Genomic DNA, 57,244 nt, shown 5'->3' with positions numbered 1-57,244 from the left:
ATTTCTTCACAGCGTCCAACACGCCATAGCAACCGGGCAAAACATCTTCATCAAAGAGGAATGGTGGGTCGTGAGAGGCTCGAACTCCCGACATCTTCGGTGTAAACGAAGCGCTCTACCAACTGAGCTAACGACCCGATGGGCGCGATTTACCCATTCCCGCGCCCGGGCGCAAGAGGGGTTGGGCGAAAATTTTTACGCAGGCGCAGTTTCTTTCAAAACGGTCTCTCGCCCATCTTCAAGGACATAAACACAACCCTGTAAATTGGACAGGCCAGACATCTCTTCCCGGCTTTTTCCCAGGATCAATCCCCGCAGTACTTGGCCCAGCAATCCATGAGAAACCACAACACTGGGCTCCGTCAGACTGCGGGCAAACGCCAGTATGCGCGCCTCGAACGCACCGTAGCCTTCGCCGCCCGGTGCGACCAAAAACAGCTCCAGCGCAGAGATCTCCGGCGAGACCAGTTCTGGATGGTTGCGCCGCGCTTGATCACGCAACAACCCTTGCCAATCGCCTGCGTGGGCCTCTGCCAATCGTTCATCAACGATATAGTCTTGGCCTGACAAAGCAATATCCGCTGTTTGGCGCGTACGCCCCAGCGGGGAGACATAACACGGGATTGGTCGTGACAGAACCGGCGCCAACAAACGTGCCTGTTTCTGCGCGTCCTTGATACCCTGATCTGTAAGGGGTGAATCCAACTGCCCCTGAATGCGTTTTTCAACGTTCCACTGGGTTTCACCATGGCGCAAAAAATAGATTTTTGGAAAATTCACTGCACACTTCCTTTGTTTCGCACCCGGCCTACAAAAGCATCGTCGCCCCGACAAGAAAATATTTAAGCGCCGATTATAAATTTATTGCTTGATCTAAAGTATACTTGAGAAATTATGACTTCTCTCATACCAGACCACACAAGGATATGAGCTATGTTTTTCACACGCAAAACCAGACAAAAAACGCCGCCGCGCGCCGTTCGGGATGAAATCCTATCTCTATGTCGTCACGAACAGATCACCCGCTTGCAACTCGCGCGCCAACTGCAGCGTGATTTTGATCTTGATTGCGGGTGCGCAAGTGCATTCACCCAAATGCTCAGACCCAGGTGATCCTGCAGATCTTCCTTTCGCTTCAAATACCTCGGGGGGAATGCGCAACGCGCAGAGGGGCAGCGCCCCTCCCGTCGTCAAAAGAAATAAGGCGCATCTTCCAGATGCGCCTTTCAATGTCTTAGTGTGTGGTCGCACCGGGCGCGTCGGGTTTCTTTTTCAATGCCTCAGCAGCCGCAGCCTCTTCGGCCTTCTCGTCCCATTCCACAGGTTCAGGATCACGGATCAGGGCGTGTTTCAACACTTCTGACACATGGGATACCGGAATGATTTCCAGGCCTTCTTTGACGTTGTCCGGAATTTCCCGCAGGTCCTTGGCGTTTTCTTCAGGAATCAGCACCGTTTTCACCCCGCCACGCAGGGCAGCCAACAGCTTTTCCTTAAGCCCGCCAATGGCAGAGGCATTGCCGCGCAATGTCACCTCGCCTGTCATGGCGATATCCTTGCGCACCGGAATACCGGTCAAAACCGACACAATGGCCGTCACCATGGCCAAACCAGCAGATGGCCCATCCTTTGGCGTCGCCCCATCCGGCACGTGGACGTGGATATCCAGCTTTTCGAACATCGGTGGCTTCACCCCGATTTGCGGACTGATTGACCTAACGAAGGAGCTGGCCGCGTCGATGGATTCTTTCATCACATCACCCAACTTGCCGGTGGTCTTCATCCGGCCCTTGCCAGGCAGACGCAATGCCTCGATCGACAGAAGATCCCCGCCAACCGATGTCCAGGCCAGACCGGTGACAACACCGACCTGATCGTCCTTTTCAGCCAGACCATAGCGGAATTTCTTCACACCCAGGTAATCATCCAGATTATCCGGCGTGATCACCACTTTTTCATGCTCTTTGCGCACAATCTTGGTGACAGCCTTCCGCGCCAGCTTGGCGATTTCGCGTTCCAGGTTCCGAACGCCGGCCTCTCGGGTGTAGACCCGAATGATTTCCTGCAATGCCTCATCGGTGATCTCAAACTCAGACGCTTTCAACCCGTGATTTTTGGTCTGTTTTTCAATCAGGTGCCGTTTGGCAATCTCGGTTTTCTCATCCTCGGTGTAGCCAGCCAGCGGTATGGTTTCCATCCGGTCCAACAGCGGGCTCGGCATGTTATAGCTGTTGGCCGTGGTCAGGAACATCACGTTCGACAGGTCATATTCGACCTCAAGATAGTGATCGACAAAGGTTGAGTTTTGTTCCGGATCCAACACTTCTAGCATCGCTGATGCCGGGTCCCCGCGGAAGTCCTGCCCCATTTTGTCAATCTCATCCAAAAGGATCAGTGGATTGGTGGTTTTGGCTTTTTTCAGCGCTTGAATGATCTTACCCGGCATCGAACCGATATAAGTCCGGCGGTGACCGCGAATTTCAGATTCGTCACGAACCCCGCCCAGCGAGATGCGAATAAATTCGCGGCCTGTCGCCTTGGCCACAGATTTCCCCAAAGAAGTCTTACCAACGCCCGGAGGGCCGACCAGACACAGAATCGGACCTTTCAGCTTTTTCGAACGCTGCTGAACAGCCAGATATTCGACAATCCGCTCTTTGACCTTCTCTAGGCTATAATGATCATCATCCAGAATCTTCTGCGCGCGAGTCAGGTCTTTCTTCACGCGGGATTTGGTCCCCCACGGTATTGACAGCATCCAGTCCAGATAGTTGCGCACAACTGTAGCTTCGGCTGACATCGGGCTCATATTCTTGAGCTTTTTGATCTCACCCTCAGCCTTTTCTTTGGCCTCCTTGGACAGTTTGGTCTCTGCGATCTTTTCTTCCAGCTCGGCGACCTCATTGTCACCCTCATCACCGTCAGACAGCTCCTTCTGAATGGCTTTCATCTGCTCATTCAGGTAGTATTCACGCTGGGTGCGTTCCATCTGTGATTTGACGCGGGTCTTGATCTTTTTCTCGACCTTCAGAACGCTCATTTCGCCCTGCATCAGGCCATAAACCCGCTCCAGCCGCTCGCCCACATCCAATGTTTCCAAAAGCTCCTGCTTTTGATCAACCTCAACCCCCAGATGCCCGGCAACCAGATCGGCGAGCTTTTCAGGCTCACGGCTTTCAGCCACAGCCGACAGAGCCTCTTCGGGGATGTTTTTCTTGATCTTGGCATAGCGTTCAAACTCTTCACCGACAGACCGGATCAGCGCATTGACCGTGTCGAAATCACCCGGCAGTTCGCCCAGAAATTCGGCGTGAGCCTCAAAATAGCTATCGTTTTCAATGTATTCCAGGATTTTTACCCGCGAACGCCCCTCGACAAGCACCTTCACGGTGCCATCGGGCAGTTTCAACAACTGCAGGACATTGGCCAGAACGCCAACCTGATAGATGCCCTCTGCATCCGGGTCGTCAACAGACGGGTCGATCTGGCTGGACAGCAGGATCTGCTTGTCCTCTCCCATCACCTCTTCCAACGCGCGGACGGATTTATCACGCCCGACGAACAACGGGACAATCATGTGTGGAAACACCACGATGTCGCGCAGCGGCAGGACGGGATATGTTTGATTGAGTTGCTCGTGCATGCTCTTTCCTTATTTAGCAAGAAAACCCGGCCCCGCTGGGCGGCAGCTACTGGTTTCCTCCGATCTTGGGTTATTCAATTGGGGCGTTTTGCGCCCTCTTTCAACCCGCAATTCTTCACTTCTGCTTAATCTGCACTGCTTGTTGGGCAGGAGCAAGGCGATACAGAGCTCAGATGCGGTTTTCCTCATGATTTATGAATTGCCAATCCCGTGCCCCAGCGATGCCCAATTCTTGCCCATTTCGACCCATAGCAATTGTCTTATGAGAACAGTACAATACATCCGCAGCCTGCCTGCCCGCGCCAAATCCGCCTTTCGGGAAAACAAAAGCCGGATCGCCTTTGCGACGCTGATGGCATTTTCCGCAGGCGTGGTCATGTATTCACAGGCTGGCATCGTACTACCAAACGGCATGCCCCTGCATCTGTTTACCGGCATTGTTTACGCGGTTGTGGTCGGACCGGCGGCTTTTCTGACCTGCCTGTTTCTGCCAGCGGTGTCCACTCTGATCGAACCTGTGGCGCTGACCAGAATGGGATACGCCATAGGCGTGGTTTCATTTCCGGAATTTGCGGAAATGGTGCTGGATTCCCCCCTGTTGACGGCAGGTATCATTGTTGGCGGCGCGATTGTGCTGCAACGGCTGGCCCGGTTGGCAAAGCCCTACTTGCCTGAATTGCGCCCTACACCCGTGCAAACAGCCTGATTACACATTTATCTTATAGCGGTTCGATATCGTCAGCAGCCCGCTGGTCGTGAAACTCTGCCTGAAACGCTGCATAGCGACCCTCGGCAATCGCTGCCCGAATACCCGCCATCAGGTCCTGATAGTAATGCAGATTGTGCCAAGTCAGCAGCATTCCTGAAATCATCTCTTTGGCGCGGAAGACATGGTGCAGATAGGCGCGTGAATAGTTTCTGCAGGCCGGACATCCGCAGTTTTCATCCAATGGGCGCGGATCATCCTGATGCCGGGCGTTTTTGATATTTACAACGCCGTGGCGGGTAAAGGCCTGCCCGGTCCGCCCTGATCGGCTGGGAAGCACACAGTCAAACATATCGATCCCACGTGCCACTGCACCAACCAGATCGTCGGGTTTACCCACCCCCATCAGATACCGCGGCCGATCCGTGGGCAGCATATCCGGTGCATAATCCAGAACACCAAACATGGCTTCTTGCCCTTCACCCACGGCGAGCCCACCGACCGCATAGCCATCAAAACCTATCGCCTTTAGCGCCTCGGCGCTTTCTTCGCGCAGAGGCTGGGTAACTCCGCCCTGTTGGATTCCGAACAGCGCATATCCGGGCCGGTCGCCAAAGGCATCCTTGGATCGTTCGGCCCAGCGCATTGACGTGCGCATGCTTTCGGCCACGCGTTTCTCGTCCGCGGGCAGCGCCGGACATTCGTCGAAACACATCACGATGTCCGATCCCAGCAGGCGCTGGATTTCCATCGACCGCTCCGGTGTCAATTCGTGCCGCGATCCGTCGACATGGGATTTGAACGTCACGCCCTTTTCCGTCAACTTGCGCAAGCCCGCCAATGACATCACCTGAAACCCGCCACTGTCGGTCAGGATCGGCTTGTCCCAGTTCATGAACTTGTGCAGCCCGCCCAGGCGATCAATCCGTTCTGCCGTCGGACGCAACATCAAATGATATGTGTTGCCCAACAAGATATCCGCCCCCGTGGCGGCCACACTTTCGGGCATCATCGCCTTGACCGTTGCCGCAGTCCCAACCGGCATAAAGGCAGGCGTGCGTATCTCACCCCGTGGGGTCGAAATCACCCCGGTTCGCGCCTTGCCTTCTGTGGCCTGCAGATCAAATGAAAATCGCTGTGTCATCTTGATGCCTTTGTCGTTCAGCCCCGCCTTCTGCGTCAATTCCTTCGGTTTGCCAAGGGTCGTCTCTCACATTCGTGACCCTGAAATGCTTGGCATCCCGCTCAACATCTGTTGTGATCCCGGCTGAGCATCAATTCAAAGGAACGCGCCATGAAGAAAGCCCAGGATTACCTGGACGAGGCCAACGCCGTCGTCCCCCGTATCTCTGCCGAAGAGGCAATCAAAATCCATGCAGGTGGCGAGGGCGTCTTTGTCGACGTTCGCGACAGCAACAGCCTGCGCCAAACGGGTACCATCGCAGGGGCCCATCATGTGCCACGTGGCATGGTCGAGCTATCCGCCGACCCCGACAGCCCCTATCACCGCCCGGTGTTGCAAAAGGACGCCCCTATTTATCTTGTGTGTGGCGGGGGTCTGATGGCTGCGATGGCTGGCAAAACCCTGATAGAAATGGGGTTTACCAATGTCACCAATGTAGGTGGCGTGGCCGAATGGAAAGAGGCCGGCGGCCCAACCGAAGACATCCAGTAACCGTGAACCCACAAGGCATCCCAGTCAGATGAAACCCATCAACAGCCTCAACTTGCTTGGCGCCTTTACCTCGTTTGGCGTGGCCAGTTGTTGTGTGCTGCCAATGGTGATGATCCTGCTGGGCCTCGGCGGCAGTTGGCTGGCGATCTTTGGCAAACTGGCCGCGCTCAGCCCCTATGTGCTGACCGCGTCCACGCTTTTGGCGGTGTTGGCCTGGTGGGTGGCGCTGGACAGGGGGTCAGAAAGACGGCTGCGACGCTGGCTGTCGTTTTGTACCGCTCTGATCGCAATCTCCTGGGTTATTTATATGTTTGAGGCCCAGATCAACGATCACCTGATGACATGGATGTAACCATATGGCCGACACGACCCCGATCCTTGAAAGCACCATCACCTGCCCAACCTGCGGCCATGTGGAAACAGAGACCATGCCCACGGACGCTTGCCAGTGGTTTTATGAATGCAAATCCTGCAAAGCGGTCCTGACACCCAAACCGGGCGATTGCTGTGTGTATTGTTCCTATGCCACCGTTCCTTGCCCGCCAATTCAGGCTGGCGACAGCTGTTGTAGATAGCGCTCAGGGCAGGTTCACCCAGTCGGAGACACCGCCGGGATATTCGGGCCGAAAGTAAATGATCACCCGCCCCTCTGCCGGGGCACTGGCGTCCTCTTCCCATGGCGCAACCCCATGCAGACAGTGGCGGTGCAGGACATAGGCCTCCCCCGGTTTGGCCAAAATTTTAACCCGATTGCAGGTTTCGAACACCTCGCGCCGCGCTGCCTGATAGGCCGCGGTGACATCCACATCCTCCCAGGTCTGCCGGGGGTGCGGCTCCAGTACCTCGCGAAACGCGCGCTGCATGATCAAATGGCTGCCCTCCCACACCACCATCGGGCTGGCGCGGTCATCACAATCCGTCACCGGCAGCCCCAGAACAAAGGCATGAGGTTCCCGGATCATCCGTGCGCGATCCTGCCCCACCGGCAACAAGCCATCCACATGGGCCGCATCGCGTTTCAGACGATAGGTCAACGCTGCCTCGCCCTCATGTGTGCGTGGTTTTGGATAGCCAGGAAATATGCCTGACACCTGTCCCAGATGCAGGGCAGGCAATGGTCCGCCATGAAGCGCCGTCAGGAATTCAACCGCCGCACCGGTCAAAGGTCCAGACCCTGCGACAGCGCCCAACGCATCATTGGGCAACGCATCGACACCCACAAACCAAGTGCCCTGACAATCATATCCCTGTGGCGATGGCGCATCCGTATCCATCGCGGCCATCGCAGCAGGCCCGGCATAGCGCAACCAATCCAGAACCGCTGGTTCTGAGGGAAAGATGGCCCAACCGCGCTCTGCAAACTCCGCTACCATCCCACCGCCTTTCGCAGCATGTTCAGCGCCACCAGTGCCAGAAACACCGCAAAGATCCGGCGCAGTCGCCCCGCATCCGTGGCATGGGCCAGCTTTGCCCCAAAGGGCGCTGTCAGCATGGTCATCGAGATGACCAGTGCAAAGGCCGGAATATTGACAGACCCCACCGTATAGGGCGGCGCGTTGTCAGCTGCCGTCAGAAGAAACACAATGGCTGACGGCAGCGCAATGATCACGCCAAACCCCGCCGCCGTTGCGACCGCGCGGTGAATGGGCCGCCCGTACAATGTCATGGTTGGTACACCAAACGACCCACCGCCAATACCCATTAGGACCGATAGGAAGCCAACCACACCAGACAGACCTGCCCGCACAAAACCGGCGGGCATCTCCTCCGCCAGTCGCCAATCCACCCGTCCCATCCAGAAATAGGCGGAAATCACAATCCCCAGCCCACCGAATATGCCTTGCAGAACAACCGACCGCAGCGCCGCTGCGACGAACACCCCGATGATCGCGCCAATAATGATCCCCGGCGCCCAGGTTTTCAGCACGCCCCAATCCACCGCCCCCTTGCGGTGATGGGACAGGACCGACCGGGCAGAGGTGACAATGATCGTCGCCAGCGATGTCGCCAGACAGATCTGCATCAAATCCGTCCCCCCATAGCCCAAGGATGAGAACGTATAGAAAAATGCAGGCACCAGAACAATGCCGCCGCCCACACCCAACAGCCCGGCCACCACGCCGGCAAAGGCCCCGATGACAAGCAGCAAAGCCGCCATCGGCAAGAAAACTGCGATATCCACCATCAGGCGGCCTCCCTCAAAACATGGCTCAATGCCTCATCCACCACATGCACTCCGGCCTCTGGTCCGTGACCACGCTCTGACAAGGTGCGCCGCCACTGTCGTGCTCCGGGGCGCCCGGAAAACAGGCCCAGCATATGTCGGGTGATCTGATGCAGTTTGCCGCCATCCTCTAGATGCTTGGCGATATAGGGCCGCATCTCCTGTACGACCTGCACGGGGGATTTGACCGGCACCCCTGCGCCAAAGATCCGCTGATCTGCCTCCAGCAATACTTCAGACGGGTTGTGATAGGCCGCCCGACCAATCATTACCCCATCCAGACCCCGCGCCAAAAACGCCTTTGCCTGATCCAATGATGTAATGCCCCCATTCACCGACAGGTGCATTTTGGGGAACTGTTCCTTCATCCGCAAAACCAGATCGTAATCCAAGGGCGGGATATCGCGGTTTTCCTTGGGGCTCAGCCCTTGCAACCACGCCTTGCGCGCATGAATTTGCATCCGGGTGATCCCAGCATCCTGCATCCGCACAATAAAATCCGGCAGAACCTGCTCTGGCACCTGATCATCCACCCCGATCCGGCACTTGACTGTGACCGGCACATCGGACACCCGGATCATCGCGGTCACGCACTCTGCCACCAGCGCCGGGTTTTCCATCAACACTGCCCCGAAACAGCCCGATTGCACCCGGTCCGACGGGCACCCCACATTCAGGTTCACCTCGTCATATCCCACCTTCTGGCACATCACCGTGGCCTCGGCCAGTTCTGCGGGGTCAGACCCACCCAATTGCACCGCCACCGGATGCTCTGCCGGGTCATGCGCCAGCAAATGTAACGCCCCACCCCGTACCAATGCCGGGGCCGTGACCATTTCAGTATAAAGCAGCGCCCGACCCGTCATCAGCCGGTGCAAGTACCGGCAATGCCGATCGGTCCAATCCATCATGGGGGCAACGGACAGGCGCGCTGCATCCCGCAGCGTTTCTTCGTCAAACGGAGTTTGCGTGTCCGGGTTCACGTCGCGCTTCCATCCATAGAACTTTCGCTGTCCTGATACGGCGAAGCCTTGACTGCTTGCAATCCCTGCATGTGCAAATTCGTCATCTCCGTGCCGCAATCAGATGCGTGGCCAGCGCCCCGGCCTCGTAATAGGCGCGTTTCAGCCCCAGCGCCCTCTCCCTGTAGTGTTGAATTGGGCTCAGTGGCACATCATCCTCTGATCCGCTGACAAATACCTGCGCCATGGCCCGGCCAAAAACCGTTCCGGGCCCGATCCCGCGCCCGGAATAGCCAAAAACTGCGTAACCTCCCGCCCCGATCCGCAGGAGTTTCGGAATATGGTCCCCGGTCATTGAAATCCGCCCGTGCCAGCAATGGTCTAACCGAACACCGCCCAGTTGTGGATAAATCCGCCGCAATTTGCGCCGCGCCCAATCCCGGTGAACGCCGCCCGCATGATGCGAAGGATCCCCGATCCCGCCCACAATTACACGCCCATGTGCATCACGTCGGATCGACGACATGACCAGCGCCGTGTCCCAGGCCCCCTCCTGCCCTGGCAGAATGTCCTTCAATAGCTCTGCTGGCAGCGGTTCGGTGGCCATCTGGAAATAGTGAACAGGTGCCCATTTGGGGGCCTCAACGCCGCGCGCGGCCTGATGATAGGCATTGGTCGCAATCAGCAAATACCGGGATCGCAATTCCTGCCCACCTGCCTTAACACGCCAGCCATGCGATCCCGCCGCAACACCGGTTGCCGGGCAGTGTTCATGAATGACCGCGCCCGCCTGAATAGCGGCGCGCGCCAGACCCCGGCAATAGGACAAGGGTTGAATCGTGCCCGCGCGCGGATCAAACAGTGCCCCGTGAAACGTATCGCTGCCGGTTCGAACCTGGGCCTGCGCCCGGTCCAGCATTTGCAACGGCGCGCCACGTTTGATGTTTTGCCCACACCGATCCTGCAAATCACGAAGGTGTTTGGGCGACGCCGCGCAATGCAACGTTCCGTTGCGGATCGCATCACAGGGCATCTGATGGCGTTCAATCAGTTCGAACACTTTATCGGGCGCCGCTGCCAGTGCTTGGTACAACCGCGCGCCCGCCTCTGACCCCAATCGATCATCAACCTGATCGGGTGTCAGCCACAGGCCCGCATTGACCAAACCGACATTGCGGCCCGATCCGCCATAACCAATGGTTTCGGCCTCCAGAACCCGCACCGACAACCCGCTTTCTGCCGCGTAAAGCGCAGCAGAGCAGCCCGTAAACCCGGCCCCGATAATCACCAGATCGCAATCGACATCTGCCAGCAGCGGCTGCGTTTCTGGCGCCGCGACGGCTGTCGCCTCCCACAGGTTCCCGTCCTTTGTCCTCGGCCGCTTCATTGCTCTTTTGTCCCTGCATTCAAGCAAAACCAGACTGAATTTTTCGCCAAAACCGGTTTTCATTTTGCCCAATCAGCGATACATCGCATCAAGAGCAGAAGGAAGCGCGCATGACGAGTTTTGTACCGGAGGCAGGCAATACCCTTGCTTTGCGTCGTGCGCTTGGCAATTACCCGACCGGAGTGACCGTCATCACCACCGACAGCGCGATCGGCCCACTGGGTATTACCGCAAACAGCTTTTCCTCGGTCTCGCTAGATCCGCCGCTGGTCTTGTGGTCACCCGCACGCGCGTCTTTGCGTTTTGACGCCTTTGCCAAGGCACAACATTTCGCCATTCACATTCTGGGGGAGAATCAAAAACATGTTTGTGATCAATTCTCCAGACAGGGTCACGACTTTGGCGATCTGGATTACAGCCTGAACCATCATGGCGTGCCGCTGCTGGGCGAATTTGCGACCCGGCTGGAATGTTCGCTGGCCGCACAGCATGACGGTGGCGATCACCTGATTATCGTCGGGCGTGTCGAACAGGTGGCAACCCGTGAAAAACCTGCTCTGGTCTTTGCCCGGGGGGAATACGGAACACTGGCAAAATCTGAGCGCTGACAAAGAAAAGCGCACCCAAAGGTGCGCTTTTCCGAATACGGGTGGCAGCGTAGACAGTGATTAGATATCGGTGCGGGTATCTATCAATGTTCCTCCGGGTCCTGCGATGCGATCTGGCAGGCTAAGGATCAGCAGCTCACGTATGGCGCAACAGGCCAGAAAACTGACACATATACCATCGAAGCTTAGCTGAAATATCGCATCCATTGGACCGTCTCCTCATTTCCATCCCACGTTGATGTTGATTGTCGAAGATGGCGAAATCGGGGCAGGATACGGGCATTACCCATTCAATTTGCAGGCAATTTTAACGTATCGTGAATGAAAATGAGGCGAGCGTTCACGGTTTGGATACAAAATCCGCGAAACCAAATATTTGTTTCACTTTCGCGCGCGCGTTGATTTCTGTTCCGCAATGTTTTGCGCGATCAGTTCTTTGTACAGCGCCCTGATCCGCAGCGTCATCGGCCCGGCACCGTCACCATCGCCAATCGGTTTGCCGTCAATCTCTGCCACCGGCGTTTGCGCCCCAAAGGTGCCGGTTAAAAACGCCTCATCCGCGCCATAGGCCTCATACAGCGAATAGTTCTTTTCGCGCACCGGGATGCCATTGGCCTGACACAGATCTATGACCTTCTGCCGGGTCACGCCATTCATGCAGTAATCCCCGGTTGATGTCCAAACCTCACCCCGCCGCACAATAAAGAAATTGCAGGCATTGGTGGTGTTCACAAACCCATGCGGATCCAGCATCAGCGCCTCATCCGCGCCTGCCTGTTCGGCCTGCAGGCAGGCAATCACACAGTTCAGTTTCGAATGGCTGTTAAACTTGGCATCCTGGCTGGTGGGCAGGCCCCGCACCTGCGGGACAGAGGCGAGCCTGATCCCCCGACTTTGCACTTTCTCCGCGGGTTTCGAATGTTCAACAATCGCAACAATGGTCGGGCCCCATTTGGACAAGGCCGGATGTTGAAACGGTTTTGCTTTGCGTCCACGGGTGATCATCAACCGACAATGGGCATCACCTGTCATGCTGTTAGCCGCTGCTGTCTGGTCCAGAATGTCGCGAATATCCTCAGCCCCCATTCCCAGATCGATAGAGACAGATTTCAGCGAATTGAACAGCCGATCCATATGGTCATCGAAAAACGCCCACTCGCCGTCATAGAGCCGCATTCCCTCCCACATGCCGTCCCCCAGCATAAAGCCCGAGTCGTAAACAGACACCACCGCCTGATCCTTCGACACGATCTTGCCATCGACATATATCTTGATCGCATCATTGCGCGCATCCGCTTCGGCGTCATGGGTGGTTTGTGTTTGTTGCTGCATCCGCTTGCCCCTCATTTCCCAACACTGCTGAAGGGTTCCAGACAACAGATTGAAACAGATACGCGTCTAAGACAACGCCTGCCGGTGGGAAAAGGATCGCTTAATATGCTTCATCGCAGCGATCACCGGTTCTGTAGGGTTGTCAGCGGTATATAGACCCAGCGAATAGGGCGGCAGTTCCGGCAATCCATGATGGGTCGGAATTTCAACTATACGCCCGCCAAGGATGGAAACAGGAACCTGCGCAATCGCCATATCCGCCAAAATTGCCGCACGTTGCCCGCTGACTTCGGAACATTCAAAAACGATACGATAGTCGCGTCCTTGCTCATCCAAGGCCGCCAGCCCCACTTTACGCCAAACGCACATCGGTTCCCACATCGCCACAGGCAGCGGATCCTGTTCGATCGCCACGCCCCCGGACAGACCGGCCCAGATCAGAGGTTCGCGGTAAATCACCTCTGCCACTTGTGAATTGGGCACACCAGCTTCTGTTGTTACTACTGTCATGTCCAATTCGCCGCGATCAACCATGTCGATCATGCGCTCTGAATGGTCGATCACTACTTTGAGAGTAATTCCGGGATATTCGGCACTGAAACGACGCAACATTTCCGGCAAAAACCGCTCTGCTACGTCGTCGGGCGTGCCCATGCGCACTTCTCCGGTCAGCTCGGGCGCCACAAATCGGGCTAACATTTCGCTGTTTAGCGCCAGCAAACGACGCCCATGTTCCAACAACATCTCCCCTGAACGTGTTAGACGAACAGAGCGGCTATCGCGCACGAATAAGGGCCGACCCACCAATTCCTCCATCTTTTTGACCTGCATGGATATGGCGGAGGGCGTGCGCCCTACGGCCTCTGCCGCAGCAGAGAAATTCCCACTCTCGGCAATGGCCACAAGTGTTTTCAGCAAATCAAGATCAAGCAGCGGAATACGGGCGTTGGTGTGGATCGTCATGGCTTATCTTTCAATATTTTTGATAGTTCATCTAAATACTATTCGTTTGATTGAACCATAAATATGCGCGATTGTCCAATGCGACATCCGGATGTCTCCGAACCACAACCAAGGAGACATAACATGACGACGGTATTTGATTACTCCGCCACAGCGGACGGGAGCCATCCAGCGCCCATATCGTTTTTGAACAGTCTGCGCATCAGGCTGGCCGCCCGCTGGGCCGAAAAACGTCAAAGACGCGAGACCGCCAAGCCGTTGGATTTCGATGATCCAGCCCTGCGCGATTTGGGGGTAACCCGCAAAGACATCTTTTGGGCCACACCTTAGCCCGTAGATGTTGATGCCGGCGAATGGTTGAACCGCATCGCTAGGCACACGCTTTAACACAACAGATCATACGGCAAATGCCGTTCCTCGGAGGGAAAATAATGAAACATCATATTCTTACTGCAACAATCACACTGGCCGTAACTTTGGGCACAAGCGCCTTTGCTGGCGGCAGTTTTGGCTGCGACGACCTGCCAGATCACGCCGCCCTGAAAACCGCGCTGGACAGCGCCGTGGCGGATGAAGCCAGCGGGCTAGATCTGCATATGTGGGCCACAATCATCGATCGTGACGGTCGGGTCTGCGCGGTGGCCTCATCGGGCGCGGATCGCGGGGCACAATGGCCGGGAAGCCGGGTGATTTCGGCGCAAAAGGCCAACACCGCCAATGCCTTCAGCCTCGATGGTCTGGCCCTGTCCACGGCCAATCTGTTTTCCGCAGTTCAACCGGGTGGCAGCCTTTACGGGCTTCAATTCAGCAACCCGGTTAACCCGGCCGTCGCCTTCAAGGGCCCATCGCAAAACTTCGGCCAACACAACGACCCGCTGGTCGGAGAGGCCGTCGGTGGCGTGAATGTCTTTGGTGGCGGGCTGGGCCTTTATGATGCGACCGGCGTGATTGGCGGCGTTGGGCTCAGCGGGGATACATCCTGCGCGGACCACATGATCGCCTGGCGCGTGCGCCACAATCTGGGACTGGATCACCTGTCATCCGCAGGGGCCGGAGGGGTCAGTGGCGATTCTGACCGTCCCGACAATATCGTCTATGACATTGCGGACGGGGCTTCCGCCGGTGGGTTTGGCCATCCGCAATGCATCAACACAGGCGATGCCTCAGCTCTCCCTCCGGTTCAATGATCCTAGGTTGCTGAGATTGCCTGAGAGGCCTCGCCATCCAGGCGGGGCCTCACTTTTTTTGGGAGTGGATCAGCCCTGCCCCAGCTTTTTCAACCGCGCCTCGCGCAGCTGGGCGAAATCATCACCGGCGTGATAGCTCGACCGGGTCAAGGGCGTGGACGACACCATCAGGAAGCCCTTGCCATAAGCAGCCTTTTCATAGGCCTTGAATTCTTCTGGCGTTACAAAGCGATCAATCCGGTGGTGGCGTGTCGTTGGCTGCAGATATTGACCGATGGTCAGGAAATCCACATCGGCCGCACGCATATCATCCATGACTTGGGTCACACCCTGTCGATCCTCGCCCAATCCAACCATAATGCCGGATTTGGTAAACATGGTTGGGTCCAACTCCTTCACCCGCTGCAACAGGCGCAGCGAATGGAAATAGCGCGCGCCGGGGCGAACCTCGGGGTAAAGACCCGGCACGGTTTCCAGATTGTGGTTAAACACATCGGGTTTCGCCTTCACGACAGTTTCAACCACTGACGGATCGCATTTCAGGAAATCCGGCGTCAGAATCTCAATCGTCGTACCGGGTGATTGGCGGCGGACCGCGCGAATGGTCTGGGCGAAATGTTCGGCCCCGCCATCCTCGACATCATCACGGTCGACAGATGTGATCACAACGTGGTTCAAGCCAAGCTTTTTGACCGCGTCGGCCACCCGGCCCGGTTCAAACACATCCAACGCATCAGGTTTGCCCGTCGCCACATTGCAAAAGGTACAGCCGCGCGTACAGATATCGCCCATGATCATCATCGTGGCATGACCCTGCGACCAGCATTCGCCCACGTTCGGGCATCCGGCCTCTTCGCACACTGTGGTCAGCTTATGTTCACGCATGATTTTATGAGTATCAGCGTATCCCGGCCCACCAGGCGCCTTGACCCGGATCCATTTCGGCTTCTTCAGCGGCGCATTTTCTGGGCGATGCGCTTTTTCCGGATGGCGCTGCGAAGGAATCTTCAGATCACGGGATGTCATGGTGTCTCCTGCCAATAGTGCCCCACACCTAAACTGGGTCAGCAGGATTGTCCATATTCGCCCTGCCAATGCCCGCCAATCTGATCACCAATCCTTGATAACGCTAAATCAGCGATTGAACCCATGACACAAGAAGTTAGAATGATTATAAATCGATTCAGCCACGCATCTTGTGCAAGCCAGATCGCATTCCAAATAACAAACACGTAACATTAAAAACTCTTTACCGGAGGTACCATGGACGGCAACAGCGGATGCCCTTTCTCGGGCGCAAAAAAAACAACCAACCAGGACTGGTGGCCCAACCAACTGAACCTGAAGCTTCTGCATCAGAACTCTGCCAAATCCGATCCGATGGATGCAGATTTCAACTATGCCGAAGAATTCGCAAAACTGGACCTTAAGGCGCTGAAAGAGGACCTCTATGCCCTGATGACCGACAGTCAGGATTGGTGGCCAGCGGATTATGGCCACTATGGCGGGTTCTTCATCCGTATGGCGTGGCACAGCGCCGGCACCTACCGCACCGCCGATGGTCGCGGTGGTGGCGGCACCGGCCAGCAACGCTTTGCCCCCCTGAACAGTTGGCCCGATAACGGCAACCTGGATAAGGCGCGCCGCCTGTTGTGGCCGATCAAAGCGAAATACGGCAACCAGATTTCCTGGGCTGACCTGATGATCCTGGCAGGCAACTGCGCCATCGAATCCATGGGCGGCAAGACCTTTGGCTTTGGCGGCGGTCGCCCGGATGTGTGGGAACCCGAAGAGGACGTTTACTGGGGCGCAGAACAGGAATGGCTGGGCGAAACCCGCTACTCTGGCGAACGTGATCTGGAAAACCCGCTGGCCGCGGTTCAGATGGGCTTGATCTATGTGAACCCCGAGGGACCGAATGGCGAACCTGACATTCTGGCCTCTGGCCGTGATATCCGCGACACCTTTGGCCGTATGGGCATGGATGACGAAGAAACCGTTGCGCTGGTTGCCGGTGGTCACACCTTCGGCAAGGCCCACGGTGCAGGCGATCCGTCCCATGTGGGCCCGGAACCAGAATCCGCCCCGATCGAGGCGATGGGCTTTGGCTGGATGTCGTCGCAGGGCAGCGGCCATGGCGATGACACCATCACCTCTGGGATCGAGGGTGCCTGGACCGCCAATCCGACCCAATGGGACAACGGCTATTTCGACCTCTTGTTCGGCTATGACTGGAACCTGACCAAATCCCCAGCGGGCGCCAACATCTGGCAACCTGTCTCTCCGAAAGAGGAAGATATGGCCCCGGCTGCGCATGATGCGTCCAAAAAGGTCTCGACCATGATGACCACCGCCGACATGGCGATGCGCATGGATCCGATTTATGGCCCAATTTCCAAACGCTTCCATCAAAACCCGGAAGAGTTCGCAGACGCCTTTGCCCGTGCCTGGTTCAAACTGACCCATCGCGATATGGGCCCCCGCGCCCGCTATCTGGGTGATGAGGTCCCCTCGGAAGAGCTGATCTGGCAGGATCCGATCCCGGCCTCTGACACCAACCTGTCCGATGGCGATGTGGCTGATCTGAAAGCCGCTGTCCTGGCTTCTGGCCTGTCGGTGTCCGATCTGGTCAAAACCGCCTGGGCGTCGGCCTCCACCTTCCGTGGATCCGACTTCCGCGGTGGTGCCAATGGCGCGCGCGTCCGTTTGGCCCCGCAAAACAGCTGGGAAGCCAACGAGCCTGCCGAGCTGGCACGCGTTCTGTCCGCCTTGGAAGAGGTCCGCGCAAACTCCGGAAAATCCGTGTCCATGGCCGACCTGATTGTTATCGCAGGTTCCGCCGGGGTCGAGGCTGCCGCCAAGGCCGCAGGTCACGATGTCACCGTGCCGGTTACATTGGGCCGTGGTGATGCGACCCAGGAGCAAACGGATGGCGAAGGTTTTGCCGTTCTCGAACCCTACGCCGATGGCTTCCGTAACTACGCAAAGGCCAAATATACCGTGTCGGACGAGGAATTGCTCTTGGACAAGGCGCAGCTTCTGACCCTGACGGCCCCGGAAATGACCGCCCTTGTTGGTGGCCTGCGCGTTCTGGGTGCCAATCACGGCGGATCGGCCCATGGTGTCTTTACCGACCGTGTTGGCACGCTCAGCAATGACTTCTTCACCAACCTGCTGGATATGTCCACGCAGTGGGCCCCTGCCGGTGATGCCTTCGAAGGCCGTGATCGCGCAACGGGTGCGGTGAAATGGACAGCCACCCGCGTTGATCTGGTCTTTGGCTCCAACTCGCAACTGCGCGCTGTGGCAGAGGTCTACGGCCAGTCCGACAATCAGGGCAAATTCGTCGCTGATTTCGTGGCCGCCTGGACCAAGGTCATGAATGCAGACCGGTTTGATCTGGCCTAAGTCGCCTGCATCCTGAAACATTGACGGCGCGCCCTGTTCGGCGCGCCGTTTTCTATTCCTACTTAGCCAATCATCGGCCCGTATTTACCGTGAGTGCGTTCATAGTGATCCTTCAACCTCTGCAAGGCGATCTTCAGAACCACTTTGCCCGACCGCGCCGACCACCCCATGCGCCGTTCGGCAGCTTCCATCCCTTCCAGATAACAACAACACCGCAGCGCAACATCACCCAGCCCTGGCCCCAGGGCCTGTAACGCCGCCGATACCCTGTCGCGCGCATCGCCCGGCCCGTCCAACGATATGTTGTCGCCGGTAAAACTGCCCCGATCGCCGCCGGTCAGAAACTTTTCCCAGTTTTGCGCCACACGCGGGCCCATTTGCGCGACTTCGAAATCCTCTCGCAAACGCTCCCCCGCCGCCACCAGATCATCTGACAGATAGGGCTGGCCGTTCTTGTCTTTGCGCCGCGCCAGCGCCGCCAATGGCGATTCCGCGATATTGTATCTGATTTGGCGCGCCGGCCTGTCATCGCCCGTCGCCAACTGTTTGGATCCCCAAACCCGATGCTGTTCGGCAAAGGGGGTTTGCATCTCTTCGAAACCCGGTTGAGAATTGGCCGCCTGTCGCGAAAGCCTTTTCAACGCCGCCTGCCCGGCACTGGTAATTTGATACTGTGCGATCTTGCCTTTGCGACGGCAGCTGATCCAATCCTTCAGCGCCATCGCCTGTGCAGTTTCCCGGTCCACCACCGCTGTCCGTGTCGATTTCCCCCCCGGCAGGTCACGTACGACCACGGCTTTTTCCAGTTCCTTGGCCACGACCAAAACCGCCCCGGTTTCGTTCAGACGCCTTAATATCCTTACGGCATTCACTTCCAACTCAGACGGTTGGTCATCAGTTTTTGTTCGCATCGCAACACTCATTTGTGTTTTGTCCTCTATGGAATTTAAAATTTGCATCTGAAAATGACTGCTCCCCAAGTCTTTCAACGCCTCATCCACCAACAGATCATCGCGCCGGTTCTCAAATTGGCGCACTTGCCGCAAAATGGTGGATGCATGGCATCCCGCGCCACGTGCCAAAGAACGAATGGAAACTCCTGCCTCCGTATGCAACAGATATCGCTGCGCAGGCACTGGCACCCAGTTTGGCAGGCCGACATCAAGAACGGATTGAGAGATATAGAGAGGCTTCATGACTGATAAACTCATATTCGTTTCTCGCTATCGGAACGCAACACAATCATAGGTTGTTAATCTCCATTAACGGAAAAACAGTCCAGATTTCCCGAGTTTTGTAATTATTCACTAATGCATTCTGAAACGATCGCCCTATGGTTGTTCTATTGTCGCAACACCACGGACAATGGTGCAGGGTCCTCTGGTATTTTTGACTCAGGGACCAAGAATGACCGACATCGTTTCCAAACTCACAGACCTGCGCCGCCCCCGTCTGTTGCTTCGGGCTGCGCGATTGGGCCAAAACTCCTATCAGCGCGACCGTGATCTCCTGCCCCTGTTGGGGGCCACGATATCCACCACGTCACGCGGGGTTCTGGCGTTTTTGTTTGATGAGGAACGCGACATGGAGTCAAAACGAAAAACGGGCGACGCCAGTTACAGCGTCACCCGTCATGTTTCATTGCTGATCGCTTTATTGGCAGAGACGCATCACGTCGCCACCGACAATTGATCAGACAAACGCATCCGGCATAGAGGCCTTTTTCTTGGCCACATATTCATCCAGTGCTTCACGGATCGACTGATCCATGGCCGGCTGCTGATAGTCAGAGATCAGTTTTTCAACTCGCGCGGCGGCCAGTTGCTGGCTGTCGCGTGCACCCTCTTCCTGCCAGGTCTCAAACGGTTTGTAATCCAGCACTTCGGTCTTCCAGAACGCGGCTTTAAAGTTCTCCTGTGTGTGCGCACAGCCCAGATAATGGCCACCCGGCCCGACCTCGGCAATCGCACCCATAGCTTGCGCATTCTCGTCAATCTCGACGCCTTTTGCGATACCGTGCAATACGCCCAGCTGATCCGCATCTAGCACGAATTTTTCGAAGGATGACACAAGGCCACCTTCCAGCCAGCCGCAAGCGTGAAGCATAAAGTTCACCCCACCCAAAAGCGCCGCGTTCAGTGTGTTTGCAGTTTCATATGCTGCTTGCGCATCCGGCAGTTTGGACCCGCACAGCGATCCGCCAGAACGGAACGGCAGACCCAGACGACGGGCCAGCTGACCAGCCCCGTACAAGATCTTGGATGCCTCTGGCGTACCAAAGCTGGGCGCGCCCGAATTCATGTCGATCGAGGTCACAAAGGCCCCCATGATCACCCGCGCGCCTTTGCGCACCAACTGGCTGTACGCCACACCGGCCAGCGTCTCGGCCAGAACCTGAGTCAACGTTCCGGCAACGGAAACCGGCGCCATGGCTCCGCCAACGATAAAGGGCGAAATGATGCAGCCTTGGCCGTTTTTGGCATAAACATCCAACGCACCGACCATGATCGGGTCAAAAGTCAACGGAGAGTTGATATTGATCAACGAGGTGGTAACGGCGTTTTCCTGTACGAAATCCTGACCAAACAGAATTCCACACATATCCACCGTGTCCTGCGCCCGGCTGGGCTCGGTCACAGATCCCATAAACGGCTTATCCGACAAGGTCATATGCGCCATCAGCATATCCAGGTGACGCTTGTTCACCGGCACGTCGGTCGGTTCGCACACCGTTCCACCGGAGTGGTGCAACCATTTGGACATATAGGCCAATTTCACGAATTTGTTGAAATCATCCATCGTGGCATAGCGACGTCCACCATTGGTATCGCGCACAAAGGGCGGGCCATAAACCGGTGCCAGTACCAGGCTGTTGCCGCCGATACGCACGGATTTTTCCGGGTTGCGGGCGTGTTGTACATATTCGCCCGGCGCGGTTTTGATCAACTCACGGCACAGGCCACGCGGAATACGTACACGCTCGCCATCAATATCGGCCCCGGCTTCGCGCCACAGCTCCAACGCTTCGGGGCATTCGACGAAATTGACACCGATTTCTTCCAGAACGCGCTCTGCGTTCTCTTCGATGATTTGCAACGCCTCTTCGTTCAACAGTTCCAGATTGGGAATGTTGCGTTCGATATATTTGGCGGTTTCTATGGTAACGGCGGTCCGTTCTGCACGGCGGGCGGCACCTCCGCCTCCTCTTGCGCGACGACGCAATCCTGCTTCTGACATTTTGAATTCCTGATTAATTGACATAAGCCATTGCCAGCAATCTTAAACGATGCCTGTGATCGGCGTTGGTGCATACCGGCGATTAGGATGCAAAAACGACATTCCTGACAACAGAAAGCGGCGGACAGGCCGATTCCTGCGAAATGAATCACCACTGAATGTGCCAGCACTCTTGCACTTGATCCCCAAGCTTTCTATTGGCAAGTCATGACAGATAGCACATCCCACGACCGCCTTCTCATCATCGACTTCGGCAGCCAGGTGACGCAGCTGATTGCGCGACGTCTGCGCGAACTGAACGTCTATTGCGAAATTCACCCCTATCAGAATGTCACGATGGATTTCATCCGGCAGATGGCGCCCAAGGCGATCATCTTTTCCGGTGGCCCTGATAGCGTAACGCGAGAGGGCTCGCCGCGCGCCCCGCAAGAGGTGTTTGACTACGGCGTCCCAATCTTGGGCATCTGTTACGGCCAGCAAACCATGATGCAACAGCTGGGCGGCCGTGTCGAAGGCGGCAAAATCTCTGGCGGCGGTGGAACCGCTGAATTTGGCCGCGCTTACGTTACCCCCGGCGAACCACTGGATATTCTGGATGGCTGGTTCGCCAATGGTGACGAACAGGTCTGGATGAGTCACGGCGATCATGTCGCTGAAATCGCGCCGGGATTTCAGGTTTACGGCACCTCGCCCAACGCCCCTTATGCGATCACGGCTGACACGGATCGTCACTTTTATGCGGTGCAGTTTCATCCAGAGGTGCACCACACCCCCAACGGCGCAAAGCTTTATGAAAACTTTGTCCGTCTGGCAGGCTTCGCCGGTGATTGGACCATGGGCGCTTACCGCGAACAGATGGTGCAGGCGATCCGTGATCAGGTCGGCGAAAAAAAGGTGATCTGCGGCCTGTCGGGCGGCGTTGACAGCTCTGTCGCCGCGATCCTGATTCATGAGGCGATCGGCGATCAACTGACCTGTGTTTTCGTCGATCACGGCCTTCTGCGGAAAAACGAGGCCGACGAAGTCGTCACCATGTTCCGCGACAATTACAATATCCAACTGATTCACGCTGATGAATCAAACCTGTTTCTGGGCGAGCTGGATGGCCAATCCGACCCCGAAACCAAACGCAAGATCATCGGCAAGCTCTTCATCGACGTGTTTCAGAAACACGCCGATACGATCGAGGGCGCAGATTTTCTGGCCCAGGGCACACTGTATCCCGACGTTATTGAGTCGGTCAGTTTCTCTGGCGGCCCATCTGTCACCATCAAATCGCACCACAATGTCGGCGGCCTACCCGAAAAAATGGGCCTGAAACTGGTCGAACCGCTGCGCGAACTCTTCAAGGACGAGGTCCGCGCCTTGGGTCGTGAACTGGGCCTTCCGCAAAGCTTCATCGGTCGTCACCCCTTCCCCGGCCCCGGCCTTGCCATCCGCTGCCCCGGCGAAATCACCCGAGAAAAGCTGGAAATCCTGCGCGAGGCCGACGCCATCTATATCGACCAGATCCGCAAGCACGGGCTCTACGACGATATCTGGCAGGCCTTTGTTGCGATCCTGCCGGTCCGCACCGTGGGCGTGATGGGCGACGGACGAACCTATGATTATGCCTGCGCGCTCCGCGCCGTGACCTCTGTCGATGGCATGACCGCGGATTATTATCCGTTTAGCCACGAATTCCTCGGCGAAACCGCCACCCGGATCATTAATGAGGTCAAGGGCATCAACCGCTGCACCTATGACATCACCTCAAAACCCCCGGGAACGATAGAGTGGGAATAGTGCAGGCGGACAAAAATTAGCAAAAAATAAGTGTGAAAGATGATTATCAGCCACAAATACAAATTCATATTCATTAAAACCACTAAAACTGCCGGAACATCAATCGAAGTTGATTTGAACCCTTTGCTTGGCGAAACAGACATTGCGACCCCCATCTTTCCACATGTTGATGGGCACACACCTAAAAATTACAAATATCGAAAATTAGGATTTCGTAAAGAACTCAGCAATCACATGGCCGCAAAAGAAGTGCGTAAATTTATCGGAAGATCCATATTCGATGAATACTTCGTGTTTTGCGTTGAGAGAGAACCAGTTGATAAATGTATAAGCCACTTTTCGATGCTACGAAACAGTCCTCATCACAATGTCGGTAACGAGAATCTCACTTTTGAAGAGTACATCTCTCGTCGAAAATTTCCCAACGATGTGAGTAAATACACAGACCATGATGGACAACTGATAGTCGATCAAATTTTAAAATACGAAAATCTCAACGAAGAATTAGATGAAGTAAGCAAGAAACTAGGATTAAACTTCTCGCTAAGCAGCAAGGCTAAATCTGGAAATAGATCTAATATTGTGGTGACCAATCAGCAAGAAGAGACCATCTATGAAGAATTCTCTGCTTCGTGTAAATTCTCCGGATATCGAAAGTTGTAGAGTTCTGGTAGAGTTCTAATGTTAGAAAACTCACACTCAAACTAATTGCAGTGTGACATTGTTTTGTGTCTACTTCGGCATGGTGGGTAATGCCTCATTCCGGCACACAAGAGTTGTCAATTGAAACATGTTGTTTCGGTTTTGAAAAATATCAGACCTTAGTATGAAATCGGTAAACATCATTGCGGCTTTGACTATCATGTTTTTAATATCAAATTTCTGTAGGAAGTAATGCACCAGGTCACGCTGAACGGATATCTGGATGTGCCCGCTGAGCGGCTGTCAGCCGTCCGCGCGGGCCTGCCTGACCACATCCGTCTGACCCGGGCAGAACCCGCCTGCATTGCTTTCGATGTCACCGAATCTGCCACCCATCCAGGACGGTTTGAGGTGGCAGAGGTCTTTGCCTCCCGCGCAGGCTTCGAACTTCACCAAACACGCACGGCATCCTCCCCCTGGGCCAATATCACCAAAGGCATCCCACGCCACTACACCACAACCGGGTTAGAAACGTGAGCCACCCCACCATACGGGCCGCAATCTGGATGAGCGGCGCGGTGGTGTCCTTTTCTGCTATGGCTGTCGCAGGCCGGTTCGCTCGGACCTCGCTCGATACATTCGAAGTGATGATGTATCGATCCTTCATCGGGCTGATCATCGTTTTATGCGTCGGTGCATATTGCAACACCCTGCACCAGATCAGCCTGCGCCATCTGCGTCAGCATACGTTGCGCAACCTCGCGCATTTTGCCGGGCAGAACCTGTGGTTCTATGCCCTGCCCCTGATCCCGCTGGCCCAGCTTTTTGCACTGGAATTCACAACCCCGATCTGGGTCATCCTGTTTGCCCCCATTTTCGTGGGCGAAAAGATTACAAAGGCAAAACTTCTCTGCGCCGCTATCGGCTTTGCAGGGGTCCTGATGGTCGCCCGCCCCGGTGCTGCAGGCCTCAGCCCCGGCATCATCACCGCCGCCCTTGCCGCCATCGGCTTTGCCCTGACGGCGCTACTGACCAAGCGCCTGACACGCACGGAATCCACAACCTCTATCCTGTTTTTCCTCACGGCCATACAGGCCGTCCTTGGCATCATCACCTCGGCATATGATGGTCAAATTTCCCTACCAGACACAGATGTTTTGCTGCCGCTCTTCGTCATCGGCTGTGCAGGTCTGATGGCTCATTTCTGCATCACCCGCGCGCTCAGCATCGCGCCAGCCTCTGTCGTATCGCCCTTTGACTTTGCCCGCCTGCCCGTCATTACAGTGATCGGGGCGGCATTCTACCATGAATCGATCCACCCCCTGACCATACTAGGCGCAGTTGTAATATTCGCGGCGAACTACCTGAATATCCTGACCAACACCCAGAAAAAGCCTTAATTACTTGCAGATTTGTTACGTTGCGAAACAATCTCGGGCTTACGTAAGGGAACAAATTGACGCACCAGTCAGCCGATTTTATTGCTTGACTTAGGGTTGAGGCACCTATCGAGGGACAAAATGAAAAAAACATGGGCAATCGCCGCGACGCTGTCGGCGGCAGCAGGCGCGGCGCAGGCAGGCGGCATTGAGCGCAGCAATCAATCAGTTGCGATCTTGTTTGAAGAGGGCAACTACGCCGAATTCACCTATAGCAGCGTGAACCCGAGTGTCAGCGGCACGTCGACAACCACTTACAGCTATACCGGCGGTACACCAACGGGTGATATGGCCGAAAGCTATGAGCAACTTGATTTTGGCCTGAAGTTCGCCATGTCAGAAAACCTTGATGTCGCTTTAATCAAAGACAGCCCCGTCGGTGCTGACGTTCTGTATCCGGCAAATGGTGTCCCGCCCTTCCCGTTTGGAACAGATCACGTGTTTGCTGGGGGCAATGCAGATGTGGACTCCACTTCACTCGGCCTCCACCTGCGCTACAAGTTCGATAACAACTTCAGTGTTATCGGTGGCGTTCGTCATGTTACTGCCGGCGGGAATTTGGGTATCCCGTTTTTCAACAATTACCTGCTTGAGGTCGAAGATTCGTCTGAAATCGGTTATACGGCGGGTGTTGCGTGGGAAAAACCTGAAATCGCTGCACGTGTCGCTCTAACGTATCATTCAGCGACAACCCACTCATATGGCGCGATGGAAGGCGGGCTTTTTACGGGAAGCGCCGACCCAATCGCAACCGGAAACTTCGAAGTTGAAATCCCCCAGTCAATAAACCTCGACTTCCAAACCGGCATTGCCAAAGATACCCTGCTCTTCGGCTCCGTGCGTTGGGTAGATTGGACGGCCTTTGATATCTCTCCGCCACATTTCACTCCAATCGCGGGTCCAATCGTCAGCTATGACGATGATGTAGTCACCTACAACCTTGGCCTTGGCCGCCGTCTGAATGACAATTGGTCCGTTGCGGCAACAATTGGATACGAAGAATCTCAAGGTGGGTTCACCGGCAACCTCGGCCCAACCGATGGATTTACCAGTCTTGGTATCGGTGCAACATACACCTATGAAAACTTCAAAATCAGCGGTGGAATTCGTCATATTTGGATTGGTGATGCCGATACCGCAGGTCCTCCTATCGGTGAAGCGGGCGATCCGGTCTACATTCCGGAACCTGGCGCCCCTCTCGCCAATTTCCGCGACAACACCGCTTGGGCCTGGGGCATGCGCATGGGCTTTTACTTCTGATTTTGTAGCCACGCGGACACCCCCACCCCTGCGGGGGTGCTTCGTTTTCAGTCCACCCCCTCATAAACCCGCTTGGCCTTCGCCCGGCCAGTCCCCATATTACCCCCATGTTGAAATTCACCCCGATCCTGCTCGCGCTGCTCTACGGGTTCGCCATGTACCGCTTTTCGGCCTGGCGCACCTCACGAGAGCTTGACGCAAACTCCACGGAACTGGCGGATAAAAAACTGGTGGAGCTGTGCACACGCATGGCCCGGGCATTGGATCTGCCGCGCATCCGGGTGAACATCTATGAGATCGACCCGATCAATGGCCTCGCCGCCCCAGACGGGCGCATTTTTATCACCCGCGGTTTTTACAACAAGTACCGCGCGGGGGAGGTTACAGCCGACGAATTGGCCAGTGTCATCGCGCATGAGCTGGGCCACGTGGCACTGGGCCATTCGCGCCGCCGGATGATCGACTTTTCCGGCCAAAACGCCATGCGCACGGCGCTTGCCATGGTACTGGGCCGCTTCCTGCCCGGCATCGGTGTCTACCTTGCGAACTTCCTGATGACACTCTTGGCTGCCCGCCTGTCGCGCGGCGATGAGTATGAGGCCGACGCCTACGCCTCTGCCCTTTTGACCAAGTCCGGCATTGGCACCGACGCGCAGAAAAGTCTATTTGAAAAACTCGACGCTCTGACCCGCACCAAAACCGGTGCTATGCCCGCCTGGCTGATGAGCCACCCCAAAACCGCCGAACGGGTCAAGGCGATTGAGACGAACGAGGCCCGCTGGGCCAAAGCCGATCAAACCTGATCGCCGGTTGCTTTTTGGTCAAAATACTCCCGCCGGAGGCGCCGACGGTGACGAAACTCACCGACCTGCCAATGCCTTCCCTAACCTTGGCAGCTTGGCCTTTTTCAACAGCCGCCGCATATCCCAGGGCTCACCCGCCAGACGCTCGGCCTCGGCCCGCACCTGTTCCGCTGCCTTCAACATCCGCTCTGGATCAGCTTCATAGAAGCCCAACAAAAACGCATCCGGGTCGGCGCGCGATACGCCTTCCTCTGCCAAGACATGGCGTGGGAAATCCTTGCGATTGACGGTTACGATCACATCGGCGGATCCGGCAATCGCGGCCGCCAGAACGTGTATATCGGCCGGGTCGGGCAGCCACAGCCGCGCCTCATCCCCACCCTTGGGCCGCACCGATGCCTTGGGCCAGGCAACAGATAACAGCGCGATTTCGCCCCGTGCGATCGTCTCCCCCTGTGGCCCGATCTTGCGCGCGGCCCGCGCCCATTCTTCCAGTATCCGAACCGACCAAAGCGGTTGGTAAAACCCGGCTCTGGCTGTGGCCAGCAACACCTCTCGCATCACCGTCGGATACAGAACATTGGCGTCCAGCAGCGCCCGCATCAGCCATTCAACCGGAAAAAAAGCGCCTTCAGATAGCCGCTTTCGGCCAAGCTGGGCAGCAACGGGTGATCAGGCCCGGCATAGCCGGTATGGATCAACTGCGCCTGTCGCCCTGCCCGGCCAATACCGCGCACAGAAGCATTGCGAAACTTGATCACATCAGCCGCGTGGGAACAAGAACACAGGCCCAGATAGCCCCCGGGCGCCACCAAACGCGCCGCCAGTCGCGCCACACGTTCATAGGCACGCAGCCCCGCCTCCAACGCCTGTTTTGACGGGGCAAAGGCCGGTGGATCGCAGATCACCACGTCAAACTCTGCACCTTCTTCGGACAAAGCCTCCATCACGGCAAAGGCATCACCCTGTCGGGCGCTAAACCGCTCCGCATAACCGGATAAATCCGCACCCCGCGCGGCCAGCTCCAGCGCTGGCGCGGACCCATCCACCGCCAGCGCGGATTCTGCCCCGCCCGCCAGCGCCGCCAGGGAAAACCCGCCCACATGGGAAAACACATCCAGCACCCGCGCGCCCTGCGCCAGCTGCTGGGCAAAGCCATGATTGGGGCGCTGATCGTAAAAGAGCCCGGTTTTCTGCCCGCCCATCAGATCGGCCAGATAGGTCGCCCTATTCATCTGAACTGGAATTGGGCCATCAACACCGCCCGTCACAACCCGGCTATCCTCATCCAAACCTTCCAGCTTTCGCGCGCGACCGCCCGCGTTTTTCAGAATTGTCGTGGCACCGGTCACCTCTGCCGCAACTCCCGACAGGTCATCAAACATCGCCTCGGCCCAGGCGGCATTGGGTTGGATCACCAGCGCATCGCCAAAGCGATCAATGATCACCCCGGGCAGCCCGTCCGCCTCTGCATGGATCAGCCGGTAAAAGGGGGTATCAAATAACCGCGCGCGCATCGCCAAGGCCGCCGACAGTTTGTCGCGCAGCCAATTCCGATCGATCTCTGCCTCTGGATTCTGATCCAGCAACCGCGCCATGATCTTTGATCCGGGATTGACTGTGACCGTCGCGATGGGTTGGCGTTCAGCATCCTGCAAAACGGCGATGGTTCCGGGCGCCAATGCCTTGGTCCGCCGGTCGGTGACCAGCTGGTTTTCATAGACCCAGGGCGTGCCCCAGCGGATCGGACGGGGATCGACCTTTGGTTTCAGGCGGATGGCGGGGCGTGATTGATCTGTCATGACGCCTGATTAGACTGTTCTACAGACGGGGAAAACCCCGGATCATCGGGCATCTGCTTCGGGTATGGAAAAGGGGCGCCGCCCCTCTGAGCCTGCGGCTCATTCACCCCGAGGTATTTAAAGCGAAAGGAAACTATCAGACCATCCAACGCGCCTTGCGTTTCTCGAAAAAGGCGGCGATCCCTTCGCGGGCCTCGTCGCCCTCCCATTGTCGGGCCAGCGCTGCGATGGAATGATTGATGGTCGCCTGATCAATGCTCGCCCCCAAATCCTGCGCCAGCGCCTTGGCCGCGGCAACGGCCCCGGGTGCGCAGTTCAGATAGGGGATGACTTCCGCCTCAATCGCCTGATCCAGTTCCTCCGGCACCACGGCGCGCGCCAGCAGATCCAGCGATACGGCCTCCTCTGCACCGAAGATGCGTGATGACATGAACACACGACGCGCCTTGCCCTCGCCCATCCGGGCGATGACATAGGGGCCGATGGTGGCGGGGATCAGACCCAGCCGGGTTTCCGTCAGGCCGAATTTCGTATTCGTTACCCCAACCGCCACATCGCAGACAGATATCAGCCCAATCCCACCCCCAAAGGCCTGCCCGTTGATCCGCCCGATCAGGGGTTTGGGCAAGCGGTTCAGGGCATGAAGCATCTCTGCCAGTTTCCGCGCCTCTGCCATACGCGTGTCGGGATCGGCGGTGATCTGGTTCTGCATCCATGACAAGTCTGCCCCGGCGCAAAAGCTCTGCCCCGTGCCGGTCAGAACAACCGCACGAATATCATCATCTGATGCGATCTGCGCTGCGGCCTCTGTCAGTTCTGAAATCATCTGCCCTGACATGGCATTGTGTTTGCCCGGCAGGTTCAGCGTCAATACCGCCACCCCACGGGCATCGGTGGTGACGGAAAGGGTGTCAAACACGGGTTTGTCCCCTCAGACCTCCTGCCACATCAACGGCCCGAACCAGGGCCTCCGTATCTAGCCCAGTGTCGTATCCCAACGCCTTTAGATGGCCGTCAATCACGTCTGTCGCAATATTACCGGGTGCGCCGGGTGCAAAGGGGCAACCGCCAAGTCCGGCGACCGAAGCATCAAAAACCCGGATCCCCAATGACAGCGCCGCATCAATATTGCTGATCGCGCGCCCACCAGTGTCGTGAAAATGCCCGGCCAGACGGTGCACCGGCACCACATCGCGCACTTTCAACAGCATCCGCGCCACACTGTCGGGCGTGCCCTTGCCGACCGTGTCGCCCAACGACACCTCGTAGCACCCCATGGCAAACAGCGCCTCTGCCACCTTTGCCACCTGTTCAGGCGCGACCGGTCCATCATGTGGGCAATCGGTAATGCAAGACACATAGCCCCGCACCGGCAGATCGATATGGCGCGCGGCCTCCAGCACCGGGCGAAATCCATCCAGACTGTCGGCAATGGACATGTTCAGGTTGGCCATTGAAAACCCTTCAGAGGCGGCGGCAAACACCGCGACCTCATCGGCCCCAGCCGTAACAGCGGCCTCGTATCCTGTTCTGTTTGGCACCAGCGCACCATAAGATACCCCCGGCGCGCGGCTGATCCCGGTAAACACCTGATCGCTATCCGCCATCTGCGGCACCCGCTTGGTCGAGACGAAAGCCCCCACTTCGATCCGCCGAAATCCGACCTGCGACAACGCATCAATCAGCGCGATCTTATCCGCCAAACTGACCGGCCCGGGTTCGTTCTGTAATCCATCGCGGGGGCCGACCTCTACGATTTCAACGGGTTGTACTGCCATCTTTATCTTCCTCCTCAAGCCGGATCAAAACCTGCCCGGCTGCGACCTGCGCGCCTGGTTTGACCAACACCTCTGCCACCACGCCGTCCCCGGCGGCGGTCAGGGTGTGTTCCATTTTCATCGCCTCCTGCACGGCCAGCGCCTGGCCGGCTGTAACCTGATCCCCGGCCCGAACATGAACCGCCTTGACCAGACCCGGCATCGGCGCCTCTATCACCAACCCGGCAAACCCTGCGCCCGTTTCCCGGTCCAGCAGATCGGGTATCTGAAACTGATCGCTCCCATCCCCAAAAACCCACAATTCCGCCCCGTGACGAAACACCGACAGACGGGTTCGCACACCATCAACGCACCAGCCATCTTGCGAATACTGGACGTCAATCTGCCGGGCGTCCAGCGTTACCTGAAACCGGCCTGCAGCCCGCACCACCACCGCAGCCGATTCATCGCCGCCTCGCGACCGAAGCGTGACCCGTTGCACGATTGGTTGCCACAGGGAAAACCCGGCCATCGGATCATCCAGTCGGTCAAGCCCCAACGCCGCAATGGCCGCCACGGCAACCACGTCCGATCGTGGCTCTGTCATCGCGGCAAACCGCTCCAGATCGCGCCCGATCAACCCGGTATCCACCTCCCCCTCGACAAAGCCATCATGCGCGCATAGCGCCCGAAGAAATCCCAAATTGGTGGTGACACCGGCGATTTCGGTCCCGGCCAAAGCCCGGTCCAAGCCCGACAAGGCCGTCCGGCGATCCGGGCCATGCACAATCACCTTGGCAATCATCGGGTCATAATATGTACTGATCTCATCCCCTGCGCGCACCCCGCAATCGGCCCGCACATCCGGTGGAAAGCGTAAGTGATGCAACCGCCCCGTTGCTGGCAAAAACCCCGCCGGTACGTCCTCTGCATAAAGCCGCGCCTCAAACGCATGGCCGGTAATTGTCAGGTCCTCCTGCCGGGCGGGCAAGGCTTCGCCCGCCGCCACCCGCAACTGCCATTCAACCAGATCGATCCCCGTGATCGCCTCTGTCACCGGGTGTTCAACCTGCAATCGCGTGTTCATCTCCATGAACCAGAACCGATCCGGGCGCAGCCCGTCCGATCCGTCAACGATGAACTCCACTGTCCCGGCCCCTGCATAACCTATCGTCTCTGCCGCGCGCACAGCGGCCTGCCCCATGGCGGCGCGCATCTCATCCGTCATACCCGGCGCGGGGGCCTCCTCGATCACCTTCTGATGCCGTCGTTGCAGGGAACAATCCCGTTCAAACAGATGCACCGCCTGCGTGCCGTCACCAAAGACCTGCACCTCGATATGGCGCGGGCTTTGTACGAATTTCTCGATCAGCACTGCATCATTGCCAAAGGCTGCCTGCGCCTCTGCGCGTGCAGAGGATAGCGCCGCGGTGAAATCGACAGAGTGCTCCACTAATCGCATGCCCTTGCCACCACCGCCCGCCACCGCCTTGATCAGCACCGGATATCCAATCCGTTCCGCCTCTCGGGCCAGCAGATCATCCTCCTGATCGGCCGCGTGATAGCCGGGCACAACGGGTACGCCAACCTTTTCCATCAATGCCTTGGCGGCATCCTTTAATCCCATGGCCCGGATCGCAGATGCCGATGGTCCGATAAAGGTCAACCCAGCTGCCTCTACCGCCTCTACAAAATCCGGGTTTTCAGACAGAAAGCCATATCCGGGATGGATCGCCTCTGCCCCGGCATCCAAGGCCGCGGCGATAATCGCATCGCCCCGCAGGTAACTTTCGGCAGATGTCGCCCCACCCAAACCAACCGCCTGATCCGCTAGCACCACGTGTTTGGCGTTTCGGTCGATATCAGAATAGACCGCCACGGTTCGCACCCCCATCCGTCGGGCGGTTTGCATGATCCGGCAGGCAATCTCGCCCCGGTTTGCGATCAGGATCTTGTTAAACATTACCGCCTCCGCGTTTTAAACACAGGCGGATCGGTGGCGAAATTGCCCACCGTCGCAATACCGACAAAATACCGACGTGATACATATGCGCGCCTCCTCACATCCGAAATACACCAAAGCGCGTATCCTCTATTGGCGCACACAGAGCCGCTGACAGAGACAGGGCCAGAACCCGCCGTGATTTCCGAGGATCGATGATCCCGTCATCCCATAGGCGTGCAGAGGCATAAAGCGGATGAGATTGTTCCTCAAACATATCAATCGTCGGCAGTTTGAAGGCCGCTTCTTCCTCATCCGACCAGCTGCCGCCAGCGCGTTCAATCGCATCCCGTTTGACCGTCGCCAACACGCCTGCCGCCTGTTCCCCGCCCATCACAGAAATCCGTGAATTTGGCCATGACCACATGAACCTTGGCTGATAAGCCCTTCCAGACATTCCATAATTACCAGCGCCAAAGGAACCACCGATCACCATTGTGACCTTGGGGACAGAGGTTGTGGCCACCGCTGTCACCAACTTGGCCCCATGGCGCGCGATGCCCTCATTTTCGTATTTTTGGCCCACCATGAACCCGGTGATGTTTTGCAAAAACACCAGCGGGATTTTGCGTTGTGAACACAGCTCTACAAAATGCGCGCCCTTCTGCGCGGCCTCTGAAAACAGCACACCGTTATTGGCGATAATCCCCACCGGACAGCCCATCACATGCGCAAATCCACATACAAGAGTCTCCCCAAATCGCTGTTTAAATTCATCAAATCTCGATCCATCAACGATCCGCGCAATCACCCCTCGCACATCATAGGGGGTGCGCAAATCAGCGGGCACAATGCCCAAAATCTCCTCTGGGTCATAGGCAGGCTCCTCTGGTGTAGCCCAATTCACCGTCGCAGGTTTCGCCCAGTTCAACGATCCAACCGCCTGTCGCGCCAGCGCCAGTGCATGGGCATCATCCTCGGCCAGATAATCGGCGACACCAGACAAGCGCGTATGCACGTCCCCACCGCCAAGCTCTTCTGTTGAAACGATTTCCCCGGTCGCAGCCTTCACCAACGGTGGCCCGGCGAGGAAAATCGTCCCCTGATCCTTCACGATAATTGTCACGTCTGACATCGCCGGAACATAGGCCCCACCCGCCGTACACGACCCCATCACAACAGCGATTTGCGGGATTCCTGCGGCGCTCATCCGGGCCTGATTATAGAATATTCGGCCAAAGTGATCCCGATCCGGGAAGACCTCATCCTGATTGGGCAGGTTGGCCCCACCACTATCGACCAGATAGATACAGGGCAACCGGCATTCCTGCGCAATTTCCTGCGCGCGCAAATGCTTTTTCACCGTCATCGGGAAATAGGTGCCGCCCTTGACCGTCGCATCATTGCAAACGATCATAACCTCTTGATTTTCAACGCGTCCGACGCCCGCAATCACGCCTGCACACGGGGCGGCTCCGCCATACATCCCATGCGCCGCCGTGGCGCCAACCTCCAGAAATGGCGAGCCAGGATCCAACAGCCCCGCCACCCGATCCCGCGGCAACATCTTTCCCCGCCCCACATGCCGCGCGCGCGATTTTTCACCACCGCCTGCGGCGGCACGTTGGGCAGCCTCGGTAATGATCGCCAGCATCGCTTCATGCGCTTTGCGGTTGGCACGGAAGCTGTCAGAGCTTGTCAGGAGTTGCGATTTCAGCTTCATTGCGCCTGCTCCCTATCTTCCCCGCGTAGACGCGGGTCCTGGCCGAGATACCATTGATACAGGGTGAGCCAGTCAGAGGCTGCGTTGGCCGCGTCAAAGACACAGGCCTGCAGCATGTCCTCGCCGACATCGGCATCACCGCAATCGCGATCTATATCCGCCAGCGTCGCGGCGGGTGGTTCAATCGGATCGGCGGCCAGGAACGTCGGCGCCATGGGGTTCGCGGCAAGGTGATCGTACAAATCGCCCGGCGCGCCCTCACCAAAATACTGAATCAAAGTCCGCCAGCCCCCAAAGTTCTGCCACATGCAGTCGGCACCTTCGCAAAACCCGGCAAAGGGCGGCAAACCGCATTGCTCGGGCTCTTCCTGCGCGGGATGGGCCATCATACAAGCGAGGTTGGTCTGAGCCACAGGAGGGAGATCACCTAAACCTGGATTCCATGTATCCATCGCGTCGAAACTGGCTTGAATCCAGCGAATATTGTCAATTTCACCATCAATCAGGCAATCCGCCTGTTCTGCTTCCCGACCGATGAGAAAGTCTGTACATCTGTCTCGGCGGTTGATCAGGCGCGCCTCAAGCGTAGCGAGAAATGCTGGTTTTGAAAATCCCGGCAGCGCCTCGCCCCGATCGAGGAGCCTGCTGCCAAGCTCAAGACCCAAGGCCGACCATGCAGCATGCGTCCCGTGCGCGCAAATCGCCGGATCGGTGTCACAGTCCAGCGCACCCTCGCCCTTGCAGACGGCGATATCTTCTCCGGCATTCCGCGCCTTCGTGACACAGGCCTTCAGCACTTCGTATTCCTGGGGATCGGCCAACCCCAACGGCTGCGCGGTCAGTGGTGCAGCCAGTAACACTAAGACGAGCGCGAGCATCGCCCTATGCACAGCGCGGATGGCTCGGCAGACGTGGAAACTAGTTAGGATGGAGGAGGCGAGCTTCATGATGCAATCACCCCGACGACCAGAAAGCCAGCCAAAACAAACCTCGTCAAACTCGCGGCCCCGAGGATATACCGCCCCCAAATGGTCAGACCTGCAATCTGCTCGTACTTCTGAGTCTCGCGTCCAACTTGCCTCATCCCATCGTCCCCATCAGTTCCCGCCCGATCAGCATCCGGCGGATTTCAGAGGTACCAGCGCCGATCTCCATCAGTTTAGCGTCGCGAAATAACCTGCTGACATTGCTATCATTCATGAACCCAGCACCCCCCATGGCCTGCACCGCCTGATGGGCCTGCACCATGGCCTGTTCTGACGAATACAAAACACAGGCCGCCGCATCCTGCCGGGTCACCGTGCCCCGGTCGCAGGCTTTGGCAACCTCATACACATAGGCGCGCGCCGAATTCATCGCGGTGTACATATCGGCGATCTTGCCCTGCATCAGTTGGAAGGACCCGATCGGTTGTCCGAACTGTTTACGCTCTGCCAGATAGGGCATCACCTCGTCCAAACAGGCCGCCATAATCCCCAACCCTATGCCGGACAAAATCACGCGTTCATAATTCAGCCCTGACATTAAAACCCGAATGCCGCGGCCTTCTTCGCCCAGAATATTCTCCGCAGGCACATGTACATTTTCAAACACCAACTCGGCGGTGTTTGAGCCGCGCATTCCCAATTTGTCAAAATGAACAGAGGTTGTGAAACCCTTAAAATCACGCTCAATAATAAAGGCAGTAATCCCTTTAGATCCAGCGCTAGGATCGGTCTTGGCATAGATGACCAGCGTGTCGGCATCCGGCCCGTTGGTGATCCAGTACTTCGTGCCATTCAACAGGTAGTAACCATCCCGCCGCTCCGCCTGCAGCGCCATCGACACCACGTCAGACCCTGCCCCTGCCTCGCTCATCGCCAGCGCCCCAACATGGTGCCCTGACACCAGATCGGGCAGATACTTGGCCTTCTGCGCCTCTGACCCGTTCAAACGGATCTGATTGACGCACAGGTTCGAATGCGCCCCGTAAGACAAGGCGACAGAGGCAGAGGCACGCGCAATCTCTTCCACCGCCACAACATGCGCCAGATAGCCCATGTCCGCCCCGCCATAGACCTCTGGCACCGTGATGCCCAGCAGGCCCAGCTCCCCCATTTCCGGCCACAGCTCTGCGGGGAAGACATTGTCGCGATCGATCTGCGCGGCCATTGGTTTTAGGCGTTCCTGCGCCCAGCGGTGAACCATATCCCGCAAGGCGTTAACGTCCCCCCCCAGATCAAATTGCATTGACGCGGTAAACATGGCAGCCCCTACTAACTGAACGTACGTTCAATTAATACCGCAAAGACAACCCAACGGTCAAGATGCCCCATTCAGGCCATGCAATGATATTGACTTCAGAGGCATCAGGTTGCCTCAGACCCGCGCTTAACCCTTTTGATAAACGCTGCCGACTTCGTCCCGAATGATACTGGCAATCAATGCGCAATCTTCCAGGCTAAAGATTAGCGGCAGCCGCATATCCAGAATGCTGCGCAGCACCCGATCGCTATCTGGCATGCGTTCTGACGGCGCATAGCGCCAGCTGTCATAGCGAGAGGTAAAGCCAGCAGGCTCTGCCCCTCCAAACCATTTTAGCTCCACTCCACGGGCCGCACAGCGCGCGACAACCTCGTTCACCTTGTCGATATCCCAATCCAACAGCAGAAACTGAATGGAAGAGGCGACAAATGCCTCCCTCGCCGGCCGATCGATCAGCGTCAGACCTGGCGTTTCACGCAATCCATCCTCGACAACCCGATAACGCGCGTTCCAGGCGGCGCATTGATCGTCCAGCTTGCGCAATTGTGGTCGTAGGATCGCGGCCCTCAGGTTGTCCATGCGTCCCGACACATTCGGGGTCTGGTATTTAATCTCTGCAAACGCCTCGACTGGCGGGGCCGCACGGTGACGTTCAAACAGCATATAGCTGCCTGACAGGATCGTCGCCCGCGCCATCAGGTCCGGGTCATCGGAAATCAAAAATCCGCCCTCCCCGGAATTCAGGTGCTTGTAGGTTTGAGTTGAATAGGCGGCCATTGCACCGTGACGCCCGGACAAAACACCGTTCCACCGCGCGCCCATCGTATGGGCGCAATCCTCAACCACTTGAACACCGACGGCATTGCAGATTTCCATCAACCGGTCCATGTCGCAGATATGGCCGCGCATATGGCTCAGCATTAGAACCCGCGCACCGGTCGCCGCAATCTTGGCCTGCAGATCCTCCAGATCGATGACTAAATCTTCCGTCACACCAACAAAGGCCGGAACAGCGCCAATACTGGCAATCGCCCCAGGCACTGGGGCCAATGTGAAGGCATTGGTTAAAACCACGTCACCCGGTTTGACCTGCAGCGCACGCAATGCCGTTGCCAGTGCATATCCACCGGACGCCACGGCCAGGCAATATTTCGCCCCCATATAGTCGGCGAATTCTTCCTCCAGCAGTGCGGTTTCACCGGCCTCGCCCCCTGCCACGTTATAGCGATGCAGACGACCGCTGCGCATCACGGACAACGCGGCCTCAATCGCCTCTTCGGGGATAGGTTCCTGCTGTGTGAAACTGCCCGTGAATTTCTGCATGACTGTCGCCTCCTGTTTGGGCGCGACACTGTCCAATCTCGGATATCAGGTCAAGCGCGTCTGGCCCGAAAAACTTCGGCCACCAGCCCTGCCAAGTCGTCATAATGATGCAAAAGCGCATCCGGCGCCATCGATGCCACGCCTTGCCCCTCGGGCCCGAAGGTCACCAGAACCGAGGGCACGCCAACAGCGCGTGCCGTTTCGTGGTCGGTTACTGTGTCACCAACCAGCAAGGATTTTTCCACAACGCCACCTGCCCGCTCCACTGCCGCCCGATAGGGCAAGGGATCCGGTTTTCTGACAGGCAGCGTATCCGCCCCGATCAGCGACCCGAACAAATCCCTGATCCCCAAGCGGGTGATCAATTCTTTGGCCAAGCCTTCGGGCTTGTTGGTGCAGATCGCCGTGCGATATCCAGTGGCCAGTAAATTTGACACCGCCCCGATCACACCGGGGTAAAGCACCGTGTGATGATCCAGCTTGTCGGCATAGGCAGACAGGAGCAACGGAAAGTTTTCTTCGATCTCGTCTGTGCGCGCCGCGCCGTTCACGCGCTCAAATCCCAATGTCAGCATCGCGCGCCCACCGCGAAAGGCGGTGGATTTGTCGGCATCAGCGTCCAACACATTTCCATGCCCCAGTCGCCGGAAACAACTGTTTGCCGCCTCAATCAGATCAGCGCCTGTATCGGCCAGCGTTCCGTCCAGATCAAACACAACTGTGTACATCTTTGTCCCTTTTCGGCAGAATCCCGCGTGTCTGTGTAACCGATTGTCAGGCTTTTTGAAGTGCCCGCCCCTTGCGGCACCGCGTGATACGGATAAAAGGGCATCAAAGACAGTGAAAAGAACAATATATGACGCTTAGTTTGGTTATTCTTGCCGCCGGGCAAGGCACACGAATGAATTCTGATCTGCCAAAAGTGCTGCATCCGTTGGGTGGCGCACCAATGCTGCACTACGCCATGGACATTGCCCGCCATGTCGAACCGGTAAGAACCGTGGTGATCGCGGGTTACAAAGGCGATGATGTCGAGGCCGCAGCCATAGATCACAATCCTGACGCTATCGTTGTGCGGCAAGAGGAGCAGCTAGGCACCGCCCATGCAGTGTTACAGACCGAAACGGCACTGGCCGATGCGGTTGGCGATATCCTCGTTTTACTGGGGGATACTCCGTTTTTTCGGGCAGAGATTGTCGATGAATTGATCGCCGCACGCGCATCACATGATGTCGTCTTTATGGGCTTTGATACGCCATGCCCTGATCGCTATGGCCGGTTTGTGATGAACGGCGATGAGTTGGAAAAAATTGTCGAGTTCAAAGACACGACCGAAGCGGAACGAAAAATCACCCTCTGCAACGCCGGCATTGTGCTTGCCAGCCGTGAAACACTGTTCTCTCTGCTTGCGGACGTCAAAAACGACAATGCCGCTGGCGAATACTACCTGCCCGATATTGTCGATGTTGCCCATGCACGCGGGCTGTCGGTCGGTGCCGTGATTTGCGCAGATGATGAGATTCAGGGCATTAACTCCCGCATGGAACTCTCTGTTGCCGAAGGGAAATTGCAAAATCACCTGCGGACCGAAGCGTTAACCAACGGCGTAACCATGACTGCCCCGGAAACGGTGATCTTCGCCGCAGACACGGTGATTGGACGCGACAGTGTGATTGAACCGCATGTGGTCTTTGGCCCCGGTGTCACGGTTGAGTCCGGCGCCACCATCCGCGCATTTTCGCATTTGGAGGGCTGCCATGTCGCCCGCGGTGGCATCATCGGCCCCTATGCTCGCCTACGCCCCGGCGCAGAGCTGGCAGAAGACGTGAAGATCGGCAATTTTGTTGAGATCAAAAACGCAGAACTGGCCGAGGGCGCAAAGGTCAATCACCTGTCTTACATCGGCGACGCCTCCGTCGGCGCCGCCGCCAACATTGGCGCGGGAACTGTGACCTGCAATTATGACGGCGTGATGAAACACAGGACAGAGATTGGCGAACGCGCCTTTATCGGATCCAGCACGATGCTGGTCGCCCCGGTTCGCGTCGGGGACGAGGCTATGACCGCCAGCGGATCTGTGATCACGCAAAACGTGCCGGACGGTGCGCTGGCCTTGGGGCGGGCGAAACAAGAGACAAAGCCCGGTCTTGCGCGCAAGCTCTTCGCCAAACTCCGCGCCGCGAAAGCCGCGAAAAACAAGGAAAAATCATAATGTGTGGCATCGTCGGAATTCTGGGCAATCACGAGGTCGCCCCCATGCTGGTCGAGGCATTAAAGCGGCTGGAATATCGCGGTTATGACAGCGCCGGGATCGCAACCGTATCGCGTGGCGCGCTGGATCGGCGTCGCGCCGTTGGCAAACTGGTCAACCTGTCAGACCTTCTGGTTCATGACCCACTGCCCGGAAAATCTGGGATCGGCCACACCCGTTGGGCCACCCATGGTGCCCCGACAATTGCCAATGCCCACCCCCACCGCGCCGGAAATGTCGCTGTCGTTCACAACGGAATTATTGAAAATTTCAAAGAGTTGCGCGAAGAACTTGCAGCAAAAGGCATCGGCTTTGAAACCGACACGGACACCGAAACCGTTGCTCTCTTGGCGCGCGATTTCATGGAACAGGGCCTGTCCCCACGAGAAACCGCAACCGCAACCATTGCCCGGCTAGAGGGCGCTTTTGCCCTATGCTTCCTGTTCGAGGGCGAAGATGACCTTATGATCGCTGCTCGCAAGGGCTCCCCCTTGGCCATTGGTCATGGGGATGGCGAAATGTTTGTGGGCTCTGACGCCATCGCGCTCGCCCCCATGACCAACCGCATCACCTATCTGGAGGAAGGCGACCGCGCCGTTGTCACCCGCAACAGTGTCGAGATTTATGACGAGGCCGGTCATCAAACAAACCGCCCCATGAAAACGATCCAGATTGATGCCACCCGGATCGAAAAGGGCGGCTACAAACATTTCATGGCCAAAGAAATCGCCGAGCAACCCGGCGTTTTGGGCAGCGCGATTTCCCATTATGTTGGCACCCGGGGCAAAACGATTTCTCTGCCCGACACGCTGATCGATTTCACAACGGTTGATCGGGTCATTCTGGTGGCCTGTGGCACCGCCTATTACGCCTGCCTCACCGCGAAATACTGGCTGGAACAAGTCGCCCGCATCCCGGCAGAGGTCGATGTGGCCTCTGAATTCCGCTATCGCGAACCCCCGATTTCGGGCAACACGGTGGCAATCTTCGTCAGCCAATCCGGCGAAACCGCCGATACGCTGGCCGCGCTTCGCTACTGCAAGGGCAAGGCCGGGCAGATCGTATCGGTGGTCAACGTGCCCGAAAGCTCCATCGCGCGCGAAAGCGATGTCGCCCTGCCCATTCATGCCGGTGTCGAAGTTGGCGTCGCCTCGACCAAGGCCTTTACCTGCCAGCTGAACGTTCTGCTAACCCTGTCGCTGCATGCAGCCGCCACCCGTGGTCACCTGACCGACGAGGCACTGTCCGAAGCCATCGCTGGCCTTCGCAACCTGCCGGGCTTGCTTAACCACGCACTTGGGCTGTCAGACGAGTTGAAACGCGCTGCAAAACAGCTGAGCAAGGCGCGCGATGTGCTCTATCTAGGGCGTGGCGCCATGTATCCACTGGCGCTGGAGGGCGCATTAAAACTAAAAGAAATCAGCTACATCCACGCCGAAGGTTATGCATCGGGGGAGCTAAAACACGGCCCCATTGCACTGATCGACAAAGAGGTTCCCGTCGTTGTCATGGCCCCGTCAGACGCGCTTTTTGAAAAGACGGTATCAAACATGCAAGAGGTCATGGCCCGCGACGGTAAGGTGCTGTTGATCACCGATGCCAAGGGCGCGAAATCCGCCGGTCAGGATGTGTGGAAAACCATCATCATGCCCGAAGCACCGGAACTGATCTGCCCGTTGCTCTATTCCGTCCCGGCGCAGCTTTTGGCCTATTACGCTGCCGTGGCAAAGGGCACAGATGTGGATCAACCCCGCAATCTGGCGAAATCGGTGACCGTGGAATAACCCCTAGTCACCGTAGACCACCAGCTCCGGCAGATCCGTCAGGGGAATGTTCAACAATCGCATGGCAGGCAGGGAAATCTGGCTGCCCGCCCCTGCGGCCCCCTCCAACGGGCGCAATTCAACCGCCACCCGTTCACCGCCGCTTGCCCGCTGGATATACCCTTCCTGCACTTCGGAAATCAAAGGCGTCTTTAACCAAAATCCCGGCTCTGTCGGGGCGCCGAGGCTGGCAATGGTTGTCCCCAGCTTGCGGCCCGTGCCCTGCGCTGTGGCTGCCGCCTGCCGTTGCTCTGCCGTTGTCGTGTCAAACTGCTCAACCGTTCTGGCGCTTTGCACGGGTGCGGGTGCAGACGTCAGCTCCGTCTCCCCCTGAACAGGTTCGGATACAGGCTCTTTTTGATTGATACTGGGCAAGCTCACCTGCAGCTCTGCACAGCCCGCCAGCAGGCCAAACGAAGCTATTGAAACAATTAAATCTCTCATTCCTCAAATCTAGGACCTGCATGCCAGTACCGCAATTACCCATTTGACCTTGTGCTACATTCCACTAGGCGCATAGAACATCTGCGACCCACCACACGGAATAGCCCCATGACGCCCGACGAAGCCCTCTCCCTTCTGCGAAACGCATCCGTACCCGGGAGGGCCGAGCAGATGGCCGCTTATCACAAGCAAACCCGGCAGGTCATTGGTACCCCCAATCCCGCGATGAACGACATAACAACAGAGTGGCGTCGCGCCCTAAGCGTTCCCGAACGCGTGAAGCTCGCGGCGGAGCTTTGGGACAGCGATGTATTCGAGGCCCGCATCGCCGCCGCGAAACTGCTGACCCAAGCGCGCATTCGCCCTGATCACGACGCGTGGGAACTCATCTCTTCCTGGGTGCCGCAATTTGACGGTTGGGCCATCGCCGATCACGCTTGCACAGCGGGTCAAAAACGTCTGGTTGCTGATCCGACGCGGATTGATCAGGTGGAGGAATGGATAACATCCGATCAAATGTGGAACCGGCGCGCGGCCCTGGTGATCACCCTGCCCTGGACCAAGCAAAATCATCCGAACGCCGCGGATCTTGCCATTCGCGACCGCGTCTTGGGTTGGGCCGCCAGCTATGTGACCGACGCGAATTGGTTTATCCAGAAGGCCGTCGCCTGGTGGCTGCGTGACTTGTCAAAACATGATCCAGAACGCGTCAGGGTGTTTTTGGATAGCCACGGCGAACAAATGAAACCGTTCGCGCGCAAAGAGGCACAGAAATATCTACGCTAAATCCTGTGTCACACTTGCTCTGCCCGCTCCCGACGATTACCTATGCCCACATGAACACGCCCCTGATTGATCCCTTCCAGCGCGCCATCACCTACTTGCGCGTTTCCGTGACGGACCGCTGCGATTTTCGCTGCGTCTATTGCATGTCGGAAAACATGACCTTTCTGCCCAAGAAAGAATTGCTGACACTGGAAGAGCTGGATCGCCTGTGTTCCACCTTCATCAACCTCGGTGTTCGCAAGCTTCGGATTACGGGTGGGGAACCCCTGGTCCGGCGCGGGATCATGGGCTTTTTTGAGGGCATGTCCCGCCATTTGGACGCGGGCGCGCTTGATGAATTGACCCTGACCACCAATGGCTCACAATTGCACCGTTTTGCAGGGCCGCTCTATGATGCGGGCGTTCGTCGGATCAACATCTCTTTGGATACGCTGGATGACGACAAATTTGCCAAAATCACCCGCTGGGGCCGATTAAAACAAGTCCTGAACGGCATCGACGCCGCCCAAAAGGCGGGGCTGAGGGTCAAGATCAACACCGTCGCCCTGAAAGGCGTGAATGACAGTGAGCTGTTTGCGCTGACAGAATGGTGCGCAGACCGCGATATGGACCTGACCTTTATCGAGGTCATGCCCATGGGCGATATCGGCAACGAGGACCGGTTGGATCAATATTGGCCGCTCTCTGATTTGCGCCGTCAGTTGGAAAGCCGCTACACCACCACAGATCTGGCCGATCGCACCGGCGGTCCGGCGCGTTACCTGCGGCTGGAAGAAACCGGGCAAAAGGTCGGCCTGATCACGCCACTCACCCATAACTTCTGTGAAAGCTGCAACCGCGTCCGCATCACCTGCACGGGAGAGATTTACACCTGCCTTGGGCAAGAGGGTAAATCAGACCTGCGCCCGCCGCTGCGCGACTATCCAAACTCAAACGACATGTTGGAACAAGCCATTCACGCGGCCATCGGCACAAAACCCAAAGGCCACGATTTCGACTATTCCCGGCAAGGGGTAGCGGGCCAGATGTCCCGCCACATGAGCCATACGGGCGGGTAGGTTAGCCCACCGGCATCCGTTGTTCAACCATCTCAGCCCACCAACTGCATCCGGCCGGGATAGTTTCGTCGTTGAAATTGTATTTGGGGTTGTGCACCGGCGCCGTGTCACCATTACCAACCAGAATATAAGCCCCGGGCCGTTCGTTCAGCATAAAGGCAAAATCCTCACCCCCCATGATCAACGGGGCCTCCTCACAATTGCCTGAAACTATCACCGCAGCGTCTGATGCAAAATCGGTTTCCCGCTCGGCATTGACCATCACCGGATAGTTTCGCTGATAGTCCACCTGTGCCGTCGCGCCATAGGCCTGCGCCGTGGTTTCTGCCAACACCTTCAGGCGTGCCTCTGCCATATCCTGCACCTCTGGATCCAGCGACCGAACGGTGCCTTTCAGTTCCACTTGGGTGGGGATCACATTGAAGGCCTTTGAATCCGTTTCCATCGATGTCACCGACACCACCACCTGTTTGACCGGATCGATATTGCGGCTGGCAATGGTTTGCAGCGCAATCACGATCTGGCTGGCCACCACCGTCGGATCGATGGTTTCGTGGGGTTTGGCTGCATGTCCGCCCTTTCCCAGAACATCGATCCTGAAAAGGTCGGCAGAGGCAAAAAACGAACCCGCCCGGATACCAAACTGCCCCACCGGCACGCCGGGCCAATTGTGCATGCCGTACACTTCCTGAATGCCAAAGCGGTCCATCAGCCCGTCCTTACACATCTCGCGGCCACCGCCGCCGCCCTCCTCGGCCGGCTGAAAGATCACCACGCAAGTGCCGTCAAAATTCCGGGTCTCGGCCAGATATTTCGCAGCCCCTAGCAACATCGCCGTATGCCCGTCATGCCCGCAGGCATGCATCTTTCCGGGGTTTTTAGAGGCGTAATCCAACCCGGTCGCCTCCTCAATCGGCAACGCATCCATATCGGCACGCAATCCCACAACCCTGCCCGCCGTGTCACTGCGTCCCTTGATCACCCCAACCACACCGATCCTGCCGATCCCGGTTACCACCTCATCACAGCCAAATTCACGCAACCGCGTCTCGACAAAAGCTGCCGTTTCCACTGTGTCGAACATCAATTCGGGATTTTCATGCAAATGACGTCGCCATCCGGTGATCTCTGCATGAAGCTCGGCAAAGCGATTTTTAATGGGCATAAGCAATCTCTGACAGTTTCGGCGTTGGCGCAGCATTCCAAACACCCGACCCGCCGACAAGCGAAATCGCATCAGTGAACAGAGTTTCGTATCTTTCTGACCACCCACCAGACCGATGCCACCACCAATGGGACCAACCCCGCCATCAGCCACGCCTTGTCCAAGCCCGCAGATTTGGCCGCTGGCATCAGGAAATAGCCTGCAAGGTTCAGCGCATAGTAACTGATCGCCACCACCGACAGCCCCTCAACCGTCTTTTGCAGCCGCAACTGCAAATCTGCCCGCCGGTTCATGCTTTCCAGCAATTTCTGGTTCTGGGCCGACCGTTCCACATCCACCCGGGTACGCAACAACTCTGCCACACGCCGGGCACGTTGCGACACATCGGACAGACGGGCTTCGGTTGATTTGACGGTCCGCATCGCGGGCTCAAACCGGCGGATCATGAATTCAGAAAAGGTCTGCCGTTCCGCAAACCGGTTTTCGGTCATTATTTTCACCCGGTCCCAGACAATCGACGAATAGGCCGACGTGCCCGCAAACCGAAAGCTCGATTTCGCCATCTGATGTTCCAGCTCGGCGGACAATTGCAACAGATCCGCCAGCGTTTTATCTGCTGGCACCTCGTCACTGGCCATTTCAAGCGCCAGTTCATTCAGCCGACCCTCGATCCGGCTCAGATCGTCACGCAAATCCCGAACCATGCTAAACCCCTGCATGGCAATCGCTTTGTAGGTCTCAATCTCGCAGGCGCGCTGGATCACCTGACCAATTTCATGCGCCCGTGTTTCCGGGGCGACAAAGGCGGCAAATCGCGTGTGTCCCGCCGGATCAATGCGGAAATCCCCGGCCACGATGACCTTGCCGGAATTGGTCACATTCACCGCAAGGCTTTCAGACACGAACCATTTGCGCAGCTTGGCCCGGATATCTTCTTCGCTTTGATTGACTTCGATCCGAAACAGGGCAGAGCTCAACCTTTGCCCCGGGGATACAGACAGCCAATCCTGCGGGAACAGGCCAAAGGTCGTGCCATCAAACGGGCGGTCCGCCACCCCTTCGCCAAACAGAGTATAGCTCACAAATTCCGTATGCTGTTCCCATTTCAACTGCAGATTACCAATCTCACCAAAGTAATGGGTCGCGCCAGGGGCCGGGTGCGGGGCACCAAATCGGTCCAGCAACTGCAACAGATGGCGGCGCGCTGCGTCGCCCTGCCCGCCTTCAGCCTCTGCATCCCGTGTGATTGCCAGATAGGCCGCATGGCAAGGCGCCTGAACCGCAGGAAAGGGTCTGGCATGCAGCTCATTGGCCAGCTTGTAGCGCAGCGGATGGTCCAGAATTGGCGTCATAACAACCTTCGCAAACTGTGGGCGTCAACAGGGTTGCTTTGCAATTACTATTACATTTCAATTAATTAAAGGAATACATCGGCATACAGCTTGCCCTGGGCGCGATTGCCGACCCTTCAGCATAAAAAAAGCGCCCAATGCCAATGGATTGGGCGCTTTTGCGACATATTCGCTCAGGTCACTCGATCAGAGCCAACAGCTTGTTCAGGCTTTCGCGCGCATCCCCATAAAACATGCGGGTGTTTTCCTTAAAGAACAGCGGGTTTTCGATGCCGGAATACCCGGTCCCCTGCCCGCGCTTTGATACAAACACCTGCTTGGCCTTCCAGCACTCCAGAACCGGCATCCCGGCAATCGGGCTGTTCGGATCATCTTGGGCGGCCGGGTTCACGATGTCGTTTGACCCGATCACAATGGCCACATCGGTCGATGGGAAGTCATCGTTGATCTCGTCCATTTCCAGCACGATGTCATAGGGCACCTTGGCCTCGGCCAAGAGCACATTCATATGCCCTGGCAGACGCCCGGCCACCGGGTGAATGGCGAACCGCACCTCTTTGCCCTTGCCACGCAGATTGCGCACCAGTTCTGATACCGCCTGCTGGGCCTGCGCCACGGCCATACCGTAGCCCGGGATGATGATGATGCTGTCAGCATCGTCCAACGCCGCAGCCACGCCTTCGGCCTCAATGGCGATCTGTTCGCCCTCTACCGCCATCTGTTCGCCCGCCGGGCCACCAAAGCCGCCCAGGATCACGCTGACAAAATGCCGGTTCATGGCGCGACACATGATGTAAGACAGGATCGCACCGGAAGAGCCCACAAGCGCACCAACCACGATCAACAGATCATTGCCGAGGCTGAAACCAATCGCCGCCGCGGCCCAGCCGGAATAGCTGTTCAGCATCGACACCACGACAGGCATATCCGCGCCGCCAATCCCCATGATCAGGTGATAGCCGATAAAGAGCGCCGCCAACGTCATGATAAAGAGCGGCAGGAACCCACCAGAATTGAAGTACCAGATCAGACACAGGACAGAGATAATCGCCGCCCCAGCGTTCAACGCGTGGCCACCCGGCAGCTTCGTCGCGGCAGAGGTCACTTTGCCTGCCAGCTTGCCAAAGGCAATGACTGATCCGGTAAAGGTGATCGCCCCGATAAAGACGCCCAGAAACAGCTCAACCCGTAGGATGTTGATCTCAACAGCCGTTTTCTTGGCAATCAGCGCCCCAAACGTGCCCAGATCATGCAGGTACTCGCCGCCCATAGCCTTGGCATCAGCAACATTTCCGATTTCAAAATGCGCGATAAAGCCGACAAACACCGCCGCCAGACCGACCAGCGAATGCATCGCTGCCACCAGTTGCGGCATCTCCGTCATCTGGACGCGTTTGGCGACATAGGTGCCGATAATCCCGCCTGCTGCAATCAGGATAACCGACAACAGCCACAGGCCCGATCCCGGCCCGATCAAGGTCGCAGCAACCGCCAGCCCCATGCCGACAATTCCGTACCAGACCGCGCGTTTCGCGCTTTCTTGGTTAGACAGGCCGCCAAGGGACAGAATGAACAGAACAGCCGCAACAACATAGACGGCAGTGGTAAAACCGAATTCCATCTTCAGTCCCCCTTAGGATTTCTGGAACATGGCGAGCATGCGCCGTGTGACAAGGAAACCGCCGAAGATGTTAATTCCGGCCATGAAGATCGACAGCGCCGCCAGCAAGATCACCAGGAACGACCCGGATCCAACCTGCATCAGCGCGCCCAAAATGATGATCGACGAGATCGCATTCGTCACCGCCATCAACGGGGTGTGCAGGCTGTGGCTGACATTCCAGATCACCTGGAACCCAACAAAGACCGACAGCACAAAGACGATAAAATGCTGCATGAAACTGGCCGGCGCATACATGCCAACCAGCATAATCAGGACCGCACCTGTGCCCAGCAGGGTCACCTGCTTCTTGGTCTGCGCTTTGAACTCGGCCACTTCGGCTGCACGTTTTTCCTCGGGCGTCAGTTCCTTAACCGCCGCCTTGGGTTTTGCCGCAATCGCCTGAATTTTTGGCGGTGGCGGCGGGAAGGTAATCTCACCTGCATAGGTAACTGTCGCGCCACGAATGACGTCATCTTCCATGTTGTGATTGACCTGACCGTCCTTTTCCGGGGTCAGGTCGGTCATCATATGGCGGATGTTGGTGGCATAAAGGCTCGATGCCTGTGCCGCCATCCGGCTGGGGAAATCAGTATATCCGATGATCGTCACACCGTTATCCGTCACGATCTTTTCATCCGCGACAGTCAGTTTGCAGTTCCCGCCCTTTTCAGCCGCCAGATCGACGATGACCGAACCCGGCTTCATCGCGGCAACCATATCCTCGGTCCACAGCTCCGGGGCCTCCCGGTTGGGGATCAGGGCCGTGGTGATGACGATATCCACCTCTGGCGCCAGTTCGCGGAACTTGGCCAGCTGCGCCTCGCGGAACTCAGGCGACGACACCGACGCATAACCGCCGGTCGCAGCACCGTCCTGCTGTTCCTCTTCGAAGTCGAGGAAGACAAATTCCGCGCCCATCGATTCAACCTGCTCTGCCACCTCGGGCCGCACGTCAAAGGCAAGCGTGATCGCGCCCAGCGATGTCGACGTCCCGATCGCGGCCAAACCGGCCACACCAGCACCGACCACCAAAACCTTGGCTGGCGGCACCTTGCCCGCGGCCGTCACCTGACCGGTGAAAAACCGGCCAAAATTGTTCCCGGCCTCAATCACAGCACGGTAACCGGCAATGTTGGCCATGGACGACAACGCATCCATTTTCTGCGCCCGGCTGATACGCGGCACCATTTCCATGGCAATCACATTGGCACCAGCGGCCCGCGCCTTTTCCATCCCCGCCTCATTTGCCGCCGGGTTGAAGAAGGAAATCAGCGTCTGCCCTTCGCGCAGGCGCTTCATCTCTGTATCCGTGGGGATGCGCACCTTGGCCACGATGTCGGCGGCCTTGAACACGGCCGCGCCGGTTTTCAAAACCTCAACCCCCGCGTCCTTGTATTTTTGATCGGAAAATCCGGCTGCAGCACCTGCGCCGGTCTCGATCACACATTCATATCCCAGTTTTTGAAGTTGCAGAGCAGAATCCGGCGTCATCGCCACCCTGTTCTCACCCTCAATACTTTCCTTCGGCGCGCCGATTTTCACGTCCGTCGTCCCCTATTCTGTCAATTTGGCAGGGCCTGAATTCCGATTGAAACCAGGCATATTGCATCCGCAGAAGAATTCCACACCCGCTTCATATAGTCCAACCATTCCAAGCGCAACATAATGACGCAACGCAGCATAAAATGGTCGCAAATGTTGCGTAACTGGATGCCAATGTATACAAAAGCGGGGCTAGCGCCCGTCGTTCCAGCGCCTCACCGCATCGCCGAACGCCTCAAACAATGGGCGCGATACCGGGTCATTTGCTGCGTTCCATTCTGGATGCCATTGAACAGACAGGGTGAATCCCGGCGCACCCCCAACATAGATCGCCTCCGGCGTTCCGTCCTCGGCCCAGCCATCGACAACAATCCGCTGACCCGCTGTTTTGATCCCCTGACCATGAAGCGTATTGGTCAGCACTTTTTCTGCCCCCATCAGGTGATGAAACACCCCATCCTGATTGAAATTCACGGTGTGGCGCAGTTCGAATTTTTCCTCCAACGTCCCCTCGGGCGGCATGCGGTGATTCATTCGATCCGGCAATTCGCGAATCTCTGGGTGCAGTGTCCCGCCCATGGCCACGTTAACCTCTTGGAACCCGCGACAGACCCCCAAAACCGGTTGCCCGCGTTCAACACAGGCCCGGACCAGCGGCAGCGTTATAGCATCTCGGCACCGGTCAAACTCCCCATGGGCGTCAGTCGGGTCCTCACCATATTCTTCGGGGTGCACATTGGGGCGCCCACCAGTCAGCATAAACCCGTCAAAGGTTTCCAATAGTTCCGACACAGACACAAACCGCGGATCGGTCGGGATGAGCAACGGCAAACAACCCGACACATTTGCGATGGCATCCGAATTCATCGTGCCACCCGCATGGGTTGGATATTCGTCGTTCATTAAGTAAGAATTGGAGATGATACCGACTATCGGTCGCGACATTGTTCACCTGACGTATTTTCCGCCAGTATATCCAGCTTTCGTTTGGGTAAAAGTGGGATAATGCGGTATCAGGTCAATGATTAGGCGGATCGAAATTCCAGGCTCACACCATTGATGCAATGCCGTTTTCCAGTGGGCGCCGGGCCATCGTCAAAGATATGGCCCAGATGGCTACCACAACGCCGACAATGGGCCTCTGTATAGGTGCCCCAAAATGTCCGATCGGGTTTCGTCCCTATCGCATCTGGCAGGGCCTCGTAAAAGCTGGGCCACCCTGTGCCGCTGTCATATTTTGCCTCGGATGAATACAAGGCCAGTTCGCACCCACGGCAGTGATAGGTGCCGGGGTCATAGATTTTGTCCAAGGGGCTGGTTCCTGCCCGCTCTGTCCCCTCATCCCGCATGACCTTATATTCCAGCTTTGTCAGCATGGCGCGCCACTCTGCTTCTGTGCGGGTGACTTCAAACGCCTCCGCGCGTCCGGGCAACATAAACATGGCCGCACCTCCCATCAGCGTGGATCCCAACATCGCTCTTCGTGTTAAAAACCGTGCCATCGCGTCCTCTCGTTCTAACTCTTATGTCTTGCACCGGTGACTTCACTGCCTAATAGCCGATTTTCGGCGACACAGAGTTCACAATTTTGACAAGACCCGACAATTGCGCCCAGCCCGGGCACCCAAACCCGGTAAAATCCACGATCCAGTCCTGAACCTTTCTAAATCCAGATTGCACTTTCCCTTGCGCCACCGGGCGTAATATTGCACCACTGCCTCAACAGATAATCGCGGCACAGCGTGCCGTTTAAACTTTGCTATGGAATTGACAAATGGCGGACGGCACAATGGATATGACAGCCAAACCGACCGAGGAAATCTCGGTTCGCGACACCTTTGGGATAGACACTGACATGATGGTCCGTGGCTTTGCCGAACGGTCAGATCGGGTGCCTGAAATAGATACTACCTATAAATTTGACCCAGACACCACGCTGGCGATCCTTGCGGGTTTTGCCCATAACCGCCGGGTGATGGTTCAAGGCTATCACGGCACAGGGAAATCCACCCATATCGAACAGGTCGCGGCCCGCCTGAACTGGCCCGCTGTCCGCGTGAACCTTGACAGCCACATCAGCCGGATCGATCTGATCGGCAAAGACGCGATCAAACTGCGCGATGGCAAGCAGGTGACAGAGTTTCACGAAGGCATCCTGCCCTGGGCACTGCGCAATCCTGTGGCCATCGTCTTTGACGAATATGACGCAGGCCGCGCCGATGTGATGTTCGTGATTCAGCGGGTTCTGGAACATGATGGCAAACTAACCCTTCTGGATCAGAACGAGATCATCACGCCCCACCCGTCCTTCCGCCTGTTTGCAACTGCAAACACCGTCGGTCTGGGCGATACCACCGGGCTCTATCACGGGGTTCAGCAGATCAACCAGGCGCAGATGGACCGCTGGTCTCTGGTGGCTACGCTGAACTATCTGTCACATGACGCCGAAACCAACATTGTCCTGGCGAAAAACCCGCTCTTTAATAATGAGAAGGGCCGTAAAACCGTCAGCCAGATGGTCACCGTCGCCGATTTGACGCGCACGGCTTTCATGAATGGCGATCTGTCGACCGTGATGAGCCCGCGAACAGTGATCAACTGGGCGCAAAACACCCATATCTTCCGCGATGTGGGCTACGCCTTCCGCCTGACCTTCCTGAACAAGTGTGATGAGCTGGAACGTCAGACCGTGGCGGAGTTTTATCAGCGTTGCTTTGACGAGGAACTGCCTGAAAGCGCCGCCAGCATGAGCTTGGGATGAATAGATATGCATTTTCCAGATAAGCGATGTATTTATTTACACGTACCAAAGACAGGTGGTAACTTTTTTACAAAGACCTTCCTGGAATACTCTGCCGAGAAAATCGTCACTTCCGAACTGCAGGACGGAATCGACCGTTTTAAACTTAAAAGCAACGTCACTAAACACAAACACCAGTCACTTAAAGAATACCAAGATCAAATTGGTGACGCCCTAAAAGACTATAAAATATACGCGACTATCCGGAACCCTATTGATCGATTGATATCGCTTTATTACTCTCCTCATCGATGGTTGAAAAAGAATATATTTGGAAAATATAGCCTCGCAACTGCAAACAATTCGATCGATCTGAACAAGTTTTCTCAATTGGTTAGATGCTCGCCAAGCGCGTCAGACATTCTCGACATAGAAAATGTGTCCGATGAGGTGTCCACAAAACGCTCTGGCCAACATACCAGTGGCGCAATGATAAAATTGCTCGACTTCAGCCAGCTAAACAACGAGATTCAACTCTTTGCCAAGGAAAACCAATTTACTCTGGAGCATATGCCGCAAAGCAAAGTAAATGTCAGCGCGTCTGATGATAAGAACAAGCTTAATCAGCATCAGATGGTAGAAATTACTAGCATCGTTCTTAAATCTCATCACGCAATAGACTTTGAACTTTTCCAATGAAACCAACCGACAACCCCGCCGATCCTTTTAAAAAGGCGCTTGCAGAGGCGACAAAAACGCTTGCCGACAACCCCGAATTGGGCGTGACCTATTCCGTCGATCCGCCCGGCATGTCAGGAGATTCCGTCAGGCTGCCGCAAGTCACCCGCCGTATGACGCGCGAAGAGGTGCTGCTCGCCCGTGGTACGGCTGACGCTTTGGCCATGCGACATAGGCACCATGACAATGTCACCCATAACCGATACCTGCCGCAGGGCCAGATGGCCCGCGACATGTATGAGGCGATGGAAGAAGCCCGCTGCGAGGCCATGGGCGCGCGCGAAATGCCGGGCGCCTTGTCCAACATTGATGTGAAGCTGGAACAAGACGCGGTTCGTCGCGGCTATGATCAGATTTCTGATAGAAATCAGGCACCTCTGGCGACTGCAGCCGGGTATCTGGTGCGCCAGTTGGCCACCGGACGTGACCTGCCCCCAGCGGCGGCCAATGTCGCAGATCTGTGGCGCGAATTTATTGAGGCACGCGCCGCCGGCACGATGGAAGACCTGAGCGATGTTCTGTCCGACCAGTCAGCATTTGCCAAATTCGCCCGCCAGATCATAGAGGATCTGGGCTATGGCGATCAGCTGGGCGATGACCCGGATCAGGAAGAGGATGACGCCGACGACAATGCCGAAGAGGTGGAAGAGGACGACACCCCTGACAGCACCGGCCAGGACGACAATGATGACGAGGCCGACGCCTCCCCCGAACAATCGCAGGACGAACAGCAGGACAGCTCACAGGCCCAGGTTTCGCTGGATGAAATGGCCGATCAGGAACAGGGCGAGGAAACCGAACTCCCCGAAGGGGACGCGCCACTAGAACCACCGCCGCCCGCGCCTGCCTCAGAAGCTGATCCTAACTATACTATATTTACCAATGAGTTCGACGAGGAAATTCGCGCCGAAGATTTGGCAGAAATGGTCGAATTGGAACGTTTGCGCGCCTATTTGGATCAGCAGTTGGAACCCCTGAAAGGCGCGGTCAGCCGCCTGGCCAACAAGCTGCAGCGCCGCCTGCAGGCCCAGCAAAACCGTAGCTGGGAATTTGATCTGGAAGAAGGAACGCTCGACGCTGGCCGCCTCGCTCGTGTTGTCGCCAACCCAACGACGCCACTCAGTTTCAAGATGGAGCGGGATACAGAGTTCAAAGACACGGTCGTGACGCTGCTTTTGGACAATTCCGGCTCTATGCGTGGACGCCCGATCTCGATCGCTGCGATTTGCGCCGATGTTCTGGCCCGCACATTGGAACGGTGTCAGGTAAAGGTCGAAATCCTCGGCTTCACCACCCGCGCCTGGAAAGGCGGGCAAAGCCGTGAAAAATGGCTGAACGAGGGACGCGCCCAGCAACCCGGTCGTCTGAACGATCTGCGCCACATCATCTATAAATCCGCCGACGCGCCCTGGCGCCGGGTGCGCCCCAATTTAGGCCTGATGATGAAAGAGGGGCTGCTCAAGGAAAACATCGACGGCGAGGCGCTGGAATGGGCGCATCGCCGAATGATCGCTCGGCCAGAACAACGTAAAATCCTGATGGTGATCTCTGATGGCGCACCGGTGGACGATTCAACTTTGTCCGTTAACCTTGCGAATTATCTGGAAAAACACCTGCGTGATGTGATCGCGATGGTCGAAAAGCGCAAGCAGGTTGAACTCTTGGCCATCGGCATCGGCCATGATGTGACCCGCTATTATGACCGCGCCGTCACCATCACCGATGTGGAACAGTTGGCCGGGGCAATCACCGAACAACTGGCCGCGCTCTTTGACAGTGATCCTCGCGCCCGGGCGCGCGTGATGGGCATGCGCAAGGCCAGTTGATGTTTCAAAGCTTTGAAACCGCCTTCAATCCCGAGTTTGGGGCAGCACGATTGACGGCCCTGCGCGCCATGATGGCTGAACAACAGCTCTCGGCCTATTTGGTGCCACGTTCGGATGCCCATATGGGCGAATATGTTGCCCCAAGCGATGAACGTCTGGCCTGGCTGACCGGTTTTTCAGGGTCCGCCGGGTTTTGCGCGGTGCTCACGGATCATGCCGGTGTTTTCATTGATGGCCGCTACACCCTGCAGGTGGTTGATCAGGTTGATACCGACCACTTCACCCCGGTCCACTGGCCCAAAACTCAGTTGCACGACTGGCTTTTGGATCATCTTGCACCGGGCTCTGTCGTTGGCTTTGATCCGTGGCTGCATACGGTTCAGGATATTCGCAAGCTGGCGAAAACATTGGCCGCAAAAGATATCTCTCTGCGCCCCGTGGACAATCTGATTGATCAGATCTGGCCGGATCAGCCCGCGCACCCCAACGCACCTATCACCGCTTATCCGTTAGAACTGAGCGGCAAAACCGCCGAAGATAAAATTTCTGATTTACTTGGCGACGCTGGCATCGCGGCAGAGGATCATGTTGTCCTGACGCTCCCGGATTCGATCTGTTGGCTTTTGAACATCCGCGGCAGCGACGTGTCCCACACGCCGATCGCCCATTGTTTTGCGACCCTCACAGGGGATGGTTCGGTTACGTTGTTCACAAACGCTGATGTGTCACCGGAAATCTCTGCCCATCTGGGTAAAAGTGTAACAATCTACTCCTATGCAGGCATTGGCCCGTATCTGTCGGCGCTCTCTGGTGGCAAAGCGCTGATCGATCCCGCCTCTGCCCCGCAGGCGATATTGGATTGCCTCGGTGACAGCCAGGCCACAATGTGTGAGGCCCCCGATCCCTGCCAATTGCCCAAGGCGCGCAAAAACCCTGTTGAAATCGCCAGCACCACCCGCGCCCATCTGCGCGACGGCGCGGCTATGTGTGAATTTCTATTCTGGCTGGATCAGGCCCTGCCCCAGAGCGATTTGACAGAAATCGATGTGGTCAAAAAACTCGAATCCTTCCGCCGCGCCACCAATGCGTTGCAGGATATCAGTTTTGAAACCATCAGCGGCTCTGGTCCCAACGGATCAATCGTGCATTACCGGGTGACCGAAGACAGCAACAGGATCATCAATCCGGGCGAATTGCTTCTTGTCGACAGTGGCGGCCAGTATCTGGACGGCACCACCGATATCACCCGCACCATTGCTGTGGGACAGGTGGGAGAGGCCGAAAAATCATGCTTTACCCGCGTGTTACAAGGCATGATCGCCATGTCGCGCGCTTGTTGGCCCAAGGGGCTGGCAGGCCAGCATCTGGATGCCATCGCACGTGTGCCATTGTGGCAGGCGGGACTGGATTATGATCACGGTACGGGCCATGGCGTTGGTGCATATCTTAGCGTGCACGAAGGCCCCGCGCGTCTATCCAGAACCGGCGACATTCCGTTGGATGCGGGAATGATCCTGTCAAACGAGCCCGGATACTATCGGGCTGGCCAGTTTGGCATTCGCATCGAAAATCTGGTGTTGGTTGAAGAGGCCCCCGATCTGACTGCGACAGAGGATCGGGCAATGTTGCGCTTTCGCACCTTGACGCATGTTCCGATCGACAAATCGCTTATCCAAGCGGATATGTTGTCACCGGCAGAACGGGATTGGCTGAACGCCTACCATCAGACCACCTTTGATATGCTGTCAGCTCACGTCAGTGCCGACTGCAAGGATTGGCTGAAAACTGCCTGCGCGGCGCTTTG

The 57,244-nt window shown here is 56.9% G+C and carries 54 protein-coding genes and 1 tRNA gene (2 of these 55 cut by a window edge); 24 read left to right on the top strand and 31 right to left on the bottom strand.

The genetic code is table 11. The features are described 5' to 3' along the window. A protein-coding gene (locus AC2D8P_RS00810; RefSeq protein ID WP_484699610.1) for a class I SAM-dependent methyltransferase crosses the window boundary here: on the top strand, positions 1-29 show its 3' portion. The gene continues 826 nt to the left of window position 1, outside the view; only the last 29 of its 855 coding nucleotides appear in the window; the start codon falls outside the window, past its left edge; it ends in the stop codon at positions 27-29. A 32-nt stretch (positions 30-61) separates the two neighbouring features. Here AC2D8P_RS00810 and AC2D8P_RS00805 read toward each other — a convergent pair. The 3 genes from AC2D8P_RS00805 to lon all read right to left on the bottom strand — a co-directional run bounded on the left by AC2D8P_RS00805 (position 62) and on the right by lon (position 3,643). Further along, positions 62-137, bottom strand: a tRNA-Val gene (locus AC2D8P_RS00805). 58 nt (positions 138-195) lie between these two features. Next, a complete protein-coding gene (locus AC2D8P_RS00800) occupies positions 196-780 on the bottom strand; it encodes a histidine phosphatase family protein (protein WP_484699608.1) in 585 nt (194 codons plus the stop codon). A 454-nt stretch (positions 781-1,234) separates the two neighbouring features. Continuing rightward, positions 1,235-3,643: an endopeptidase La gene (gene lon, locus AC2D8P_RS00795; protein ID WP_484699607.1), complete on the bottom strand. Its 2,409-nt coding sequence runs from the start codon at positions 3,641-3,643 to the stop codon at positions 1,235-1,237. A 262-nt stretch (positions 3,644-3,905) separates the two neighbouring features. On the opposite strand from lon, the gene AC2D8P_RS00790 reads away from it, so the two are divergent. Then, the gene (locus AC2D8P_RS00790; protein WP_484699605.1) at positions 3,906-4,349 is read left to right on the top strand and encodes a hypothetical protein; all 444 of its coding nucleotides are present in this window, start codon (positions 3,906-3,908) and stop codon (positions 4,347-4,349) included. Positions 4,350-4,362: 13 nt separating this feature from the next. Here the strand turns inward: AC2D8P_RS00790 and tgt are convergent, their stop codons facing one another. Continuing rightward, positions 4,363-5,493, bottom strand: coding sequence for a tRNA guanosine(34) transglycosylase Tgt (tgt, locus tag AC2D8P_RS00785; RefSeq protein ID WP_484699604.1), 1,131 nt, complete (start codon positions 5,491-5,493; stop codon positions 4,363-4,365). Positions 5,494-5,643: 150 nt separating this feature from the next. Between tgt and AC2D8P_RS00780 the strand changes: the two genes are divergently transcribed. The 3 genes from AC2D8P_RS00780 to AC2D8P_RS00770 are packed head-to-tail and all read left to right on the top strand — an operon-like array spanning position 5,644 to position 6,599. After that, complete coding sequence (locus AC2D8P_RS00780) at positions 5,644-6,024, top strand: rhodanese-like domain-containing protein (RefSeq protein ID WP_484699602.1); 381 nt, start codon at positions 5,644-5,646, stop codon at positions 6,022-6,024. Between the two features lie 28 nt (positions 6,025-6,052). Beyond that, positions 6,053-6,376 (top strand): hypothetical protein, encoded by a 324-nt coding sequence (locus AC2D8P_RS00775; protein WP_484699601.1) that lies wholly within the window; start codon positions 6,053-6,055, stop codon positions 6,374-6,376. A 4-nt stretch (positions 6,377-6,380) separates the two neighbouring features. After that, a complete protein-coding gene (locus AC2D8P_RS00770) occupies positions 6,381-6,599 on the top strand; it encodes a GDCCVxC domain-containing (seleno)protein (RefSeq protein ID WP_484699599.1) in 219 nt (72 codons plus the stop codon). A gap of 3 nt (positions 6,600-6,602) precedes the next feature. Here AC2D8P_RS00770 and AC2D8P_RS00765 read toward each other — a convergent pair whose 3' ends face one another. The 4 genes from AC2D8P_RS00765 to AC2D8P_RS00750 form a co-directional block, all read right to left on the bottom strand. Beyond that, complete coding sequence (locus AC2D8P_RS00765; RefSeq protein ID WP_484699597.1) at positions 6,603-7,397, bottom strand: hypothetical protein; 795 nt, start codon at positions 7,395-7,397, stop codon at positions 6,603-6,605. Continuing rightward, on the bottom strand, positions 7,391-8,209 hold the full coding sequence (locus AC2D8P_RS00760) for a sulfite exporter TauE/SafE family protein (protein WP_484699595.1): 819 nt from the start codon (positions 8,207-8,209) through the stop codon (positions 7,391-7,393). Before AC2D8P_RS00760 ends, AC2D8P_RS00765 begins: the two co-directional genes overlap by 7 nt. Next, a complete protein-coding gene (gene dusA, locus AC2D8P_RS00755) occupies positions 8,209-9,231 on the bottom strand; it encodes a tRNA dihydrouridine(20/20a) synthase DusA (protein ID WP_484699593.1) in 1,023 nt (340 codons plus the stop codon). Before dusA ends, AC2D8P_RS00760 begins: the two co-directional genes overlap by 1 nt. 82 nt (positions 9,232-9,313) lie before the next feature. Continuing rightward, positions 9,314-10,597, bottom strand: a complete 1,284-nt coding sequence (locus tag AC2D8P_RS00750) for an NAD(P)/FAD-dependent oxidoreductase (protein WP_484699591.1) — start codon at positions 10,595-10,597, stop codon at positions 9,314-9,316. Positions 10,598-10,707: 110 nt separating this feature from the next. On the opposite strand from AC2D8P_RS00750, the gene AC2D8P_RS00745 reads away from it, so the two are divergent. Continuing rightward, positions 10,708-11,205: a flavin reductase family protein gene (locus AC2D8P_RS00745; protein WP_484699589.1), complete on the top strand. Its 498-nt coding sequence runs from the start codon at positions 10,708-10,710 to the stop codon at positions 11,203-11,205. Positions 11,206-11,265: 60 nt separating this feature from the next. Here AC2D8P_RS00745 and AC2D8P_RS00740 read toward each other — a convergent pair whose 3' ends face one another. The 3 genes from AC2D8P_RS00740 to AC2D8P_RS00730 form a co-directional block, all read right to left on the bottom strand. After that, entirely contained in the window at positions 11,266-11,412 is a 147-nt protein-coding gene (locus AC2D8P_RS00740; protein WP_484699587.1) for a hypothetical protein, read from the bottom strand. A gap of 174 nt (positions 11,413-11,586) precedes the next feature. Then, complete coding sequence (locus tag AC2D8P_RS00735) at positions 11,587-12,537, bottom strand: aminotransferase class IV (RefSeq protein ID WP_484699585.1); 951 nt, start codon at positions 12,535-12,537, stop codon at positions 11,587-11,589. Between the two features lie 66 nt (positions 12,538-12,603). Continuing rightward, complete coding sequence (locus tag AC2D8P_RS00730; protein WP_484699583.1) at positions 12,604-13,500, bottom strand: LysR substrate-binding domain-containing protein; 897 nt, start codon at positions 13,498-13,500, stop codon at positions 12,604-12,606. A gap of 123 nt (positions 13,501-13,623) precedes the next feature. Between AC2D8P_RS00730 and AC2D8P_RS00725 the strand changes: the two genes are divergently transcribed. After that, positions 13,624-13,830: a hypothetical protein gene (locus tag AC2D8P_RS00725; RefSeq protein WP_484699581.1), complete on the top strand. Its 207-nt coding sequence runs from the start codon at positions 13,624-13,626 to the stop codon at positions 13,828-13,830. A gap of 101 nt (positions 13,831-13,931) precedes the next feature. Continuing rightward, a complete protein-coding gene (locus AC2D8P_RS00720; RefSeq protein WP_484699579.1) occupies positions 13,932-14,687 on the top strand; it encodes a heme-binding protein in 756 nt (251 codons plus the stop codon). Between the two features lie 69 nt (positions 14,688-14,756). On the opposite strand, the gene lipA is transcribed toward AC2D8P_RS00720, so the two are convergent. After that, on the bottom strand, positions 14,757-15,713 hold the full coding sequence (gene lipA, locus AC2D8P_RS00715) for a lipoyl synthase (RefSeq protein WP_484699577.1): 957 nt from the start codon (positions 15,711-15,713) through the stop codon (positions 14,757-14,759). A gap of 237 nt (positions 15,714-15,950) precedes the next feature. On the opposite strand from lipA, the gene katG reads away from it, so the two are divergent. Continuing rightward, positions 15,951-18,095, top strand: a complete 2,145-nt coding sequence (katG, locus tag AC2D8P_RS00710; protein WP_484699575.1) for a catalase/peroxidase HPI — start codon at positions 15,951-15,953, stop codon at positions 18,093-18,095. 62 nt (positions 18,096-18,157) lie between these two features. Here the strand turns inward: katG and AC2D8P_RS00705 are convergent, their stop codons facing one another. Further along, positions 18,158-19,306, bottom strand: coding sequence for a DUF6456 domain-containing protein (locus AC2D8P_RS00705; RefSeq protein ID WP_484699573.1), 1,149 nt, complete (start codon positions 19,304-19,306; stop codon positions 18,158-18,160). 196 nt (positions 19,307-19,502) lie between these two features. Here AC2D8P_RS00705 and AC2D8P_RS00700 point away from each other — a divergent pair, with 196 nt between their 5' ends. After that, positions 19,503-19,787: a DUF6477 family protein gene (locus AC2D8P_RS00700; RefSeq protein ID WP_484699571.1), complete on the top strand. Its 285-nt coding sequence runs from the start codon at positions 19,503-19,505 to the stop codon at positions 19,785-19,787. On the opposite strand, the gene AC2D8P_RS00695 is transcribed toward AC2D8P_RS00700, so the two are convergent. Further along, the gene (locus tag AC2D8P_RS00695) at positions 19,788-21,332 is read right to left on the bottom strand and encodes a trimethylamine methyltransferase family protein (protein WP_484699570.1); all 1,545 of its coding nucleotides are present in this window, start codon (positions 21,330-21,332) and stop codon (positions 19,788-19,790) included. It lies immediately after the preceding gene. A gap of 207 nt (positions 21,333-21,539) precedes the next feature. Here AC2D8P_RS00695 and guaA point away from each other — a divergent pair, with 207 nt between their 5' ends. The 6 genes from guaA (at position 21,540) to AC2D8P_RS00665 (ending at position 27,261) form a co-directional block, all read left to right on the top strand. Continuing rightward, complete coding sequence (guaA, locus tag AC2D8P_RS00690; protein WP_484699568.1) at positions 21,540-23,117, top strand: glutamine-hydrolyzing GMP synthase; 1,578 nt, start codon at positions 21,540-21,542, stop codon at positions 23,115-23,117. A 39-nt stretch (positions 23,118-23,156) separates the two neighbouring features. Continuing rightward, positions 23,157-23,780, top strand: a complete 624-nt coding sequence (locus AC2D8P_RS00685; RefSeq protein ID WP_484699567.1) for a hypothetical protein — start codon at positions 23,157-23,159, stop codon at positions 23,778-23,780. A 231-nt stretch (positions 23,781-24,011) separates the two neighbouring features. After that, entirely contained in the window at positions 24,012-24,296 is a 285-nt protein-coding gene (locus AC2D8P_RS00680) for a putative quinol monooxygenase (protein ID WP_484699565.1), read from the top strand. Beyond that, positions 24,293-25,159, top strand: coding sequence for a DMT family transporter (locus tag AC2D8P_RS00675; RefSeq protein WP_484699564.1), 867 nt, complete (start codon positions 24,293-24,295; stop codon positions 25,157-25,159). Before AC2D8P_RS00680 ends, AC2D8P_RS00675 begins: the two co-directional genes overlap by 4 nt. Positions 25,160-25,279: 120 nt before the next feature. Then, entirely contained in the window at positions 25,280-26,458 is a 1,179-nt protein-coding gene (locus tag AC2D8P_RS00670; protein WP_484699562.1) for an outer membrane protein transport protein, read from the top strand. 107 nt (positions 26,459-26,565) lie between these two features. Beyond that, a complete protein-coding gene (locus AC2D8P_RS00665; RefSeq protein WP_484699560.1) occupies positions 26,566-27,261 on the top strand; it encodes a M48 family metallopeptidase in 696 nt (231 codons plus the stop codon). Positions 27,262-27,318: 57 nt separating this feature from the next. Here the strand turns inward: AC2D8P_RS00665 and AC2D8P_RS00660 are convergent, their stop codons facing one another. The 10 genes from AC2D8P_RS00660 to AC2D8P_RS00615 form a co-directional block, all read right to left on the bottom strand. Then, positions 27,319-27,864 carry an RSP_2648 family PIN domain-containing protein gene (locus AC2D8P_RS00660; protein WP_484699558.1) on the bottom strand — a complete coding sequence of 182 codons (546 nt, stop codon included), beginning with the start codon at positions 27,862-27,864 and terminating at the stop codon, positions 27,319-27,321. Then, positions 27,864-29,063 carry an RSP_2647 family RNA methyltransferase gene (locus tag AC2D8P_RS00655; RefSeq protein ID WP_484699555.1) on the bottom strand — a complete coding sequence of 400 codons (1,200 nt, stop codon included), beginning with the start codon at positions 29,061-29,063 and terminating at the stop codon, positions 27,864-27,866. The genes AC2D8P_RS00660 and AC2D8P_RS00655 overlap by 1 nt, the downstream gene beginning before the upstream one ends. Positions 29,064-29,199: 136 nt before the next feature. Next, positions 29,200-29,982 (bottom strand): crotonase/enoyl-CoA hydratase family protein, encoded by a 783-nt coding sequence (locus tag AC2D8P_RS00650; protein WP_484699553.1) that lies wholly within the window; start codon positions 29,980-29,982, stop codon positions 29,200-29,202. Next, positions 29,975-30,841, bottom strand: coding sequence for a hydroxymethylglutaryl-CoA lyase (locus tag AC2D8P_RS00645; protein WP_484699552.1), 867 nt, complete (start codon positions 30,839-30,841; stop codon positions 29,975-29,977). Before AC2D8P_RS00645 ends, AC2D8P_RS00650 begins: the two co-directional genes overlap by 8 nt. Continuing rightward, positions 30,822-32,783 (bottom strand): acetyl/propionyl/methylcrotonyl-CoA carboxylase subunit alpha, encoded by a 1,962-nt coding sequence (locus tag AC2D8P_RS00640; protein ID WP_484699550.1) that lies wholly within the window; start codon positions 32,781-32,783, stop codon positions 30,822-30,824. The genes AC2D8P_RS00645 and AC2D8P_RS00640 overlap by 20 nt, the downstream gene beginning before the upstream one ends. Positions 32,784-32,880: 97 nt before the next feature. After that, positions 32,881-34,485 (bottom strand): carboxyl transferase domain-containing protein, encoded by a 1,605-nt coding sequence (locus tag AC2D8P_RS00635; protein WP_484699549.1) that lies wholly within the window; start codon positions 34,483-34,485, stop codon positions 32,881-32,883. Further along, entirely contained in the window at positions 34,482-35,432 is a 951-nt protein-coding gene (locus AC2D8P_RS00630; RefSeq protein ID WP_484699547.1) for a hypothetical protein, read from the bottom strand. The genes AC2D8P_RS00635 and AC2D8P_RS00630 overlap by 4 nt, the downstream gene beginning before the upstream one ends. A 133-nt stretch (positions 35,433-35,565) precedes the next feature. After that, positions 35,566-36,729, bottom strand: a complete 1,164-nt coding sequence (locus tag AC2D8P_RS00625; RefSeq protein WP_484699546.1) for an acyl-CoA dehydrogenase family protein — start codon at positions 36,727-36,729, stop codon at positions 35,566-35,568. 126 nt (positions 36,730-36,855) lie between these two features. Next, positions 36,856-38,052: a DegT/DnrJ/EryC1/StrS family aminotransferase gene (locus tag AC2D8P_RS00620; protein WP_484699544.1), complete on the bottom strand. Its 1,197-nt coding sequence runs from the start codon at positions 38,050-38,052 to the stop codon at positions 36,856-36,858. Positions 38,053-38,102: 50 nt separating this feature from the next. Further along, positions 38,103-38,780, bottom strand: a complete 678-nt coding sequence (locus tag AC2D8P_RS00615; RefSeq protein WP_484699542.1) for an HAD-IA family hydrolase — start codon at positions 38,778-38,780, stop codon at positions 38,103-38,105. Between the two features lie 128 nt (positions 38,781-38,908). On the opposite strand from AC2D8P_RS00615, the gene glmU reads away from it, so the two are divergent. Both glmU and glmS read left to right on the top strand, forming a co-directional pair. Further along, a complete protein-coding gene (gene glmU / locus AC2D8P_RS00610; protein ID WP_484699540.1) occupies positions 38,909-40,264 on the top strand; it encodes a bifunctional UDP-N-acetylglucosamine diphosphorylase/glucosamine-1-phosphate N-acetyltransferase GlmU in 1,356 nt (451 codons plus the stop codon). Then, positions 40,264-42,087, top strand: coding sequence for a glutamine--fructose-6-phosphate transaminase (isomerizing) (glmS, locus tag AC2D8P_RS00605; protein WP_484699538.1), 1,824 nt, complete (start codon positions 40,264-40,266; stop codon positions 42,085-42,087). Before glmU ends, glmS begins: the two co-directional genes overlap by 1 nt. A gap of 3 nt (positions 42,088-42,090) precedes the next feature. On the opposite strand, the gene AC2D8P_RS00600 is transcribed toward glmS, so the two are convergent. Then, on the bottom strand, positions 42,091-42,570 hold the full coding sequence (locus tag AC2D8P_RS00600; RefSeq protein WP_484699537.1) for a D-galactarate dehydratase: 480 nt from the start codon (positions 42,568-42,570) through the stop codon (positions 42,091-42,093). A 108-nt stretch (positions 42,571-42,678) separates the two neighbouring features. On the opposite strand from AC2D8P_RS00600, the gene AC2D8P_RS00595 reads away from it, so the two are divergent. Further along, positions 42,679-43,356 carry a DNA alkylation repair protein gene (locus AC2D8P_RS00595; RefSeq protein WP_484699536.1) on the top strand — a complete coding sequence of 226 codons (678 nt, stop codon included), beginning with the start codon at positions 42,679-42,681 and terminating at the stop codon, positions 43,354-43,356. 50 nt (positions 43,357-43,406) lie between these two features. Beyond that, positions 43,407-44,414 carry a GTP 3',8-cyclase MoaA gene (gene moaA, locus AC2D8P_RS00590; RefSeq protein WP_484699534.1) on the top strand — a complete coding sequence of 336 codons (1,008 nt, stop codon included), beginning with the start codon at positions 43,407-43,409 and terminating at the stop codon, positions 44,412-44,414. A 1-nt stretch (position 44,415) separates the two neighbouring features. On the opposite strand, the gene AC2D8P_RS00585 is transcribed toward moaA, so the two are convergent. The 6 genes from AC2D8P_RS00585 to msrB all read right to left on the bottom strand — a co-directional run bounded on the left by AC2D8P_RS00585 (position 44,416) and on the right by msrB (position 51,638). Continuing rightward, positions 44,416-45,579: a M20 aminoacylase family protein gene (locus AC2D8P_RS00585; RefSeq protein WP_484699532.1), complete on the bottom strand. Its 1,164-nt coding sequence runs from the start codon at positions 45,577-45,579 to the stop codon at positions 44,416-44,418. Positions 45,580-45,650: 71 nt separating this feature from the next. Continuing rightward, entirely contained in the window at positions 45,651-46,931 is a 1,281-nt protein-coding gene (locus AC2D8P_RS00580) for a DUF3422 family protein (RefSeq protein ID WP_484699530.1), read from the bottom strand. A 178-nt stretch (positions 46,932-47,109) separates the two neighbouring features. Next, positions 47,110-48,552 carry an NAD(P)(+) transhydrogenase (Re/Si-specific) subunit beta gene (locus AC2D8P_RS00575; RefSeq protein WP_484699528.1) on the bottom strand — a complete coding sequence of 481 codons (1,443 nt, stop codon included), beginning with the start codon at positions 48,550-48,552 and terminating at the stop codon, positions 47,110-47,112. Positions 48,553-48,564: 12 nt separating this feature from the next. Continuing rightward, positions 48,565-50,136, bottom strand: coding sequence for a Re/Si-specific NAD(P)(+) transhydrogenase subunit alpha (locus tag AC2D8P_RS00570; protein ID WP_484699527.1), 1,572 nt, complete (start codon positions 50,134-50,136; stop codon positions 48,565-48,567). Positions 50,137-50,328: 192 nt separating this feature from the next. After that, the gene (locus tag AC2D8P_RS00565) at positions 50,329-51,081 is read right to left on the bottom strand and encodes a gamma-glutamyl-gamma-aminobutyrate hydrolase family protein (protein ID WP_484699526.1); all 753 of its coding nucleotides are present in this window, start codon (positions 51,079-51,081) and stop codon (positions 50,329-50,331) included. Positions 51,082-51,161: 80 nt separating this feature from the next. After that, positions 51,162-51,638, bottom strand: a complete 477-nt coding sequence (gene msrB / locus AC2D8P_RS00560) for a peptide-methionine (R)-S-oxide reductase MsrB (protein WP_484699524.1) — start codon at positions 51,636-51,638, stop codon at positions 51,162-51,164. A gap of 272 nt (positions 51,639-51,910) precedes the next feature. Here msrB and cobS point away from each other — a divergent pair, with 272 nt between their 5' ends. The 4 genes in view from cobS to AC2D8P_RS00540 are tightly spaced (at most 6 nt apart) and all read left to right on the top strand, a layout consistent with a single transcriptional unit that may run on beyond the window. After that, on the top strand, positions 51,911-52,897 hold the full coding sequence (cobS, locus tag AC2D8P_RS00555) for a cobaltochelatase subunit CobS (RefSeq protein ID WP_484699523.1): 987 nt from the start codon (positions 51,911-51,913) through the stop codon (positions 52,895-52,897). Between the two features lie 6 nt (positions 52,898-52,903). Further along, positions 52,904-53,575 carry a sulfotransferase family 2 domain-containing protein gene (locus AC2D8P_RS00550; RefSeq protein ID WP_484699521.1) on the top strand — a complete coding sequence of 224 codons (672 nt, stop codon included), beginning with the start codon at positions 52,904-52,906 and terminating at the stop codon, positions 53,573-53,575. Next, positions 53,572-55,440, top strand: coding sequence for a cobaltochelatase subunit CobT (gene cobT / locus AC2D8P_RS00545; RefSeq protein WP_484699519.1), 1,869 nt, complete (start codon positions 53,572-53,574; stop codon positions 55,438-55,440). Before AC2D8P_RS00550 ends, cobT begins: the two co-directional genes overlap by 4 nt. Continuing rightward, positions 55,440-57,244, top strand: the 5' portion of a protein-coding gene (locus AC2D8P_RS00540) for an aminopeptidase P family protein (RefSeq protein ID WP_484699517.1). Its footprint extends 1 nt past the window's final position; 1,805 of the gene's 1,806 nt are visible here — the first part of the coding sequence; its start codon is at positions 55,440-55,442; only part of the stop codon is in view: it crosses the right edge, with 2 bases visible at positions 57,243-57,244. The genes cobT and AC2D8P_RS00540 overlap by 1 nt, the downstream gene beginning before the upstream one ends.

Source organism: Roseovarius sp. YIN77 (assembly GCF_057219155.1).
Note: the sequence above shows the minus strand (reverse complement) of the source record. Positions and strands in the feature narration are given on the sequence as shown.

Bases quoted from the DNA above. Each gene is read 5' to 3' on its own strand.
- lon (WP_484699607.1), bottom strand. From the start codon at position 3,643: ATGCACGAGCAACTCAATCAAACATATCCCGTCCTGCCGCTGCGCGAC.
- AC2D8P_RS00790 (WP_484699605.1), top strand. From the start codon at position 3,906: ATGAGAACAGTACAATACATCCGCAGCCTGCCTGCCCGCGCCAAATCC.
- tgt (WP_484699604.1), bottom strand. From the start codon at position 5,493: ATGACACAGCGATTTTCATTTGATCTGCAGGCCACAGAAGGCAAGGCG.
- AC2D8P_RS00780 (WP_484699602.1), top strand. From the start codon at position 5,644: ATGAAGAAAGCCCAGGATTACCTGGACGAGGCCAACGCCGTCGTCCCC.
- AC2D8P_RS00775 (WP_484699601.1), top strand. From the start codon at position 6,053: ATGAAACCCATCAACAGCCTCAACTTGCTTGGCGCCTTTACCTCGTTT.
- AC2D8P_RS00770 (WP_484699599.1), top strand. From the start codon at position 6,381: ATGGCCGACACGACCCCGATCCTTGAAAGCACCATCACCTGCCCAACC.
- AC2D8P_RS00765 (WP_484699597.1), bottom strand. From the start codon at position 7,397: ATGGTAGCGGAGTTTGCAGAGCGCGGTTGGGCCATCTTTCCCTCAGAA.
- AC2D8P_RS00760 (WP_484699595.1), bottom strand. From the start codon at position 8,209: ATGGTGGATATCGCAGTTTTCTTGCCGATGGCGGCTTTGCTGCTTGTC.
- AC2D8P_RS00750 (WP_484699591.1), bottom strand. From the start codon at position 10,597: ATGAAGCGGCCGAGGACAAAGGACGGGAACCTGTGGGAGGCGACAGCC.
- AC2D8P_RS00745 (WP_484699589.1), top strand. From the start codon at position 10,708: ATGACGAGTTTTGTACCGGAGGCAGGCAATACCCTTGCTTTGCGTCGT.
- AC2D8P_RS00740 (WP_484699587.1), bottom strand. From the start codon at position 11,412: ATGGATGCGATATTTCAGCTAAGCTTCGATGGTATATGTGTCAGTTTT.
- AC2D8P_RS00735 (WP_484699585.1), bottom strand. From the start codon at position 12,537: ATGCAGCAACAAACACAAACCACCCATGACGCCGAAGCGGATGCGCGC.
- AC2D8P_RS00730 (WP_484699583.1), bottom strand. From the start codon at position 13,500: ATGACGATCCACACCAACGCCCGTATTCCGCTGCTTGATCTTGATTTG.
- AC2D8P_RS00725 (WP_484699581.1), top strand. From the start codon at position 13,624: ATGACGACGGTATTTGATTACTCCGCCACAGCGGACGGGAGCCATCCA.
- AC2D8P_RS00720 (WP_484699579.1), top strand. From the start codon at position 13,932: ATGAAACATCATATTCTTACTGCAACAATCACACTGGCCGTAACTTTG.
- lipA (WP_484699577.1), bottom strand. From the start codon at position 15,713: ATGACATCCCGTGATCTGAAGATTCCTTCGCAGCGCCATCCGGAAAAA.
- katG (WP_484699575.1), top strand. From the start codon at position 15,951: ATGGACGGCAACAGCGGATGCCCTTTCTCGGGCGCAAAAAAAACAACC.
- AC2D8P_RS00705 (WP_484699573.1), bottom strand. From the start codon at position 19,306: ATGAGTTTATCAGTCATGAAGCCTCTCTATATCTCTCAATCCGTTCTT.
- AC2D8P_RS00700 (WP_484699571.1), top strand. From the start codon at position 19,503: ATGACCGACATCGTTTCCAAACTCACAGACCTGCGCCGCCCCCGTCTG.
- AC2D8P_RS00695 (WP_484699570.1), bottom strand. From the start codon at position 21,332: ATGTCAGAAGCAGGATTGCGTCGTCGCGCAAGAGGAGGCGGAGGTGCC.
- guaA (WP_484699568.1), top strand. From the start codon at position 21,540: ATGACAGATAGCACATCCCACGACCGCCTTCTCATCATCGACTTCGGC.
- AC2D8P_RS00685 (WP_484699567.1), top strand. From the start codon at position 23,157: ATGATTATCAGCCACAAATACAAATTCATATTCATTAAAACCACTAAA.
- AC2D8P_RS00680 (WP_484699565.1), top strand. From the start codon at position 24,012: ATGCACCAGGTCACGCTGAACGGATATCTGGATGTGCCCGCTGAGCGG.
- AC2D8P_RS00670 (WP_484699562.1), top strand. From the start codon at position 25,280: ATGAAAAAAACATGGGCAATCGCCGCGACGCTGTCGGCGGCAGCAGGC.
- AC2D8P_RS00665 (WP_484699560.1), top strand. From the start codon at position 26,566: ATGTTGAAATTCACCCCGATCCTGCTCGCGCTGCTCTACGGGTTCGCC.
- AC2D8P_RS00660 (WP_484699558.1), bottom strand. From the start codon at position 27,864: ATGCGGGCGCTGCTGGACGCCAATGTTCTGTATCCGACGGTGATGCGA.
- AC2D8P_RS00655 (WP_484699555.1), bottom strand. From the start codon at position 29,063: ATGACAGATCAATCACGCCCCGCCATCCGCCTGAAACCAAAGGTCGAT.
- AC2D8P_RS00645 (WP_484699552.1), bottom strand. From the start codon at position 30,841: ATGGCAGTACAACCCGTTGAAATCGTAGAGGTCGGCCCCCGCGATGGA.
- AC2D8P_RS00640 (WP_484699550.1), bottom strand. From the start codon at position 32,783: ATGTTTAACAAGATCCTGATCGCAAACCGGGGCGAGATTGCCTGCCGG.
- AC2D8P_RS00635 (WP_484699549.1), bottom strand. From the start codon at position 34,485: ATGAAGCTGAAATCGCAACTCCTGACAAGCTCTGACAGCTTCCGTGCC.
- AC2D8P_RS00630 (WP_484699547.1), bottom strand. From the start codon at position 35,432: ATGAAGCTCGCCTCCTCCATCCTAACTAGTTTCCACGTCTGCCGAGCC.
- AC2D8P_RS00625 (WP_484699546.1), bottom strand. From the start codon at position 36,729: ATGTTTACCGCGTCAATGCAATTTGATCTGGGGGGGGACGTTAACGCC.
- AC2D8P_RS00620 (WP_484699544.1), bottom strand. From the start codon at position 38,052: ATGCAGAAATTCACGGGCAGTTTCACACAGCAGGAACCTATCCCCGAA.
- AC2D8P_RS00615 (WP_484699542.1), bottom strand. From the start codon at position 38,780: ATGTACACAGTTGTGTTTGATCTGGACGGAACGCTGGCCGATACAGGC.
- glmU (WP_484699540.1), top strand. From the start codon at position 38,909: ATGACGCTTAGTTTGGTTATTCTTGCCGCCGGGCAAGGCACACGAATG.
- glmS (WP_484699538.1), top strand. From the start codon at position 40,264: ATGTGTGGCATCGTCGGAATTCTGGGCAATCACGAGGTCGCCCCCATG.
- AC2D8P_RS00600 (WP_484699537.1), bottom strand. From the start codon at position 42,570: ATGAGAGATTTAATTGTTTCAATAGCTTCGTTTGGCCTGCTGGCGGGC.
- AC2D8P_RS00595 (WP_484699536.1), top strand. From the start codon at position 42,679: ATGACGCCCGACGAAGCCCTCTCCCTTCTGCGAAACGCATCCGTACCC.
- moaA (WP_484699534.1), top strand. From the start codon at position 43,407: ATGAACACGCCCCTGATTGATCCCTTCCAGCGCGCCATCACCTACTTG.
- AC2D8P_RS00585 (WP_484699532.1), bottom strand. From the start codon at position 45,579: ATGCCCATTAAAAATCGCTTTGCCGAGCTTCATGCAGAGATCACCGGA.
- AC2D8P_RS00580 (WP_484699530.1), bottom strand. From the start codon at position 46,931: ATGACGCCAATTCTGGACCATCCGCTGCGCTACAAGCTGGCCAATGAG.
- AC2D8P_RS00575 (WP_484699528.1), bottom strand. From the start codon at position 48,552: ATGGAATTCGGTTTTACCACTGCCGTCTATGTTGTTGCGGCTGTTCTG.
- AC2D8P_RS00565 (WP_484699526.1), bottom strand. From the start codon at position 51,081: ATGTCGCGACCGATAGTCGGTATCATCTCCAATTCTTACTTAATGAAC.
- msrB (WP_484699524.1), bottom strand. From the start codon at position 51,638: ATGGCACGGTTTTTAACACGAAGAGCGATGTTGGGATCCACGCTGATG.
- cobS (WP_484699523.1), top strand. From the start codon at position 51,911: ATGGCGGACGGCACAATGGATATGACAGCCAAACCGACCGAGGAAATC.
- AC2D8P_RS00550 (WP_484699521.1), top strand. From the start codon at position 52,904: ATGCATTTTCCAGATAAGCGATGTATTTATTTACACGTACCAAAGACA.
- cobT (WP_484699519.1), top strand. From the start codon at position 53,572: ATGAAACCAACCGACAACCCCGCCGATCCTTTTAAAAAGGCGCTTGCA.